General features: G+C 67.5%; 59 protein-coding genes and 1 pseudogene. 41 read left to right on the forward strand and 19 right to left on the reverse strand.

From position 1 onward, the window contains the following. On the forward strand, positions 1 to 477 hold a 477-nt coding region (locus ACYQ8K_RS21420), incomplete at its 5' end, for an RDD family protein (RefSeq protein WP_459972158.1). An 11-nt stretch (positions 478 to 488) separates the two neighbouring features. Next, positions 489 to 1,655, forward strand: coding sequence for a cystathionine gamma-synthase (locus ACYQ8K_RS21425; RefSeq protein ID WP_459972160.1), 1,167 nt, complete (start codon positions 489 to 491; stop codon positions 1,653 to 1,655). Positions 1,656 to 1,732: 77 nt separating this feature from the next. Here the strand turns inward: ACYQ8K_RS21425 and greA are convergent, their stop codons facing one another. Together greA and ACYQ8K_RS21435 are read right to left on the reverse strand one after the other, a co-directional pair. Continuing rightward, the gene (gene greA / locus ACYQ8K_RS21430; protein WP_064953998.1) at positions 1,733 to 2,227 is read right to left on the reverse strand and encodes a transcription elongation factor GreA; all 495 of its coding nucleotides are present in this window, start codon (positions 2,225 to 2,227) and stop codon (positions 1,733 to 1,735) included. Between the two features lie 220 nt (positions 2,228 to 2,447). Beyond that, positions 2,448 to 2,882 (reverse strand): DUF4307 domain-containing protein, encoded by a 435-nt coding sequence (locus ACYQ8K_RS21435; protein WP_459972161.1) that lies wholly within the window; start codon positions 2,880 to 2,882, stop codon positions 2,448 to 2,450. Between the two features lie 122 nt (positions 2,883 to 3,004). Between ACYQ8K_RS21435 and mca the strand changes: the two genes are divergently transcribed. The 4 genes from mca to ACYQ8K_RS21455 are packed head-to-tail and all read left to right on the forward strand — an operon-like array spanning position 3,005 to position 6,592. Beyond that, positions 3,005 to 3,877, forward strand: coding sequence for a mycothiol conjugate amidase Mca (gene mca / locus ACYQ8K_RS21440; RefSeq protein WP_459972162.1), 873 nt, complete (start codon positions 3,005 to 3,007; stop codon positions 3,875 to 3,877). Further along, complete coding sequence (locus tag ACYQ8K_RS21445; RefSeq protein ID WP_459972163.1) at positions 3,874 to 4,185, forward strand: hypothetical protein; 312 nt, start codon at positions 3,874 to 3,876, stop codon at positions 4,183 to 4,185. The genes mca and ACYQ8K_RS21445 overlap by 4 nt, the downstream gene beginning before the upstream one ends. Further along, complete coding sequence (locus ACYQ8K_RS21450) at positions 4,172 to 6,187, forward strand: thioredoxin domain-containing protein (RefSeq protein WP_459972164.1); 2,016 nt, start codon at positions 4,172 to 4,174, stop codon at positions 6,185 to 6,187. The genes ACYQ8K_RS21445 and ACYQ8K_RS21450 overlap by 14 nt, the downstream gene beginning before the upstream one ends. A 21-nt stretch (positions 6,188 to 6,208) precedes the next feature. Then, positions 6,209 to 6,592 carry a nuclear transport factor 2 family protein gene (locus tag ACYQ8K_RS21455; RefSeq protein WP_459972165.1) on the forward strand — a complete coding sequence of 128 codons (384 nt, stop codon included), beginning with the start codon at positions 6,209 to 6,211 and terminating at the stop codon, positions 6,590 to 6,592. Here the strand turns inward: ACYQ8K_RS21455 and trhA are convergent. Further along, complete coding sequence (gene trhA, locus ACYQ8K_RS21460) at positions 6,589 to 7,362, reverse strand: PAQR family membrane homeostasis protein TrhA (RefSeq protein ID WP_459972167.1); 774 nt, start codon at positions 7,360 to 7,362, stop codon at positions 6,589 to 6,591. The genes ACYQ8K_RS21455 and trhA overlap by 4 nt on opposite strands. A gap of 178 nt (positions 7,363 to 7,540) precedes the next feature. On the opposite strand from trhA, the gene ACYQ8K_RS21465 reads away from it, so the two are divergent. The 3 genes from ACYQ8K_RS21465 (at position 7,541) to ACYQ8K_RS21475 (ending at position 10,421) form a co-directional block, all read left to right on the forward strand. Continuing rightward, complete coding sequence (locus ACYQ8K_RS21465; protein WP_459972257.1) at positions 7,541 to 8,329, forward strand: (2Z,6E)-farnesyl diphosphate synthase; 789 nt, start codon at positions 7,541 to 7,543, stop codon at positions 8,327 to 8,329. Between the two features lie 49 nt (positions 8,330 to 8,378). Continuing rightward, complete coding sequence (locus tag ACYQ8K_RS21470; RefSeq protein WP_459972169.1) at positions 8,379 to 9,749, forward strand: hypothetical protein; 1,371 nt, start codon at positions 8,379 to 8,381, stop codon at positions 9,747 to 9,749. A 249-nt stretch (positions 9,750 to 9,998) separates the two neighbouring features. Next, positions 9,999 to 10,421 (forward strand): hypothetical protein, encoded by a 423-nt coding sequence (locus ACYQ8K_RS21475; protein ID WP_459972171.1) that lies wholly within the window; start codon positions 9,999 to 10,001, stop codon positions 10,419 to 10,421. A 28-nt stretch (positions 10,422 to 10,449) separates the two neighbouring features. On the opposite strand, the gene coaA is transcribed toward ACYQ8K_RS21475, so the two are convergent. Continuing rightward, positions 10,450 to 11,388, reverse strand: a complete 939-nt coding sequence (gene coaA, locus ACYQ8K_RS21480; protein WP_044487112.1) for a type I pantothenate kinase — start codon at positions 11,386 to 11,388, stop codon at positions 10,450 to 10,452. A 115-nt stretch (positions 11,389 to 11,503) separates the two neighbouring features. Here coaA and ACYQ8K_RS21485 point away from each other — a divergent pair, with 115 nt between their 5' ends. From ACYQ8K_RS21485 to ACYQ8K_RS21505, 5 genes are all read left to right on the forward strand, one after another. After that, the gene (locus ACYQ8K_RS21485; RefSeq protein WP_459972173.1) at positions 11,504 to 12,973 is read left to right on the forward strand and encodes a glycine hydroxymethyltransferase; all 1,470 of its coding nucleotides are present in this window, start codon (positions 11,504 to 11,506) and stop codon (positions 12,971 to 12,973) included. 123 nt (positions 12,974 to 13,096) lie between these two features. Next, on the forward strand, positions 13,097 to 13,924 hold the full coding sequence (locus ACYQ8K_RS21490; RefSeq protein WP_459972174.1) for an acyl-ACP desaturase: 828 nt from the start codon (positions 13,097 to 13,099) through the stop codon (positions 13,922 to 13,924). 252 nt (positions 13,925 to 14,176) lie between these two features. Further along, positions 14,177 to 15,478 carry a PhoH family protein gene (locus tag ACYQ8K_RS21495; RefSeq protein WP_459972176.1) on the forward strand — a complete coding sequence of 434 codons (1,302 nt, stop codon included), beginning with the start codon at positions 14,177 to 14,179 and terminating at the stop codon, positions 15,476 to 15,478. 56 nt (positions 15,479 to 15,534) lie between these two features. After that, on the forward strand, positions 15,535 to 16,410 hold the full coding sequence (locus tag ACYQ8K_RS21500; RefSeq protein WP_459972178.1) for a polysaccharide deacetylase family protein: 876 nt from the start codon (positions 15,535 to 15,537) through the stop codon (positions 16,408 to 16,410). Between the two features lie 150 nt (positions 16,411 to 16,560). Then, entirely contained in the window at positions 16,561 to 17,994 is a 1,434-nt protein-coding gene (locus ACYQ8K_RS21505; protein WP_459972180.1) for an adenylate/guanylate cyclase domain-containing protein, read from the forward strand. A gap of 15 nt (positions 17,995 to 18,009) precedes the next feature. On the opposite strand, the gene ACYQ8K_RS21510 is transcribed toward ACYQ8K_RS21505, so the two are convergent. Genes ACYQ8K_RS21510 through glpX form a run of 3 tightly spaced genes read right to left on the reverse strand, consistent with a single transcriptional unit; the run spans position 18,010 to position 21,608 of the window. After that, positions 18,010 to 19,029 (reverse strand): hypothetical protein, encoded by a 1,020-nt coding sequence (locus ACYQ8K_RS21510; RefSeq protein ID WP_459972181.1) that lies wholly within the window; start codon positions 19,027 to 19,029, stop codon positions 18,010 to 18,012. 53 nt (positions 19,030 to 19,082) lie between these two features. Next, the gene (locus ACYQ8K_RS21515; protein WP_459972183.1) at positions 19,083 to 20,498 is read right to left on the reverse strand and encodes a class II fumarate hydratase; all 1,416 of its coding nucleotides are present in this window, start codon (positions 20,496 to 20,498) and stop codon (positions 19,083 to 19,085) included. Positions 20,499 to 20,528: 30 nt separating this feature from the next. After that, the gene (gene glpX / locus ACYQ8K_RS21520; RefSeq protein ID WP_459972185.1) at positions 20,529 to 21,608 is read right to left on the reverse strand and encodes a class II fructose-bisphosphatase; all 1,080 of its coding nucleotides are present in this window, start codon (positions 21,606 to 21,608) and stop codon (positions 20,529 to 20,531) included. 54 nt (positions 21,609 to 21,662) lie between these two features. On the opposite strand from glpX, the gene ACYQ8K_RS21525 reads away from it, so the two are divergent. The 3 genes from ACYQ8K_RS21525 to ACYQ8K_RS21535 are packed head-to-tail and all read left to right on the forward strand — an operon-like array spanning position 21,663 to position 24,740. Continuing rightward, positions 21,663 to 22,361: a DUF4245 domain-containing protein gene (locus tag ACYQ8K_RS21525; RefSeq protein WP_459972187.1), complete on the forward strand. Its 699-nt coding sequence runs from the start codon at positions 21,663 to 21,665 to the stop codon at positions 22,359 to 22,361. A gap of 11 nt (positions 22,362 to 22,372) precedes the next feature. Continuing rightward, positions 22,373 to 23,170, forward strand: coding sequence for a dienelactone hydrolase family protein (locus ACYQ8K_RS21530; RefSeq protein ID WP_459972188.1), 798 nt, complete (start codon positions 22,373 to 22,375; stop codon positions 23,168 to 23,170). Positions 23,171 to 23,195: 25 nt separating this feature from the next. Continuing rightward, a complete protein-coding gene (locus ACYQ8K_RS21535) occupies positions 23,196 to 24,740 on the forward strand; it encodes a carboxylesterase/lipase family protein (protein WP_459972190.1) in 1,545 nt (514 codons plus the stop codon). Here the strand turns inward: ACYQ8K_RS21535 and ACYQ8K_RS21540 are convergent. From ACYQ8K_RS21540 to ACYQ8K_RS21555, 4 genes are all read right to left on the reverse strand, one after another. Next, positions 24,737 to 25,837 (reverse strand): 3-beta-hydroxysteroid dehydrogenase, encoded by a 1,101-nt coding sequence (locus tag ACYQ8K_RS21540; RefSeq protein WP_459972192.1) that lies wholly within the window; start codon positions 25,835 to 25,837, stop codon positions 24,737 to 24,739. The genes ACYQ8K_RS21535 and ACYQ8K_RS21540 overlap by 4 nt on opposite strands. A gap of 61 nt (positions 25,838 to 25,898) precedes the next feature. Next, positions 25,899 to 26,168 (reverse strand): exodeoxyribonuclease VII small subunit, encoded by a 270-nt coding sequence (locus tag ACYQ8K_RS21545; RefSeq protein WP_459972194.1) that lies wholly within the window; start codon positions 26,166 to 26,168, stop codon positions 25,899 to 25,901. Beyond that, entirely contained in the window at positions 26,158 to 27,414 is a 1,257-nt protein-coding gene (gene xseA, locus ACYQ8K_RS21550) for an exodeoxyribonuclease VII large subunit (protein ID WP_459972196.1), read from the reverse strand. Before xseA ends, ACYQ8K_RS21545 begins: the two co-directional genes overlap by 11 nt. After that, positions 27,411 to 28,010 carry a lipid droplet-associated protein gene (locus tag ACYQ8K_RS21555; RefSeq protein WP_459972198.1) on the reverse strand — a complete coding sequence of 200 codons (600 nt, stop codon included), beginning with the start codon at positions 28,008 to 28,010 and terminating at the stop codon, positions 27,411 to 27,413. Before ACYQ8K_RS21555 ends, xseA begins: the two co-directional genes overlap by 4 nt. A gap of 89 nt (positions 28,011 to 28,099) precedes the next feature. Here ACYQ8K_RS21555 and ACYQ8K_RS21560 point away from each other — a divergent pair, with 89 nt between their 5' ends. After that, entirely contained in the window at positions 28,100 to 29,110 is a 1,011-nt protein-coding gene (locus ACYQ8K_RS21560; RefSeq protein WP_459972199.1) for a 4-hydroxy-3-methylbut-2-enyl diphosphate reductase, read from the forward strand. Here ACYQ8K_RS21560 and ACYQ8K_RS21565 read toward each other — a convergent pair. Beyond that, entirely contained in the window at positions 29,107 to 30,321 is a 1,215-nt protein-coding gene (locus ACYQ8K_RS21565; RefSeq protein WP_459972201.1) for a DUF6542 domain-containing protein, read from the reverse strand. The two genes, ACYQ8K_RS21560 and ACYQ8K_RS21565, sit on opposite strands and share 4 nt — an antisense overlap. Before the next feature lie 142 nt (positions 30,322 to 30,463). Here ACYQ8K_RS21565 and ychF point away from each other — a divergent pair, with 142 nt between their 5' ends. Further along, positions 30,464 to 31,558, forward strand: coding sequence for a redox-regulated ATPase YchF (ychF, locus tag ACYQ8K_RS21570; RefSeq protein WP_459972203.1), 1,095 nt, complete (start codon positions 30,464 to 30,466; stop codon positions 31,556 to 31,558). A gap of 56 nt (positions 31,559 to 31,614) precedes the next feature. Here ychF and ACYQ8K_RS21575 read toward each other — a convergent pair whose 3' ends face one another. After that, the gene (locus ACYQ8K_RS21575) at positions 31,615 to 32,079 is read right to left on the reverse strand and encodes a hypothetical protein (protein ID WP_459972205.1); all 465 of its coding nucleotides are present in this window, start codon (positions 32,077 to 32,079) and stop codon (positions 31,615 to 31,617) included. A gap of 354 nt (positions 32,080 to 32,433) precedes the next feature. Between ACYQ8K_RS21575 and ACYQ8K_RS21580 the strand changes: the two genes are divergently transcribed. The 7 genes from ACYQ8K_RS21580 (at position 32,434) to ACYQ8K_RS21610 (ending at position 36,292) form a co-directional block, all read left to right on the forward strand. Beyond that, the gene (locus tag ACYQ8K_RS21580) at positions 32,434 to 32,814 is read left to right on the forward strand and encodes a WhiB family transcriptional regulator (protein ID WP_459972207.1); all 381 of its coding nucleotides are present in this window, start codon (positions 32,434 to 32,436) and stop codon (positions 32,812 to 32,814) included. A gap of 342 nt (positions 32,815 to 33,156) precedes the next feature. After that, complete coding sequence (locus tag ACYQ8K_RS21585; RefSeq protein WP_459972209.1) at positions 33,157 to 33,555, forward strand: VOC family protein; 399 nt, start codon at positions 33,157 to 33,159, stop codon at positions 33,553 to 33,555. A gap of 218 nt (positions 33,556 to 33,773) precedes the next feature. Continuing rightward, positions 33,774 to 33,968: a hypothetical protein gene (locus tag ACYQ8K_RS21590; protein ID WP_459972211.1), complete on the forward strand. Its 195-nt coding sequence runs from the start codon at positions 33,774 to 33,776 to the stop codon at positions 33,966 to 33,968. Positions 33,969 to 34,090: 122 nt separating this feature from the next. Further along, a complete protein-coding gene (locus tag ACYQ8K_RS21595; protein WP_459972213.1) occupies positions 34,091 to 34,474 on the forward strand; it encodes a hypothetical protein in 384 nt (127 codons plus the stop codon). An 83-nt stretch (positions 34,475 to 34,557) separates the two neighbouring features. After that, a complete protein-coding gene (locus ACYQ8K_RS21600) occupies positions 34,558 to 34,917 on the forward strand; it encodes a hypothetical protein (RefSeq protein WP_459972215.1) in 360 nt (119 codons plus the stop codon). 192 nt (positions 34,918 to 35,109) lie between these two features. Beyond that, entirely contained in the window at positions 35,110 to 35,598 is a 489-nt protein-coding gene (locus ACYQ8K_RS21605; RefSeq protein WP_459972217.1) for a peptidoglycan endopeptidase, read from the forward strand. A gap of 370 nt (positions 35,599 to 35,968) precedes the next feature. Further along, a complete protein-coding gene (locus ACYQ8K_RS21610; RefSeq protein ID WP_459972219.1) occupies positions 35,969 to 36,292 on the forward strand; it encodes a putative quinol monooxygenase in 324 nt (107 codons plus the stop codon). A gap of 7 nt (positions 36,293 to 36,299) precedes the next feature. Here the strand turns inward: ACYQ8K_RS21610 and ACYQ8K_RS21615 are convergent, their stop codons facing one another. After that, a complete protein-coding gene (locus tag ACYQ8K_RS21615) occupies positions 36,300 to 36,980 on the reverse strand; it encodes a guanylate cyclase (protein ID WP_459972221.1) in 681 nt (226 codons plus the stop codon). Between the two features lie 156 nt (positions 36,981 to 37,136). Here ACYQ8K_RS21615 and ACYQ8K_RS21620 point away from each other — a divergent pair, with 156 nt between their 5' ends. Then, entirely contained in the window at positions 37,137 to 37,346 is a 210-nt protein-coding gene (locus ACYQ8K_RS21620; protein WP_459972223.1) for a hypothetical protein, read from the forward strand. Here the strand turns inward: ACYQ8K_RS21620 and ACYQ8K_RS21625 are convergent. Next, the gene (locus ACYQ8K_RS21625) at positions 37,298 to 38,131 is read right to left on the reverse strand and encodes an adenylate/guanylate cyclase domain-containing protein (protein WP_459972225.1); all 834 of its coding nucleotides are present in this window, start codon (positions 38,129 to 38,131) and stop codon (positions 37,298 to 37,300) included. The genes ACYQ8K_RS21620 and ACYQ8K_RS21625 overlap by 49 nt on opposite strands. Positions 38,132 to 38,252: 121 nt before the next feature. Here ACYQ8K_RS21625 and ACYQ8K_RS21630 point away from each other — a divergent pair, with 121 nt between their 5' ends. Both ACYQ8K_RS21630 and gnd read left to right on the forward strand, forming a co-directional pair. Continuing rightward, positions 38,253 to 39,662 carry a glucose-6-phosphate dehydrogenase gene (locus ACYQ8K_RS21630; protein WP_459972227.1) on the forward strand — a complete coding sequence of 470 codons (1,410 nt, stop codon included), beginning with the start codon at positions 38,253 to 38,255 and terminating at the stop codon, positions 39,660 to 39,662. Between the two features lie 13 nt (positions 39,663 to 39,675). After that, on the forward strand, positions 39,676 to 40,698 hold the full coding sequence (gnd, locus tag ACYQ8K_RS21635) for a phosphogluconate dehydrogenase (NAD(+)-dependent, decarboxylating) (protein WP_459972229.1): 1,023 nt from the start codon (positions 39,676 to 39,678) through the stop codon (positions 40,696 to 40,698). Between the two features lie 124 nt (positions 40,699 to 40,822). Here gnd and ACYQ8K_RS21640 read toward each other — a convergent pair whose 3' ends face one another. Beyond that, positions 40,823 to 41,686 carry an alpha/beta fold hydrolase gene (locus ACYQ8K_RS21640; RefSeq protein WP_459972231.1) on the reverse strand — a complete coding sequence of 288 codons (864 nt, stop codon included), beginning with the start codon at positions 41,684 to 41,686 and terminating at the stop codon, positions 40,823 to 40,825. Between the two features lie 122 nt (positions 41,687 to 41,808). On the opposite strand from ACYQ8K_RS21640, the gene ACYQ8K_RS21645 reads away from it, so the two are divergent. From ACYQ8K_RS21645 to ACYQ8K_RS21655, 3 genes are all read left to right on the forward strand, one after another. Continuing rightward, on the forward strand, positions 41,809 to 42,285 hold the full coding sequence (locus ACYQ8K_RS21645) for a VOC family protein (protein WP_459972233.1): 477 nt from the start codon (positions 41,809 to 41,811) through the stop codon (positions 42,283 to 42,285). A gap of 108 nt (positions 42,286 to 42,393) precedes the next feature. Continuing rightward, positions 42,394 to 43,302: an alpha/beta fold hydrolase gene (locus tag ACYQ8K_RS21650; RefSeq protein WP_459972235.1), complete on the forward strand. Its 909-nt coding sequence runs from the start codon at positions 42,394 to 42,396 to the stop codon at positions 43,300 to 43,302. Positions 43,303 to 43,318: 16 nt separating this feature from the next. Next, positions 43,319 to 44,560 (forward strand): WS/DGAT domain-containing protein, encoded by a 1,242-nt coding sequence (locus ACYQ8K_RS21655; RefSeq protein ID WP_459972258.1) that lies wholly within the window; start codon positions 43,319 to 43,321, stop codon positions 44,558 to 44,560. 12 nt (positions 44,561 to 44,572) lie between these two features. Here the strand turns inward: ACYQ8K_RS21655 and ACYQ8K_RS21660 are convergent, their stop codons facing one another. Next, positions 44,573 to 45,187, reverse strand: a complete 615-nt coding sequence (locus ACYQ8K_RS21660) for a MarR family transcriptional regulator (protein ID WP_459972237.1) — start codon at positions 45,185 to 45,187, stop codon at positions 44,573 to 44,575. After that, positions 45,184 to 46,752 carry a pyruvate, phosphate dikinase gene (locus ACYQ8K_RS21665; protein ID WP_459972239.1) on the reverse strand — a complete coding sequence of 523 codons (1,569 nt, stop codon included), beginning with the start codon at positions 46,750 to 46,752 and terminating at the stop codon, positions 45,184 to 45,186. The genes ACYQ8K_RS21660 and ACYQ8K_RS21665 overlap by 4 nt, the downstream gene beginning before the upstream one ends. Positions 46,753 to 46,969: 217 nt before the next feature. Here ACYQ8K_RS21665 and ACYQ8K_RS21670 point away from each other — a divergent pair, with 217 nt between their 5' ends. The 9 genes from ACYQ8K_RS21670 (at position 46,970) to ACYQ8K_RS21710 (ending at position 54,307) form a co-directional block, all read left to right on the forward strand. Beyond that, positions 46,970 to 47,491, forward strand: a complete 522-nt coding sequence (locus tag ACYQ8K_RS21670; protein WP_459972241.1) for a DoxX family protein — start codon at positions 46,970 to 46,972, stop codon at positions 47,489 to 47,491. 210 nt (positions 47,492 to 47,701) lie between these two features. Then, the gene (locus tag ACYQ8K_RS21675; RefSeq protein WP_459972243.1) at positions 47,702 to 48,655 is read left to right on the forward strand and encodes an urea transporter; all 954 of its coding nucleotides are present in this window, start codon (positions 47,702 to 47,704) and stop codon (positions 48,653 to 48,655) included. A 42-nt stretch (positions 48,656 to 48,697) separates the two neighbouring features. Then, entirely contained in the window at positions 48,698 to 49,003 is a 306-nt protein-coding gene (locus ACYQ8K_RS21680) for an urease subunit gamma (protein WP_459972244.1), read from the forward strand. Between the two features lie 3 nt (positions 49,004 to 49,006). Beyond that, entirely contained in the window at positions 49,007 to 49,774 is a 768-nt protein-coding gene (locus ACYQ8K_RS21685; RefSeq protein WP_459972246.1) for a sirohydrochlorin chelatase, read from the forward strand. Positions 49,775 to 49,807: 33 nt separating this feature from the next. Continuing rightward, on the forward strand, positions 49,808 to 50,227 hold the full coding sequence (locus tag ACYQ8K_RS21690; RefSeq protein WP_459972247.1) for an urease subunit beta: 420 nt from the start codon (positions 49,808 to 49,810) through the stop codon (positions 50,225 to 50,227). Further along, positions 50,224 to 51,963, forward strand: coding sequence for an urease subunit alpha (gene ureC, locus ACYQ8K_RS21695; RefSeq protein ID WP_459972249.1), 1,740 nt, complete (start codon positions 50,224 to 50,226; stop codon positions 51,961 to 51,963). Before ACYQ8K_RS21690 ends, ureC begins: the two co-directional genes overlap by 4 nt. An 81-nt stretch (positions 51,964 to 52,044) precedes the next feature. Then, complete coding sequence (locus ACYQ8K_RS21700; protein WP_459972251.1) at positions 52,045 to 52,737, forward strand: urease accessory protein UreF; 693 nt, start codon at positions 52,045 to 52,047, stop codon at positions 52,735 to 52,737. Between the two features lie 14 nt (positions 52,738 to 52,751). Next, on the forward strand, positions 52,752 to 53,372 hold the full coding sequence (gene ureG, locus ACYQ8K_RS21705; protein WP_459972253.1) for an urease accessory protein UreG: 621 nt from the start codon (positions 52,752 to 52,754) through the stop codon (positions 53,370 to 53,372). Next, positions 53,369 to 54,307 (forward strand): urease accessory protein UreD, encoded by a 939-nt coding sequence (locus ACYQ8K_RS21710; protein WP_459972255.1) that lies wholly within the window; start codon positions 53,369 to 53,371, stop codon positions 54,305 to 54,307. Before ureG ends, ACYQ8K_RS21710 begins: the two co-directional genes overlap by 4 nt. Before the next feature lie 60 nt (positions 54,308 to 54,367). Here the strand turns inward: ACYQ8K_RS21710 and ACYQ8K_RS21715 are convergent. After that, a pseudogene (locus ACYQ8K_RS21715) lies at positions 54,368 to 54,598 on the reverse strand (HNH endonuclease signature motif containing protein); the annotation flags it as partial. Positions 54,599 to 54,674 lie beyond the last annotated feature (76 nt).

A 54,674-nucleotide genomic window follows, 5' to 3' on the forward strand; every position in this document is an offset into this window, starting at 1 on the left:
CTCACCCGTGCGCTGGCGTTCATCATCGACATCCTCCCGTACGTCGTGGTGCACGGGATCGGCACCGCGATCCTGGTCGCCACCCAGCAGACCGCTTGCATCACCGACGTCACCCAGTACGCCGTCAACCAGTACTGCGCCACCCAGAACTCGACTATCGGCATGGTGGCGCAGTGGCTGGCGTCGATAATCGGGCTGTTCTACCTGATCTGGAATTACGGCTACCGGCAGGGCACCACCGGGTCGAGCGTCGGCAAGTCGGTGCTGAAGTGCAAGGTGGTCAGCGAGGTCACCGGCCAACCCATCGGCTTCGGGCTGTCGGTGGTGCGCTCGCTGGCGCACTTCGTCGACGCGATCATCTGCTTCATCGGTTTCCTTTTCCCGCTGTGGGATTCGAAGCGTCAGACGTTGGCGGACAAGATCATGACGACGGTGTGCTTGCCGATCGACGGCGCCGAGAGGCCGGCCGTCACCTAGGCTGATCGTCGATGAGCGACGACCGCAACGGGCACCCCGAGTTCACCGGACTGGCCACCAAAGCGATTCACGCCGGCTATCGGCCGGATCCGGCGACCGGCGCGGTGAACGCCCCGATCTATGCCAGCAGCACCTTCGCCCAGGACGGTGTCGGCGCCCTGCGTGGGGGGTTCGAATACGCGCGCACCGGCAACCCGACCCGTGCCGCGCTGGAAGCCGCGCTGGCGGCCGTCGAGGACGGCGCCTACGGCCGTGCGTTCGGGTCCGGTATGGCCGCCACCGACTGCGCCCTGCGCGCGTTGCTGCGCCCCGGCGACCATGTGGTGGTCCCGAACGACGCGTACGGCGGCACCTTCCGGCTGATCGACAAGGTCTTCACCCAGTGGAACGTCGGGTACTCGCCGGTGGCGCTGCACGACCTGGACGCCGTCGCCGCCGCGATCACGCCGCGAACCCGGCTGATCTGGGCGGAAACCCCGACCAATCCGCTGCTGTCCATCGCCGACATCGCCGCGCTGGCCGAACTGGGGCGACGGAATTCGGCAAAGCTGTTGGTGGACAACACATTTGCCTCGCCGGCACTGCAGCAGCCATTGACGCTGGGCGCCGACATCGTGCTGCACTCGACCACCAAGTACATCGGTGGGCACTCCGACGTGGTGGGCGGTGCGCTGGTCACCAACGATCAGGAGTTGGACGAGGCGTTCGCCTTCCTGCAGAACGGGGCCGGCGGGGTGCCCGGCCCGTTCGACGCCTACCTGACGATGCGCGGCCTGAAGACGCTGGTGCTGCGCATGCAGCGGCACAGCGAAAACGCTTCTGCCGTAGCGGGATTCCTTCACGGTCACCCCGCGGTGAGCGCGGTGCTCTATCCCGGCCTGCCCTCACACCCCGGCCATGAGGTCGCCGCACGGCAGATGAGCGCCTTTGGCGGGATGGTCTCGGTCCGCATGCGCGGCGGCCGCGACGCCGCCCGCGATCTGTGCGCCAAGACGAAAGTGTTCATCCTGGCGGAATCGCTGGGCGGGGTCGAGTCGCTGATCGAGCACCCCAGCGCCATGACGCACGCGTCGACGGCCGGTTCGCAATTGGAGGTTCCCGACGATCTGGTGCGCCTGTCGGTGGGCATCGAAGACATCGCCGACCTGCTGGCCGATCTCGATCAGGCGTTGGCCTAGACGGCGCCGAGCGTGCGCGTTCGTCCGCGACACGCGGGCGAGCGTGTACGACTGCGCACGCTCGACGCGGCGTCCGATCAGGAGTGGTAGGGCTCCGCGCTGACCAGCGTGACCTCGACGGTGTTGCCGTTGGGCACCACGTAGGTGCGGGTCTCGCCTTCCTTGGCGTCGATCAGGGCGCCGCCCAGCGGTGAATTGGGCGAGTACACCTCGAGCTTGCCGTCGTTGACGCCCTCCTGGCGGGTGGCGATCAGGAAGGTCTCGGTGTCGGACTTGTCGCCGTTGTAGTAGACCTTCACCACCGAGCCGGGCAGCGCGACGCCGGACTGCTTGGGCGCCTCGCCGACCTTGGCGTTGTTGAGCAGGTCCTGCAGCTGACGGATGCGGGCCTCCTGCTGACCCTGCTCTTCACGGGCGGCGTGGTAGCCGCCGTTCTCGCGCAGGTCGCCCTCCTCGCGGCGGTCGTTGATCTCCGCGGCGATGACCGGACGATTCGCGATCAAGTGATCGAGCTCGGCCTTGAGTCGATCGTGTGACTCCTGGGTAAGCCAGGTCACGGAAGTGTCCGTCATCTCGTCGTGCTCCTCGTATGTTGTTTCGCGAGTTCGCGTTCAACCCGTGTCAGCTCCGCCGCCCCGGAGGTGCGGGCCCTCCCCGTGTGCTGCCGCTCCGTTTTGCTCACGGTCGCTAATGCAGCAACACGGCCCCAACCGGAACCGTGCATTCATCCATGTTACCACCGCGCAAACAGTTGATGACCCCATATTCGCAGTTCGCCGTGGATCGCCGAGGTCACGCGGGGCGCAGGTAGGCGGGCACATCGGTGCCGCAGCCATAGATGTCGGCCACCACCGGCGGTTCGAAGGATTTCACCGTCGTGGTCACCTGCACGGTGGCCGCATCGGACGGCGGGACCAGCAGCTCGCGCCGGCCCGTCTCGCTGCCGTCCTGCGCGCGGACCCGCACGATGCAGTGCGCCGGCCGGGACGGATCCGAACGCGTCACGCTGATCGTGATCGACGCAGTCTGGTCGTCGATCACCCGATAGCTCGCCATCGTCCCCTTGACGTCGCTGGTGCCGAACCGGTGATAACCGATGACGGCGATGACGAGTCCCGAGGCGATCACCAGCGCGCCCAACGCGGCGATCACCCATCGCCGGGAGACGCGCGACAGCCGGGACCGCCCGTAGCGGCCCTCGGGGCGGGAAATCGGGGTTTCGGTCATACCTGGTTACGCCTGTTTTGCCTGGTTGTCGGCCGCGGGGCGCAAGCCGACGGCATGCAATGAAGTCGGAACTGGAATTATAGGGTCAGACCGGGCGACCACCAGAGGTGACAAGGGAGCACGTGAGCGAATTGCGGTTGATGGCGGTGCACGCCCACCCCGACGACGAGTCCAGTAAGGGCGCGGCCACGCTGGCCCGCTACGCCGACGAGGGCCACCGGGTGCTGGTGGTGACGTTGACCGGCGGCGAGCGTGGCGACATTCTCAACCCGGCGATGGACCTGCCCGAGGTGCATGGACACATCGCCGAAATCCGCCGTGACGAGATGGCCAAGGCCGCCGAGATACTCGGCGTGGAGCACACCTGGCTGGGTTTCGTCGACTCCGGGCTGCCCCAGGGCGACCCGCCGCCGCCGCTGCCCGAGGGCTGTTTCGCGCTGGTGCCGCTGGAGGAGTCGGTCGAGGCGCTGGTCCGCGTGGTCCGCGAGTTCCGCCCGCACGTGATGACCACGTACGATGAGAACGGCGGCTACCCGCATCCCGATCACATTCGCTGCCACCAGGTTTCGGTCGGCGCGTTCGAGGCGGCCGGCGATTACCGGCTCTACCCGGACGCCGGCGAGCCGTGGACGGTGTCCAAGCTCTACTACAACCACGGGTTCCTGCGCGCCCGGATGCAGTTGCTGCACGACGAAGCCATCAAGCACGGTCAAGAACCCCCGTTCAAGAAGTGGCTCGAACACTGGGACGCCAAGCACGACCCGTTCGAGTCGCGGGTCACCACGCGGGTCGAGTGCTCGGCGTACTTCAGCCAGCGTGACGACGCGCTGCGCGCGCACACCACCCAGATCGATCCCGACCACGACTTCTTCGCCGCCCCCATCGCGTGGCAGCAACGGCTTTGGCCCACTGAGGAATTCGAGTTGGCACGCTCGCGCGTCCCGGCCCGGCTGCCCGAGGACGACCTGTTCGCCGGAATCGAGAGCGACGAGTGAATCACCTTTATCTGGTCGTGACCGCCGCCGCGTGGCAGGCCGACGGCCCGCCGCACCACAACGGCCCGGATTTCGGCAAGGCCAGCCCGGTCGGGCTGCTGATCGTCGTGTTGCTCTTGATCAGCACGTTGTTCCTGCTGCGGTCGATGAACCGGCAGCTGAAAAAGGTGCCGGAATCGTTTGATCCCAAGCATCCCGAACCGGACCAGGCCGCCGACGAGGGCACCGACGCGGTCGACCGGGGGAGCGCGCCTGACCAGGCGGATGGCTCGCCGCGAGCCCCGGGGCCCGGCGATGAGCCCGGCTGACCCCGTTTCGACGAACACCCTAGGGCTGGCGACCAGCCCGTATCTGCGCCAGCACGCCGACAATCCGGTGCATTGGCAGCAGTGGACCCCCGAGGCGCTGGCCGAAGCCGCCGCCCGCGACGTGCCGATCCTGCTGTCGGTCGGCTACGCGGCCTGCCACTGGTGCCACGTCATGGCCCACGAGTCGTTCGAGGACGACGACGTGGCAGCCGCGATGAACGCGGGTTTCGTCTGCGTCAAGGTCGACCGCGAGGAACGCCCGGACATCGACGCGGTGTACATGAACGCCACGGTCGCGCTCACCGGGCAGGGCGGCTGGCCGATGACGTGTTTCCTCACGCCGGACGGGCGCCCCTTCTTCTGCGGCACGTACTACCCGAAAGAAGGCTTCCTGCAACTGCTTTCGGCCGTGTCCGCCACCTGGCGGGAGCGTCGTGGTGAGGTGGAGGAGGCCTCCGACCATATCGCCGGTGAGCTACGCAGCATGGCGTCGGCGCTTCCCGGTTCCGGTCCGGCCGTGGCGACGGATTTGTGCGATCATGCCGTCGCCGCGCTGCTCAAGGAACAAGACGCGGTGCACGGCGGATTCGGCGGAGCGCCCAAATTCCCGCCGTCGGCGCTGCTCGAGGCGCTGCTGCGGCACTTCGAGCGCACCGGATCGCCGGCGGCGCTCGCGGCGGTCGCCCACACCGGCAACGCGATAGCGCGCGGCGGCATCTACGACCAGCTCGGCGGCGGATTCGCGCGTTACAGCGTCGACAACGCTTGGGTGGTCCCGCATTTCGAGAAGATGCTGTACGACAACGCGCTGCTGCTGCGCGCCTACGCGCACTGGGCCCGGCGCACCGGCGATCCCCTGGCGCGCCGGGTCACCGCCCAGACCGCCCGCTTCCTGCTCGACGATCTGGCCGACGGCGCCATGTTCACCTCGTCGCTGGACGCCGACGCCGACGGCCGCGAGGGCTCGACCTATGTCTGGACACCGGCGCAGCTGAACGAGGTGCTCGGCCCCGACGACGGGCCCTGGGCGGCAGGCGTTTTCGCGGTCACCGCGGGCGGCACGTTCGAGCACGGCGCCTCGGTGCTGCAGCAACCCGCCGATCCCGAGGATCGGCAACGGCTGGACCGGGTGCGGTCCGCGCTGCTGGCCGCCCGGCACACCAGGATCCAGCCCGGACGCGATGACAAGGTCGTCACGTCGTGGAACGGGCTGGCGATCACCGCGCTGGCCGAGGCCGGCGTGGCACTCGACGAGCCCGAATTGATTGACGCCGCAAGGCGTTGCGCGCGGGAGCTGCTGGAATTGCATGTTGTCGACGGCCGGTTGCGACGCGCCAGCCTGGGCGGGGTGGTCGGCGACAGCGTCGCCATCCTCGAGGACTACGCGATGCTGACCACCGGGCTGCTTGCGCTGTACCAGCTGAGCGCCGATGCGGCCTGGCTGGCGGCCGCCACCGACCTGCTGGACACCGCGCTGGCGCACTTCGCCGACCAGGCCCAACCCGGCCGCTGGTTCGACACCGCCGACGATGCCGAGCAGTTGGTGCTCCGGCCGGCCGACCCGCTCGACGGCGCGACCCCGTCTGGAGCGTCGTCGATCACCGAGGCGCTGCTGACCGCCGCGCACCTGGTCGACGGCGATCGCGCCGAGCGGTATCTACGGGCGGCGGCCGAATCGCTCGGCGCGCACTCGCTGCTGCTCGACCGCGCGCCGCGATCGGCCGGGCATTGGCTGGCCGTCGCCGAAGCGGCGGTGCGCGGACCGCTGCAGATCGCGGTCGCCTGCGACCCGGCGGCCTCGGCGCTGCTGGTCCACGCGCGACGGCTGGCGCCCGGCGGGGCGATCGTCGTAGGCGGGGAGGTGGATTCGTCGGCGCTGCTGGCCGGCCGGGCCCGGGTGGGCGGGGCGGACGCCGCCTACGTGTGCCGGGGCCAGGTCTGCGACCTGCCGGTGACGACCGCGGCCGAACTCGCCGCCGCCCTGGGTGTTTCCGGTCGCTGACGCGGGGTTACCCTGCCTCCCATGCCGAATGCCGCCAAGACCGAAGCGATCAGAAGCACGGTCAACCGCTACATCGAGCTGGTCGCCAAGGGCAGCGCCGATGACTTGGTCGAGTTGTACGCCGACGACGCCACCGTCGAGGATCCGGTCGGCGGCGAGGTGCACATCGGCCGGCAGGCCATCCACGGCTTCTACTCCGCGGTCAACGAACTGCAGCGCGAATGCACACTGCTGACGCTGCGCGTCGCGGGCAACGAGGCGGCCTTCCAATTCCGGCTGACCGTGACCGCGGGCGAGCACCGGATGGTGATCGAGCCGATCGACGTCATGGTCTTCGACGGCCAGGGCAAGATCGCCTCGATGAAGGCCTACTGGTCGCCGGAGGACGACGTCGCCCCGGCCTAGCCGCCGATCAGCCAGGCGTGGTCGCTGGTGTAGAAGACGGCGAACCACATGGCGATGTAGTGCAGGATCGCCGCGATCGCGGTGAAGGCGTGGAAGAACTCGTGGTAGCCGAACGTCTTCGGCCACGGGTCGGGCCAGCGCAGCCCGTAGAAGATGCCGCCCACGCTGTAGAACACGCCGCCCACCGCCAGCAGCACCATCGCGGCCACGCCGGCCTGGTGCAGGATCGTCGGCGCGAACCAGACGGCCACCCATCCCAGCAGCAGATAGAGCGGCACGCCGACCCAGCGCGGCGCCGTCGGCCAGCACATCTTCAACGCGATGCCGGCCGCCGCGCCGCCCCACACGATGCACTGCACCAGCACGCCGGTGTTCTGCGGCATGACCAGCCGCGCGAACGGGGTGTAGCTGCCCGCGATGAAGACGAAGATCATCGAATGGTCGAGCCGCTTCATCCGGCTGCGCGCGACGTCCGACTTCCACTGCACCCGGTGATAGGTGGCGCTGACCGCGAACATCGCCACCGTCGCCGCGGCGTAGACCAGCGTCGAGTGGCCGGCGCGGGGGGAGGAGACCGCCCAGGACACCGACACCAGCGTGGCGCCGGTGATGATGGCCAGCCACGCCGAGACGAAGTGGATCCAGCCGCGCATCCGGGGCTTGCCCAAGAACTGGGCGGCACCCTCGACGAACTCCTCGACGGTGTTGCCCGGAACGATCGACTCGGGTTCGGGTTCCGGATTGGGGATGGTGCTGGTCTGGCTGCTCATGTCTCCTGTGTCTTGTCCTCGCGACTCGGGATACCAGTGGGGAGGTCGCCGGGGGCTGCTCAGAATCCACAGTAGCCAGGGATGGTTACGGCGCAGTCTCGGCTTCTCAGGTTTCTCAGGCACCGGGCCGAAATGAGAACCGGTGAATAAATCACCGCTGGCAGTAGGGTGGATGCTCGTGGAAATTATCCCGCCGCGCCTCAAAGAGCCGCTGTATCGCGTCTACGAGCTGCGGCTGCGGCAGGGCCTGGCCGCCTCGAAGTCGCAGCTGCCGCGGCACATCGCCGTGCTGTGCGACGGGAACCGGCGGTGGGCCCGCGACGCGGGATACGAGGACGTCAGCTACGGCTACCGGATGGGCGCGTCCAAGATCGCCGAGATGCTGCGCTGGTGTCAGGAAGCCGGGGTCGAAATGACCACCGTGTATCTGCTGTCCACCGAAAACCTGCAACGCGATCCCGACGAGCTGGCCGGGCTGATCGAAATCATCACCGACGTCGTGGAGGAGATCTGCGCACCGGCCAACCGCTGGAGCGTGCGCACGGTGGGGGACCTGGAACTGCTCGGCGACGAGCCGGCGCGCCGGTTGCGCGGTGCGGTCGAGTCCACGCCCAGCGTCGCGCCCTTTCACGTCAACGTGGCGGTCGGCTACGGCGGCCGGCAGGAGATCGTCGGCGCGGTGCGCGCGTTGCTGAACAAAGAGCTCGCCAACGGCGCCACCGGCGAAGAGCTCGTCGACGCGGTGACCGTCGACGCCATCTCCGAGAACCTCTACACGTCCGGCCAACCCGACCCCGACCTGGTGATCCGCACCTCGGGCGAGCAACGGCTGTCCGGGTTTCTGCTGTGGCAGAGCGCGTATTCGGAGATGTGGTTCTGCGAAACGCACTGGCCGGCGTTCCGGCGCGTCGACTTCTTGCGCGCGCTGCGTGACTACAGCCGGCGGGATCGCCGGCACGGCAAGTAGCCCCCCGAAGGCCTTCAGCGCCTGCTCACACGCGTGCCACACTAAGGACATGGCTGCGCTGTCGGCGGTGGTATTCACGCTGAGCGCCTGGCTGGGCCTGTATCTGGCCGCCCGCGATCCGCGCAAACCCGTCCTCGCGCTGGCGGCGACCGGGCTGTGCGGCTTTGCGCTCGTGGTGGGCCTGGATGCGATTCGGACGGCCAGCCCCGGGCATGCCCAGCTGCTGAGCCGGGTCGAGATCTACCTGGCGGCCGTCCCCGGTGTGGCGTGGTTCGCGGTGCTCGTCGAGCTGTCCCGGCCCAGTGACGGCTGGCGCTCACGCACCCGCGAGGTGTTACTCGTGGCCGGGATGGCCGCGCTGACCCTGCTCGGGGCGGCGCTGGCCGGCAGTGTCGAGGGGCCGTTGCGTCCGGGCCACTGGCTGATGTTCGCGGTGATCTCAGTGTCGACGCTCGGTGCGATGGCCGTCGCGTTGCGCCGCCCGCGGCGACCGAGGCCGGCGGTGGGGCTCGCCATCACCGCCACCCTGTTCTTCGCGCTGAGCAACGCGATCCTGGTCATCCCGCTGGGCCTGGTGCCCAGCTGGATTGCGCTGGCGTCGACGAGTTGCGACGTCCTGGGGCTCGGGGTCGCCGTCGCCCTGTGGGACGCGTTCGACGAGGGCCACGCGCTGCGCGCCGACATGCTTCGCTCGTTCGCCGGTTCGGTGGCGGTGGCGGTGCTGTTCGGCGGCCAGGCGCTGATCGGCTTGGCGGTGACCCGCGACGAGCCCGGCGCGCAGACCGCGTTGACCGTGCTGCTGTTCACCAGCCTCGCCATCGCGATCACCGTGCAGGTGCTCGCCGATCCGCTAGCCGGGGCGCTTGACCGGTTGGCCTTCTCGAAATCGCCTGCGCTGCGGGCGGATCGGGCCGCGCTGCGTCATACCGGGGCGGCGCTGCCGCTGCGCCAGGAGCACCCGCTGGCCGGTGTCGACGACGTCACCTTCGCCAGGCTCACCCGCCGCGCCCTGGGCCACTACGGTGACCTGACCAAGCTGGTCGCCAGCCCGCTGACCGCGTTGCCGGTGATCGACGAGCGGCTGGCCGCCCGGGGAGCGCCCGACCAGCCGATCGAGCGGGCCAACGAACTCAAGGCCGTGCTGGCCGACGGCATAGCGCGGCTCAAGCCGCGCGACGGCGGCGACTTCGGAACCAGTGAGGAGTGGCGCTACTACAACTCGCTGTATTTCCCGTACGTAGTCGGCGTGCGTGCGTACGCACAGAACGCCACCGCCGCGGGCCTGGATCCGGTCGCGCGGCAGGCCTGGCAGTGGTTCGTCACCGAGGTTCCGCAGCGCTCGCTGCACAACTGGCAGAACGCCGCCGCCCGGCTGATCGCCGCCGATCTTCGCGGCCGGGTGCCGGTTCCCAGCGACTAGAACGGGTACAGGAGTCACCGCGGTCGCCGACGGCACAGTGCTGTGCCCCGTGTACCTGTGACTGGTGGGGCCGCTGAGCCCCAGGACTGGCGCGTGTCAAATATTTACCCGCTGACGGGAATAGTCGGGTGAACCACCTCGTCTTTGTTTCCGTGGCAGTAGTTGGCAGCGCCACGAGTCGATATGGCAGTGCACTGGCGGCACCCTCAAAGCTGTACGACCCAACCCGCCATCGCGAGGAGTAAGCACATGAGCTCGATCACCGGTGTTTCAAGCATCCCGACCCGGCCCCTCTACGACTCAACGGACTCGCTGTTGCGTTTTGCCGTGCGTGCGGACGCGACCCTGACGGGGCTGTGCGGGTTGGCCATCGCCTTCCTCGCCGACCCGATCTCGTCGCTGACCGGCCTGACCTCCTTCCAGGAATACGGCGTGGGCGTGGCTTTCGTGATCGCCGGGCTGCTGGTGTTCAGCCTCGGGGCGCTGCCGGAGCTGCGACGCCTCGGCATCAGCGTCGTGGTCGTCAACGTCGCGTTCACGCTGGCGGCGATCGTGGCCGCCGAAGCGCTGCCGCTCACCGGCACCGGCGTCGCGTTGACTCTGGCCAGCGGCGCGTACACCGCGGCATTCGCTGCGCTGCAATACCTGGGACTGCGTCGCCTCGAGGCCTGATCTGCCGACCCTGCGGCTGCCTACAGCGCTAAAGCTTGCGCAGCCGCAGCCGGTTGATGGAGTGGTCGGCGTCCTTGCGCAGCACCAGGGTGGCGCGCGGCCGGGTCGGAAGGATGTTCTCGACCAGGTTGGGGCGGTTGATCGACCGCCAGATCTCGCGAGCGGCGGCGACCGCCTTGGTGTCGTTGAGGGCCGAGTAGTGGTGGAAGTGCGATTCGGGATCCGCGAAGGCGGTGCTGCGCATGGCCAGGAATCGCGATACGTACCACTGCTCGATGTCCTCGATCCGGGCGTCGACGTACACGCCGAAGTCGAACAGGTCCGACACCATCAGGGTCGGACCGGTCTGCAGAACGTTGAGGCCCTCCAGGATCAAGATGTCGGGGTGCCGGACCACATGCTTGGCCCCGGGGATGATGTCGTATTTCAGGTGCGAGTACACCGGCGCGCACGCGTAGTCCGAGCCGGATTTGACCGAGGTCACGAACCGCATCAGCGCGCGACGGTTGTAGCTCTCCGGAAACCCCTTGCGGTGCATCAGGTTCCGCCGGTCCAGCTCGGCGTTGGGGTACAGGAAGCCGTCGGTGGTGACCAGGTCGACCCGCGGGTGGTGATCCCACCGAGCGAGCAGGGCCTGCAGCACACGAGCGGTCGTCGACTTGCCGACCGCCACGCTGCCGGCCACGCCGATGATGAACGGCACCGGCCGGTCCGGGTTCTGCTGGGGTTCGCCGAGGAACTCGGCGGTGGCGGCGAACAATCGCTGGCGCGCCGCGACCTGCAGGTGAATGAGCCGGGCCAGCGGCAGGTAGACCTCTTCGACTTCGAGCAGGTCGATTTGTTCACCCAAACCGCGCAGGCCGACGAGCTCTTCCTCGGTGAGGGCCAGCGGCGTCGACATACGAAGCGCACGCCATTGCTTTCGGTCGAACTCCACATATGGGCTCGGCTCGCTAAGCCGCGGCATAGTGCAAGTGTTGCAGGGGCGCCGAAAAGCCCGACGGCTGGGCTGGCGAAAACTCGACGCTGGATAGCGCGAGCGCCCTCGCTGTGGGGTTAGTCGGCCGACTAGTCTCGTTCACATGTCAGCCGACTTGACCCGCACCGCCACCTCGACCATGTCACCGGGCGCCGAATACGCCGACACCGCGAGCGCTGCCTACCGCGCCGCACTGCAGGTGGTCGAGTCCGTCGAACCTCGCATCGCCGCGGCGACGCGCAAAGAGCTCGCCGACCAACGTGATTCGCTCAAGCTGATCGCCAGCGAGAACTACGCATCGCCCGCGGTGTTGCTGACCATGGGGACCTGGCTGTCGGACAAGTACGCCGAGGGCACCATCGGACACCGCTTCTACGCGGGCTGTCAGAACGTCGACACCGTGGAAAGCGTCGCCGCCGAGCACGCCCGTGAGCTGTTCGGGTCGCCGCACGCCTACGTGCAGCCGCACTCGGGCATCGACGCCAACCTCGTTGCGTACTGGGCGATCTTGGCCACCCGGATCGAGGCGCCGGCCCTGGCCGATGCCGGCGTCAAGCATGTCAACGACTTGTCCGAGGCGGACTGGGAGAAGCTGCGCAACACGTTGGGCAACCAGCGCCTGTTGGGCATGTCGCTGGATGCCGGCGGCCACCTCACCCACGGCTTCCGGCCCAACATCTCCGGCAAGATGTTCCACCAGCGCAGCTACGGCACCGACCCCGACACCGGGTTCGTCGACTACGGCGCCGTTGCGGCCGCCGCGCGTGAGTTCAAGCCGCTGATCATCGTGGCCGGCTACTCCGCTTACCCGCGCCGCATCAACTTCGCGACGATGCGTGAGATCGCCGACGAGGTCGGCGCCACCCTGATGGTGGACATGGCGCACTTCGCCGGCCTGGTGGCGGGCAAGGTGTTCACCGGCGACGAGGACCCGGTGCCGCACGCCCATGTCACGACCACGACGACGCACAAGTCGCTGCGCGGTCCCCGCGGCGGCCTCATCCTGTGCCAACCCGAATACGCCGACGCTGTCGACAAGGGCTGCCCGATGGTGCTCGGCGGGCCGCTGTCGCACGTGATGGCGGCCAAGGCCGTCGCGCTCGCCGAGGCGCGGCAGCCGTCGTTCCAGGCCTACGCCCAGCGGATCGCCGACAACGCCCAGGCCCTGGCCGACGGTTTCCTCAAGCGCGATGCCCACCTGGTCACCGGGGGCACCGACAACCACCTGGTGCTGCTCGACGTCACATCGTTCGGCCTCACGGGACGTCAAGCCGAGTCGGCCTTGCTGGACGCCGGCGTCGTCACCAATCGCAACGCCATCCCCGCCGACCCGAACGGCGCCTGGTACACCAGCGGGATCCGGCTCGGCAGCCCGGCGCTGACCACCCGCGGCTTCGGTCCGGCCGAGTTCGACCGGGTGGCCGAACTGATGGTCGACGTCCTGGCCAACACGAAGCCGGAAGGCGCCTCCAAGGCCAAGTACTCGCTGGCCGATGGCACGGCCGAACGGGTCAGCGCTGCCGCGGCCGAACTGTTGGACGCCAATCCGCTGTATCCGGGCCTCGCGCTCTAGGTTTGCGCCGCAGGAGGGGCCCCAGAGTGCTCACCCGGGCGGCCCTGAGGACCAAAGTCATCAGTTGCCGCGACACGACCCGGTCGATTTCATGAACCTGTGTACGCGGGTTACAGTTATCTCATGGCCGAAAGACCTGTCGCTAACGCGCTGACCCTGGAACTCGAGCCGGTCGTCGAAGCGAACATCGACCGCCACCTGTCCACCGAAGAACTCTGGTTCGCGCACGACTACGTGCCGTTCGACCGGGGCGAGAACTTCGCCTTCCTCGGTGGGCGCGACTGGGACCCGTCGTCGATGACGCTGCCGAGGCCGTTGACGGACGCCTGCGAGATCATGCTGCTGCTCAAGGACAACCTGGCCGCCCACCACCGCGAGCTGGTCGAGCACTTCATCCTGGAGGACTACTGGGGCCGCTGGCTGGGCCGGTGGACCGCCGAGGAGCACCTGCACGCCATCGCGCTGCGCGAGTACCTGGTGGTGACCCGGGAGGTGGACCCGACCGCCAACGAAGAGGCCCGCGTCCAGTACGTCATGAAGGGCTACCGCGCCGACACCTACTCGCAGGTGGAAACGCTGGTGCACATGGCGTTCGTCGAACGGACCCACGCCGTGTTCTGTGAAAACCTGGCCGCCAAGCTCGAGGAGCCCATCCTGGCTGGCCTCGTGGACCGGATCGCCCGCGACGAGCGGCGCCACGAGGTCTTCTTCTCCAACCTCGTCGCGCACTGCCTCGAGTACACCCGCGACGAGACCATCGCGGCGATCGCCGCCCGCGCGGCCGACCTGAAGGTGCCCGGTGCCGACATCGACGCGTACGCGGACAAGGTGCAGAACGTCGAAAAGGCAGGCATTTTCGATCCGGAGCAGCTGCGTCAGGCGATCTCCGACCGCATCACCGCGTGGGGGCTCGCGGACGAGCCTGAACTGCGGCAATTGATCGTCGGCTAAGCCGGTCTGCACGCGCCCCTCAACATCGGCCGCCCACCGAAGGTGGTCGCGGCTCGCCACGTCGGCGCGCCTGCACAGCGCGCATGCGGCCACGGGAGTAGCGTCGATCCCGATGGTCAGCGTCATGCTCTGCTGCCAGGGCGGCACCTCCCGTCACCACAACGGAAGGACCGGCCCCGGTCCTGGTGCTGCGGTTCCCGTCGACATGCCTGTGCGGGTCCGCGCGGGCTCATCCCGCTCGAGGAGCGCTACGTGACCGAAATCCGGACCTACGTGATCGACACTTCCGTGCTGCTGTCCGACCCCTGGGCGTGCAGCCGGTTCGCCGAACACGAGGTGGTTGTTCCGTTGGTGGTGATCAGCGAGCTGGAGGCCAAACGCCACCACCACGAGCTGGGATGGTTCGCCCGCCAGTCCTTGCGGCTGTTCGACGATCTCCGGCTGCTGCACGGACGACTGGATCAGCCCATTCCCGTTGGGACGCAGGGCGGTTCGCTGCACGTCGAGCTCAACCACACCGACCCGTCGGTGCTGCCGGCGGGTTTCCGCAGCGACAGCAACGACTCCCGGATCCTGAGCTGTGCCGCCAACCTCGCTGCCGAGGGCAAGCGAGTTACGTTGGTCAGCAAGGACATTCCGCTTCGCGTCAAGGCGGCCGCGGTGGGTCTGGCCGCCGACGAGTACCACGCGCAGGACGTGGTGGCCTCCGGATGGTCGGGGATGTGCGAGATCGAGACCGCCACCGAGGACATCGACGCGCTATTCGCCGAAGGCGAGATCGATCTGGTGGAAGCGCGAGACCTACCGTGCCACACCGGTGTTCGGTTGCTTGGTGGAAGCTCTCACGCCCTGGGCCGGGTCAACGCGGACAAGCGCGTCCAGCTGGTGCGTGGCGACCGCGAGGTCTTCGGGTTGCGCGGCCGCTCCGCCGAGCAACGCGTCGCCCTGGACCTGCTACTCGACGAGTCGGTGGGCATCGTGTCGATGGGCGGCAAGGCGGGCACCGGCAAGTCGGCCCTCGCCTTGTGCGCCGGCCTGGAGGCGGTGCTGGAGCGCCGGACCCAGCGCAAGGTGGTGGTCTTCCGGCCGCTCTACGCCGTCGGCGGTCAGGAACTGGGGTACCTGCCCGGCAGCGAGAGCGAAAAGATGGGTCCGTGGGCGCAGGCCGTCTTCGACACCCTCGAGGGTCTGGCCAGCCCGGCGGTGCTGGAGGAAGTGCTGTCCCGGGGCATGCTCGAGGTGCTGCCGCTGACCCACATCCGGGGCCGGTCGCTGCACGACTCGTTCGTGATCGTCGACGAGGCGCAGTCGCTGGAACGCAACGTCCTGCTGACCGTGCTGTCCAGGCTGGGCACCGGGTCGCGCGTGGTGTTGACGCACGACATCGCGCAGCGGGACAACCTGCGAGTGGGCCGCCACGACGGGGTCGCGGCGGTGATCGAGAAGCTCAAGGGCCATCCGCTGTTCGCCCACATCACCCTGTTGCGCAGCGAGCGGTCCCCGATTGCGGCCCTGGTCACCGAGATGCTCGAGGAGATCGCCGGCCCGCAGTGAGGCGCCTGACCAGCGCGGTCGGCCCCGGGTGGGCCTCGCTTCGATAAACTTCCACGGTGGCGAAACGACCCGACACCCAGGCCTGGCGCTACTGGCGCACGGTTGTCGGGGTGGCGGCGGCCGTCGCGGTGCTGGTGATCGGCGGGCTCACGGGCCACGTGACGCGCGCCGACGACCTCAGCTGCTCGGTCGTCAAGTGCGTCGCGTTGACGTTCGACGACGGGCCGGGGCCGTTCGACGAGCGGTTGCTGCAAATCCTGAAGGAGAACGACGCCAAGGCCACCTTCTTCCTGATCGGCAACAAGGTGGCCGCCAACCCGGCCGGGGCCAAGCGCATCGCAGACGCGGGGATGGAAATCGGCAGCCACACCTGGGAACACCCCAACATGACCACGATCCCGCGCGAGGACATCGCCGCCCAGTTCGCCAAGGCCAACGACGCGATCACCGCCGCGACCGGCCGCACCCCCAACCTGTACCGCCCCGCGGGCGGGTTGTCCGACCCGGTGGTGCGCCAGGCCGCCGGCCAATTCGGTCTGGCCGAAATCCTCTGGGATGTGATCCCTTTCGATTGGGCGAACGACTCGAACACGGCCGCGACGCGCTACATGCTGATGACCTACATCAAGCCCGGCTCGGTGGTCCTGCTGCACAGTACCTATTCGAGCACCGTCGACCTGGTGTATCAGTTCATCCCGGTGCTCAAGGCCAACGGCTACCGGATGGTGACGGTCAGCGACCTGCTCGGATCGCGTTCTCCCGGCAGCAGTTACGGCAGCCGGGAGAACGGCCCGGCCGTCAACGGCCTGCACGACATCCCGCCCGGTGACATCCCCACGCTGCCCAACACGCCCTCACCGAAACCGATGCCGAATTTCCCGATCACCGACATCCCAGGGCAGAATTCCGGCGGGCCGAACAACGGTGCTTAGAGCAAGTTTCGGACCAGACGCGGCTACTTTTACAGGGTGATCACCGTGGGATGGCTTCGGGATCGGCTTCCGCCATCATGGCGTGGCCCGGTGCGCCAGCCCGGTCAACGAAAGTCTTTTCGACGGTGGCTGTTTCAATACGGGTTCGATATGAGCCTGTCCTACGTGCTGGCGGTCATCGAGGCTGCGGCCATCCTGATTCCGTTGCGCGGCCACACTTCCGTCGGCGCCAACGCGGACTTCGCGCGGCAGAACACCGCGCCCGTGGTGCTGCTCATCGTGCTGGGCATCGTCAGCGTCGCGGTGGCCGGCGCCCTCAGCCTGGCGCCCACCGTGCGGTGGTTCGTTGCGGGTGACGAACCCACCCCAGAGCAACGCGAAGCCGTGATGCGGCTGGCCGGGCGCCAGTCGGCGATCCTGGTGACCTCCTGGGCACTGACCGGCGGCATCTTCATCCTGCTGAATCTGACTGGCGGGCCACAACTTCTGCTGCCCATCGTGCTCGGCGTGCTGCTCGGCGGATCGGCGGCCGCCGGCACCGGGATGCTGCTCGCGCAACGCACCCTGCGGCCCATCATGCGCGCGGCCACGCTGGGCGCCGAGCCGCGGCTGGCGGTGCCGAGCGTGTACGCGCGGCTGGTTCTGCTGTGGTTCTTGTGCAGCGCCTTTCCCATCGCCGTCATCGCGACGCTGGTCGTACTCCGCTCGTACGGGTGGCTGATCGAGAAGTCGGCCTCGCTGGACGTGCCGATCCTGGTGGTGTCGCTGGCGGCGCTGGTGCTGGGGCTGCCCACGATGATCCTGACCTCGCGGTCCATCTCGGACCCGGTCGGTGAGGTCGTCGACGCGATGGCCGAGGTCGAACACGGCCGCATGGAAACGTATGTCGGCGCCTACGAACGATCCCAAATCGGGCGGCTGCAAACGGGTTTCAACCGTATGGTGGCTGGCCTGGCCGAGCGCGACCGGCTGCGTGACTTGTTCGGCCGCCATGTCGGCGCCGACGTCGCACAACGCGCCCTCACCGAGGGCGCCACGCTGTCGGGCGACGTGGTGGAAGCGGCGGTGCTTTTCATCGACCTGGTGGGATCCACGCAACTCGCCGAAAGCCGCCCCCCGCAAGACGTCGCGGCGGTGCTCAATGACTTCTTCCGGATCGTCGTGCATGCCGTCGACGAACACCATGGGCTGGTCAACAAATTCGCCGGCGATGCCGCACTGGCCGTCTTCGGGGTGCCGTTGCCGATCAGCGATCCGGCATCGTCGGCCTTGGCAACCGCTCGAGCGCTGGGCTCCCAACTGCGCAGGCTGCCGGTCGATTTCGGCATCGGTGTGTCAGCTGGTCGGGTGTTCGCCGGCAACGTCGGCGCCGAAAACCGGTACGAATACACCGTGATCGGTGACGCCGTCAACGAAGCCGCGCGGCTGGCCGACCTCGCCAAAACCTCCGACCGGCGCATCCTGTGTTCGGCGGGCGCCATCGATGCCGCGGGTGAGGCGGAGCGCGCGCAGTGGTCCGAATGCTATTCCACGGTGCTGCGCGGGCGATCCGAGGCAACCCACGTCTCGGCGCCGACCGGCTAGCCGGGCCAACCTACCTCAGGACTTCGAGACCTTCAGCGCGGCAATGATTTTACCGACGAGGCCCGCCGAGGCGGCGTCACCGATGGGTGTGCTGCCGATGAAGACCGTCACTGGCTTGGTGTCGACGGCGATGATGGTGACGGAGTCGCCCTTGACGTTGCGGCTGGGATCGGCGATCGTGACGTCGGCGTCGACCCGGGCAGCCTTGGTGCCGTCGACGGTGATCGACGACGACTTCGTCGGTCCGAGCGTGGGCTGGGCGTTCGCGTAGCCGGGACCCGCGACGATGCATTGCATCAACTTTGTGGCCTGCGCCGTAAGGTCCATGCTGGGAACGAAATTGGTGACGCCGACCTCGGCCGTCATCATCCACTGATTGGCTCCGGGCACGTCCTGGGCGACCCCCAGCCCGCCGATCAGGTTCGGGCCCTGGTCGTCGGAGAACACCGTCCACCCGCCCGGCGCCGCACTGGCGGGGAACGAAAGCTTGCCCGCGGAGATCGAGTCGCCCCGCGGCATCTCACCGCCGGACACGTTCGGGGTGCAGTCGGTCGCATTCTGCGCGGAGTTCTTCGGCTGCGAGACCGAGGTGCTGGCTGTCGAGGGCGCGGTGGCCGACTTGTTGTCATGGCCGCCCCGCATCACCAGCAGTGTCGCCACCAGCGCGATGACCGCCAGCACGACCAGGCCGGCGACGATCAGCCACGGCAGCTTCGAGCCGGACCTACCCGGCGGCGGACCCGGTGGGTAGGGCCCGCCTGGGCCACCCGGCGGAAACTGTTGTCCGGGTTGGGGATACTGCTGATATGGGTAGGGGCCACCCGGCGGCGGGTAGGCGTACGGACCGCCCTGCGGGTAGGGGCCCGGACCACCCTGCGGGTAGGGAGCGGGACCGCCCTGTTGGTAGGGGCCGGGACCACCCTGCGGGTAGGGGCCGGGAGCGCCCTGCGGCTGGCCGCCCCAATTCGGGTCCTGCCCATACGGATTGCTTCCGTAGGGTCCCTGACCATAGGGACCGCCGGGAGGAGCCGTCATGGAAAACCACCCTTACTCTCGTCGACCACCGCCGTCACCGGAGAACGGACGGCTCAGTCTTCGGGCTTGACCTTGGCCATCGCCAGCACGTCAAGCCGCCGGTCGAGTTCGTCGATCGACAACTTGTCGCCGATCAAGCCACGATCGATCACGGTCTGACGAATCGTCTTGCGTTCCTTGAGCGCCTGCTTGGCCACCGCGGCGGCCTCCTCGTAGCCGATCGCGGAGTTGAGCGGCGTCACGATGGACGGCGACGACTCGGCCAGCTCGCGCAGGTGCTCCACATTGGCGGCCAGCCCGGTGATGCAGCGCTCGGCGAACAACTTCGACACGTTCGTCAGCAGCTTGAAGGACTCGAGGATGTTGCGGGCCATCATCGGGATGTAGACGTTGAGTTCGAACGCACCGTTGCCACCGCCCCACGCGACGGCGGCGTCGTTCCCGATCACCTGCGCGGCGACCTGCGTGACCGCCTCGGGCAGAACGGGATTGACCTTGCCGGGCATGATCGAGCTACCCGGCTGCAGGTCGGGCAGCTGGATCTCGGCCAGGCCGGTCAGCGGGCCCGACCCCATCCAGCGCACGTCGTTGGCGATCTTGGTCAGCGACACCGCGATGGTGCGCAGCGCGCCGGACGCCTCGACCAGGCCGTCGCGCGCCGCCTGCGCCTCGAATGAGTTTGCCGCCGTGCGCAATTCGCTCAGGCCGGTGGAGGCGACCAGCGTTTCGACCACCTTGGCGCCGAAGCCGTCGGGAGCGTTCAGGCCGGTGCCGACCGCGGTGCCTCCGATCGCCAGTTCGCCGAGCCGGGGCAGCGTCGCGCGCACCCGCTCGATGCCCGCCTCGATCTGCCGGGCGTACCCGCTGAATTCCTGACCGAGCGTCACCGGGACGGCGTCCATCAGGTGGGTGCGGCCCGACTTGACCACGGTGTGCCACTCGCGGGCCTTGCCGGCCAGGGCGGCGTGCAGCACCTCGAGAGCAGGGATCAGATGACGCACGGCGGCCTCGGTGGCCGCGATGTGCGTTGCGGTGGGGAAGGTGTCGTTCGACGACTGCGACATGTTGACGTCGTCGTTGGGATGCACCGTCACGCCGTTGGCGGCCGCGATGCTGGCGATCACCTCGTTGGTGTTCATGTTGGAGCTTGTGCCCGAACCGGTCTGGAAGACGTCGATGGGGAACTGGTCGTCGTGCCGGCCGTCGGCGATCTCAGCCGCCGCGGCGATGATCGCGTCGGCCTTCTCCGGCGCCAGCAGCCCGAGGTCCTTGTTGACCTGCGCGCAGGCGCCCTTCAGCAGGCCCAACGCACGGATCTGGGTGCGTTCCAGGCCGCGGCCCGAAATCGGGAAGTTCTCGACCGCACGCTGGGTTTGCGCGCGCCACAACGCTTTTGCGGGGACGCGCACCTCGCCCATGGTGTCGTGCTCGATGCGGTACTCGGTGTCTTCGACGTTTTCAGCGCCCATAAAGCGGCTTCCTCGTTCTTCGATCGGTGGTCAGGGCAGGGGATAGGCGGCGGAGGTATCGCCGGTGAAGTCGATGGCGGAATACTCGTTGAGTTTCGAAAGCCGGTGGTAGGCCTCGATCATCCGGACCGTTCCCGACTTCGACCGCATCACGATCGACTGCGTGGTGCAGCCGCCGGGGTAATACTGCACGCCCTTGAGCAGGTCGCCGTTGGTGACTCCGGTGGCGCAGAAGAACACGTTCTCACCGGAGACCAGGTCCTCGGTGGTCAGCACGCGGTCCAGGTCGTAGCCGGCGTCGACGGCCTTCTGGCGTTCCTCGTCGTCCGTGGGGGCCAGCTGCGCCTGGATGGCGCCGCCCATGCAGCGGATCGCGGCGGCGGCGATGATGCCCTCCGGCGTGCCGCCGATCCCGGCCAGCATGTCGGTGCCCGAGTGCGGGCGGCAGGCCGAGATGGCGCCCGCGACGTCGCCGTCGGTGATCAGCCGGATCCGGGCCCCGGTGGCCCGCACGTCCTCGATCAGCTTGGCGTGCCGCGGCCGGTCCAGGATGCACACGGTCATGTCCCGCACCGACAGCGCCTTGACCTTGGCGACGGCTTTGATGTTCTCGGCGATCGGGGCGGTGATGTCGAGCACGTGCGCGGCCTCGGGCCCGACGGCGATCTTGTTCATGTAGAAGACCGCGGACGGGTCGAACATCGCGCCGCGGTCGGCCACCGCGAGCACGGAGATGGCGTTGGGCATGCCCTTGCTCATCAGCGTGGTGCCGTCGATCGGGTCGACGGCGAAGTCGCAGTCCGCGCCGTCGCCGTTGCCTACTTCCTCGCCGTTGTAGAGCATCGGCGCGTGGTCCTTCTCACCCTCGCCGATGACGACGACGCCGCGCATCGACACCGTGTTGACCAGCTCGCGCATCGCGTCGACGGCCGCCCCGTCGCCGCCCTCTTTGTCGCCGCGGCCGACCCAGCGACCTGCGGCCATGGCACCGGCCTCCGTGACGCGTACCAGTTCCAATGCCAGGTTGCGGTCCGGAGCCTCACCGCGCGGTCGCCCCTGCGCTGGGACCCGGCCGGTGGTGGCGGTCGAGCGGTCGCCCTCAACTGTCATGGTTGCGATTGTCCCAGAAGCGGATCGGTCCGCTGGAACTGGGATACTTGGGGGATGACGGAGGAGCCGCCGCTGAATGCCCAGCTTGATGGGAGCGAAGCCGCCGTGCCGTCTCCGCAAGCGGGCCCGGCACCCAGGCCGGCGAAGCCCCGGCTGTTGCAGGACGGCCGGGACATGTTCTGGTCCCTGATTCCGCTGGTCATCGGGTGCATCGTGCTGGCCGGGATGCTGGGCATGTGCTCGTTTCAGCTCGGCAACCACGAGGGCCCCGTCCCGTCCTATGACGCCGGTGCGGCCCTGCGGGCCGACGCAGCCGCATTCGGCTTTCCCATCCGCGAACCCCGGCTGCCCGCCGGCTGGCAGGCTAACTCCGGCCACCGCGCAGGCATCCAGGGCGGGCGGACCGACCCCGCCAGCGGCCAGCGGGTGAACGCGCCTCTCTCGGTCGTCGGCTACATCAGTCCGACCGGGATGTATTTGAGCCTGACCCAGAGCGACGCCGACGAGGACAAGCTCGTCAACTCGATTCATCCGTCGGCGTCGCCGACCGGGGCCGTCGACGTCGCCGGAACCAGCTGGGTGGTCTACCAGGGTTCCGGCCAGGACGGCGCGGACGCCGAGCCGGTATGGACGACGCGGCTCAGCGGCCCGGGCGGTGCCGCCCAAATTGCGATAACCGGCGCCGGAAACACCGATCAGTTCCGTACGCTTGCGTCGGCGACGCAATCGCAACCGCCTTTGCCGAGGCGCTAGAAGGGACTCGCGTGACTGCACCTGAGGCCGATCTTTCCGGATGGTCGGTGGCGCCGTTCAGCGGTGGCGGCTACACCCACGACGTCTACCGCAAGGGCAGCGGCCCCGGGGTGGTGCTGATTCCCGAGCTCCCCGGAATCCATCCCGGCGTGCTCGCCCTGGGTAATCACCTGGTGGACAACGGCTTCACTGTCGCCATGCCGTCACTGTTCGGCGAGCCGGGCAAGGCCAAGACGGCGGGCTACATCGTCGGCGCCATCGGGCGGGCTTGTGTGGCAAGGGAATTCGCGGCACTCGCGCTGAACAAGCAGCGGCCGGTTGCATCGTTCCTGCGTGCCCTGGCCCGTGATCTCAACGGATCGACGCCCGGCAAGGGCGTCGGGGTGATCGGTCAGTGCTTCACCGGCGGGTTCGCGCTGGCCGCCGCGGTCGACGACAGCGTGCTGGCGCCGGTGCTCTCGCAGCCGTCGGTCCCGTTCCCGCTGGGCGCCGCGCGGCGCCGCGATCCAGGCCTGAGCGAATCCGAGCTGGCCACCGTGGCCGACCGGTGCGCCAACGACGGCCTGTGCGCGATGGGTCTGCGGTTCAGCGAGGACAAGATGGCGCCCGGCGAGCGATTCGCGACGCTCAAGCAGCGCCTCGGCAACGCCTTCGAGGTGATCGACATCGACTCGGGCCCAAACAATCAGCACGGCTTCGGCAAGATGGCGCACTCGGTGCTCACCGACGAGGTCCGCGAGGTCGACGGTCATCCCGCCTACGAGGCCCGCAAGTGCGTGGTCGAGTTCCTCACGCAACGCCTTTTCTAGGTTCTTCAGGAGATTTCGCACGCGCATGGCAATCGACGACCTGGTGGTCGAAACCAATTACGGACCGGTCCGGGGCATCGCCGAGGGCAACGTCAAGGCGTGGAGGGGAATTCGGTACGCGGCGGCTCCCACCGGCGAGCTGCGCTTCCGGGCGCCCCAGCCGCCCGCGCGCGGCACGGAGGTCGCCGACGCCACCGCATTCGGGCCGGCGTGCCCGCAGCCCGTATTCCCCAACATGCCATTGGATCTGGGCGCGCCCCAGGGTGAAGACTGCCTGCGGCTCAACGTCTGGGCGTCTTGTGACACCCGGCCCGGCGACGCCAAGCCGGTGATGGTCTGGTTGCACGGCGGCGCCTATGTCCTGGGGTCGAGCAGCCAGACGCTGTACGACGGCCGCAGGCTGGTCAGCCATGGCGACGTCGTCGTGGTGACCGTCAACTACCGGCTCGGGGTGCTCGGCTTTCTGGACCTGTCGTCATTCGATCGCGCGGGCCGGCATTTCGACTCGAACGTCGGTTTGCGTGACGTGCTGGCGGCGCTGGAGTGGGTGCGCGACAACATCGCCGGCTTCGGCGGCGATCCGCGGCGGATCACGCTGTTCGGCGAGTCCGCCGGGGCCGGGATCGTCACCACTCTGCTGGCCAGTCCGGCGGCCGAGGGTCTGTTCGGTGCGGCGATCGCGCAAAGTTCGCCGGCCACTTCGGTTTACGACCGCGAGCGGGCCGCGTTGGTGGCTAAGGCCTTCCTCGACCGGCTGGGCGTCGCCCCGTCGGAATCGGAAAAGCTGGTCGACCTGCCCATGGCGGCGATCCTGGCCGCGTCGCAACAGGTGTTCGACGAAGTGCCGGTGCGCAACCCGGGGAGGCTGGCGTTCGTCCCGATCGTGGACGGCGACGTGCTGACCGACTACCCGGTCAAGCTGGCGCAGGAGGGCCGCTCACATGCGGTCCCGCTGATCATCGGCACCAACAAGCATGAGGCGGCGCTGTTTCGGTTGATGCGCTCGCCGCTGATGCCGATCACTCCGAGCGCGATCACATCGATGTTCAACCAGATCGCCGCCGAGCAACCCGATCTGCAGTTGCCCACCGAAGAGGTGATCGGCTCGGCGTATTCGCGAATGCGGCGCAGGGCAAGGAGTTTGAGCATCGCGACCGACGTCGGCTTCCGGATGCCGTCGGTGTGGCTCGCCGAGGGCCACAGCCGGGTGGCGCCGGTCTATCTATACCGGTTCGATTACGCCACCCCGTTGCTGAAGCTGCTGATGGTCAACGCCGCGCATGCCACCGAATTGCCTTACGTCTGGGGCACTCTCGGGGCGCCGAAGGATCCCACCCTGAAGCTCGGTGGTACCAAGACCGCCAAGGCGGTGTCCAAGCGGGTGCGCGCCCGGTGGGTCAACTTCGCCGCGTACGGCACGCCCGCGGGTCCCGCCGGTGAGCCGGAGTGGACACCGTATGCCAAGGACGACCGTTCCTGCCTGATCATCGGCCGCAACGACGCCCTCGCCCACGACGTCGATGCCGGCATCCGCGCGGCCTGGGGCAGCGAGATGGTGAGCTTCCGCTAGGCGGATGCCTTGCCCGCCAAGGCTTGTCGCTTCATCTGGTCGAACATGTCGACGTAGTAGGACAGGCATTCCGACAGCGCCTGCTCGGTGTTGAACAGGGGCTGGTACCCGAGATCGCGCGACGCCTTGGCGATCGAGAAAAAGTTGTCCAGATACAGCCGCTCGACGGCGAGCGGCTCGAGCAGCGGCGCGGGTATCCCGAACCGGAAATGCAAGCGCTGCCAACCCGTCATCGCCGCGCGCACGATGGGGCCGTTCACCCGGACGCGGGGCCACTTCTCCCCGCACGCCTCGACGACCGGCCTGGCGAACTCGAACATGTTGATCGGCTCGGCGTCGTTGATGAAGTACGCCTGGCCGGGCGCGGTGCCTCCGGGCGTCAGGTGCTCGGCCGCCAGGATGAAACCGTGAATCAGGTTGTGCACGTAGGAGTTGTCCAGCCGGGCTGATTTGCGCCCGATCAGCACCTTGACGTGGCCTGCGATCACGCTTTCGAACAGCTTGCGGAACATCGTCTGATCGCCGCGGCCCCAGATGCCGCTGGGCCGGATCGCACACGTCAACAGGCCGTCAACCCCGTTCTGGCCCAAGACGAATCGCTCAGCGATCACCTTGGTCTCGGTGTACAGGTCGTTGAACCGGTCGGTGTAGGGCAGCGTCTCGTCGCCGCCGGCGATGTTCTGGCCGCCCATGACGACGCTGTTCGACGATGTGTAGACGAAGCGCTGCACCCCGGCCGCCTGTCCGGCGCGGACCAGGTTCTCGGTGCCCCCGACGTTGACCCCGAAGCTGCGCTGGCGGTACTCGTCGGTCACCGACGCGCCGCCCATCAGGTCAATGATCGCCGCGGTGTGGAAGACGGTGTCGATGCCGTCGACCGCCCGCGCGCACACGGCGGTATCGGTGATGTCGCCCTGCAGCACCTCCAGTCGCGGGTGGGGCGGCAGCGGCGAGGGCGCACGGTCGAAGGAGCGGACCTGATGCCCGCGGTCGAGCAAGGTGGTCACCAGGTTGGCGCCGACGAATCCGGACCCCCCGGTGACCAGGACGCGGCCGAGTTCGGCCGTCAGCGATGCATCACCCATGGCTGCGAGCATAACTGAAACGTGTTCCAGTTTGGCAAAAGGTCTTCAACAAAGCCCTCCGATATCCCTGAGTTCAGGCGTCGTCGGCGTCGCCCGCCGCGAGCACATCTTCGATCCTCTTTCGCGCGCCAGCTAAGTGCTCTTCACAGCGTTTAGCGAGCTGTTCGCCTCTTTCCCACAGTTTCAGCGACTCATCCAAGTCCAACCCGCCCTGCTCCAGCACCCGGACGACTTCGATCAATTCGTCCCGGCACGCTTCATAGGCAAGGTGACTAATAGGTGTAATGGATTCTTCCCCTTCCGGGGTGATGGCCTCGTCTCCGCCGTCGTTTTTATGCGCCATCGGTCCGCCCCTCGCTCACCGCGGCCACGGCGCCGTCGGCCACCCGCACCCGCAGTCGCGTACCCGCCGGCGCGTCATCGGCTGAGCGGAGCACCCGGTTCGCCGGCCCGATGGTCTGCACGGTGGTTTGCACGATGGCGTAACCGCGGGCCAGCGTGGCCGCCGGCCCCAACGTCGCCAGTCGCGCGCTCAGGTGGCCGACGCGCTCTCCCTCGGTCGCGGCCAGCCGGGTGATGTCGCGGCGAATCGCCGATCGGGCGCGGTGCACCTCCTCGGCGCGCGCGGTGAGCGCCGCCAGCGGCTCGGCCAGCACCGGGCGGCTGCGTATCTGGGCCAGCGCCCGTTGCTCGCGGGAAACCCAGTTGCGCAGCGCCTGCGCGCTGCGCCGGCGCAGGTCGTCGATCAGCCGCTGCTCGGCCCCGGTATCGGGCACCACCTGCTTCGCCGCGTCGGTGGGAGTGGCCGCACGCAGGTCGGCGACCAGGTCGCACAGCGGATTGTCGGGCTCGTGGCCGACCGCACTGATCACCGGGGTGCGGCACGCCGCGATCGCGCGGCACAGCGTCTCGTCGGAGAATGGCAGCAGGTCCTCCACGCTGCCGCCGCCGCGGGCCAGCACGATGACGTCGACCTCGGCGTCGCGGTCGAGTTCGCCCAGCGCCTCGACGATCTGGGCGACCGCGTTGGGTCCCTGCACCGCGGTGTTGCGCACCGCGAAGCGCGCCCCGGGCCAGCGCGCGGCGGCCACCGTTGTCACATCGCGTTCTGCGGCGCTGGCCCGGCCGGTGATCAAGCCGATCATGTTGGGCAAGAAGGGGATTGGGCGCTTGAGCCGAGGGTCGAATAGGCCCTCGGCGTCCAGCAGCCGGCGCAGCCGGTCGATGCGAGCCAGCAGCTCGCCCACCCCGACGGCGCGAATCTCGGTGAGCCGCAACGAGAATGTTCCCCGGCCCGTGTAAAAGGACGGCTTGCCGCGGACCACCACCTGCGTGCCTTCGGCAAGCTTGACCGGAGCGTTCAGCACCAGGTCGCGCGGGCACGTCACGCTCAGCGACATGTCTGCGGCCGGGTCACGCAGCACCATGAACACGGTTTTGGAGTCCTGCCGCATCGAGATCTGGGCGAGCTGGCCCTCGACCCAGACGGTGCCCAGCTTGTCGATCCAGCCGGCGACCCGGATGGCCACGGCGCGCACCGGGAAGGGGTTCTCCGCGGAATTCGGTTCGGAGGTAACGGCCGGTGTCACTTCGCGTTCGCGCGGGTGATCCTGTTGGCGAGCAGCGTCTGGAACGGCGCGCGGCCTTTGGTGGCCTGCTCGTAGGCCAGCAGGGCTTCGAGTTCGTCCACGCTCAGCGATTGCAAACGGGCCCGCAGCTGCGCCAGCGTCAGCGATGAGTAGTCCAGCTCGGTGACCACCGCCGGTTGCGGAACCGAGGCATCGGCGGCCGGCTTCTTCGATTGCCGGGCGGGCTTGGTCAGGGCGCTGGCGTCTTCGTGCGCGTCGGCCACCGAATACAGCGCGAACCGGCCCTCGGCGCGGCGCTCACCCTCACCGCCGTCGGGCACCGGGCTGTAGGCGCCGTCGACCGCGTCGTTCAGATCCTCGTCGAAGGTCGCCCATTCCGGCTTCTCGTCCCGGGGCGGGAAGATCGACTCGAGGGTGCTGTCGCCCTTGATCGCCAGCTCGGCGAGGTTCTGCTGAAAGCGCATCACGATGTGTGCAGCCTGGCTGGCCAGCGTCATCGGGTACATCAGGATGGTTTTCGGCAGCCTGATGGTCTCTTCGACAGCGACTGTTGCCGCCCCGACCAGCAGCCGAACGCCATACGGTGCAGTGCCCATGGGTCCAAGATTGCCCTAAGCGGCGGCTAACTCCAAGCCCACCGCCGCGAGCTGGCAAGCCCGTGTCGGCAGTAAGTACCCTGGACGTCATGCCGCCGACTATCGACATGGGGATTCCCGGCCGTGTGGGAGGACCAGCGCAATCGGTAGCCAGCGACCCGGCCCGTAAGCGAGTGCTCCTGGCCGAACCGCGCGGGTACTGCGCGGGCGTCGACAGGGCCGTGGAGACGGTGGAACGCGCGCTGGAAAAGCACGGCCCACCGGTCTACGTGCGTCACGAGATCGTGCACAACCGGCACGTCGTCACCACCCTGGAAAAGGCCGGCGCCGTGTTCGTCGAGGAGACCGACGAGGTTCCCGAAGGGGCCATCGTGGTGTTCTCCGCCCACGGCGTCGCGCCCACGGTGCACGCCGCGGCCGCCGACCGGAACCTGCACACCATCGACGCCACCTGCCCCCTGGTGACCAAGGTGCACAACGAGGCCAGGCGGTTCGCCCGCAACGACTACGACATCCTGCTCATCGGCCACGAGGGCCACGAGGAGGTTGTCGGGACCGCCGGCGAGGCGCCCGACCACGTGCAGCTGGTCGACGGGGTGGCCGCCGTGGACAACGTGACCGTGCGCGACGAGAACAAGGTGGTGTGGCTCTCGCAGACCACGCTGTCGGTCGACGAGACCATGGAGATCGTCGAGCGGCTGCGGCTGCGGTTCCCGAAGCTGCAGGATCCGCCCAGCGACGACATCTGCTACGCGACCCAGAACCGGCAGGTCGCGGTCAAGGCGATGGCCCCGGAGTGCGAGCTGGTGATCGTCGTCGGGTCCCGCAACTCGTCGAATTCGGTGCGGCTGGTCGAGGTGGCGCTGGGCGGCGGCGCGGCCGCCGCGCACCTGGTCGACTGGGCCGACGACATCGACCCGGCGTGGCTGGAAGGCGTCACCACCGTGGGCGTCACCTCGGGGGCGTCGGTTCCCGAAGTCCTGGTGGAAGGCGTGCTGGCGCGGCTGGCCGAGTGCGGCTACGACGTGGTGCAGCCGGTCACGACCGCGCAGGAGACCCTGGTGTTCGCGCTGCCGCGCGAGATCCGGTCAGGTCGCTAGCCGTCGTACTCCCAGGATTCCGCCGGCGACCGTCCGTGCGTGCGTCCCGGTGTCCGCGAGCGGCTGCGGCGCTCGGTGTGCGGCTCGCGCGGCGGGTCTTGCGAACCGGCGCCGCGGTAGCGCACCTGCGAGATGGGGTGATGCGTGCCGCTGGAACCGTTGGACGGCCGCCGCCGCCTCGGTTCATAGGAAGGCTCGTAGGGCTCGCGGCTCTCATACCGGCTCGCAGAGGTGGGGCCGCTCGGCGGGTCGTAGCGGTCGCCGTAGGACTCGAAGCCGTCGAACCGGCTGCTCCGCGGACTGGGCCGCTCGTAGGGACTGCGCCGGGTGCGCGGTTCGCGACGGGCTTCCCGGGGCGATTGACCACGCGGATCGGCATCGGCGTCCGGGCGTGGCCGGCGGCGTGGCCGCCGGGCCGCCGGGTCTGCGGCGTCATAATCGCGAGCCGCTGCGGCGCTGCGGCGCGTGCTGGTGCGCCTCGGGCGCTCGGGGCGCTCGACCGGTTCGGACCCGTCGCCCAGCGGCTCGCGTGAATGCCGGGAGCGGGTGCGCGCCGACCGGGTGGAGGAGCGGGTGCTGCGGGTCGTGCGGCGGGTCCTCGACGGCGAGCCCGACCTGCGCGCGCGACGGGAATCGGTGCTGTCGTCGGCCTCGTCGGCGTCGGCACCGGACTGCAGCACCGACTGCGCTTTGGCGACGATGCCGTTGAAGAAGGACTTGACGTCGACGTTCGCGGCCCCGGCGGCGTCCTCGGAGGAGGCACCCGTCGCCGCGCTCGTCTTGTAGGCGTTTCCGAAGTACCACCGGGCCAGCCCGATCGCGAGTACGCCGCCGGCGGTGCCCAGCATCAGCGGGAAGCGCTCGATCAGCGGGTAGCCGCAGTTGATCAGCAGGTCCTTGAGGCGGCCGACCTTGGCGTCGTGGAACAGCCAATAGGCGCCGGGGACCGCGCCGAACAGGATCAGGGGTGGCTGGATGATCGTGGTGAAGATGCCGTCCTGGCGCACCGCTAGCACCGCCGCCACGCAGCCGGCTATATAGAAGCCGGCGAAGACGTGGGTCAGTTCCTTGTGACCAGCGTCGATTCCGTAGCCGATGGCGGTCGCCGTGACGGCGATAAGCAGGGCTGCGTACCAGGGGACACCTGGGATATTTGGGTGGATCGAACGGTGAGCACCCTCCACCGTCGAACTTGCCCGCTGTGCTGACACATGTAGACCGTACCGGGAATGGGCCGAAAGGCCCGTAAATACCTCGTTGCGATCCTGCGCGTGCCATGCCGGCGTGCAGTATCGGCGGTGATCCACGGTCCCCGGCGCCCGTCGCCGCCCACACCCCTAGACTTGGTTCCCCGTGAGCCTGAGCCTGGGAATAGTGGGGTTGCCCAACGTTGGCAAGTCGACCTTGTTCAACGCGCTGACCCGGAACAACGTGGTGGCGGCCAACTATCCGTTCGCGACGATCGAGCCCAACGAGGGCGTCGTCCCGCTGCCCGATCCCCGGTTGGACAAGCTGGCCGAGATGTTTGATTCCGAGAAGATCGTGCCGGCGCCGGTGACGTTCGTCGACATCGCCGGGATCGTGAAAGGCGCGTCCGAGGGCGCCGGGCTGGGCAACAAGTTTCTGGCCAACATCCGCGAGTGTGACGCGATCTGTCAGGTGGTGCGGGTATTCGCCGACGACGACGTGGTGCACGTCGACGGCAAGGTCGACCCGAGCTCCGACATCGAGGTGATCGAGACCGAGCTGATCCTCGCCGACATGCAGACGCTGGAGAGGGCCGTCCCGCGGCTGGAGAAGGAAGCCCGCAATAACAAGGACCGCAAGCCCGTGCACGAGGCGGCCGTGGCCGCGGAGGCCGTGCTGAATTCGGGCAAGACGCTCTTTGCGGCCGGTCTCGACACCGCACTGCTGCGCGAGCTGAACCTGATGACCACCAAACCCTTTCTCTACGTGTTCAATTCCGACGAATCCGTGCTGACCGACGACGCCCGCAAGGCCGAGCTGAGCGCGATGGTCGCGCCCGCCGACGCGGTGTTCCTCGACGCGAAGATCGAGGCCGAACTGCAGGAGCTGGACGACGCGTCCGCGGCCGAGCTGCTGGAGTCCATCGGGCAGACCGAGCGTGGGCTGGATGCGTTGGCGCGGGCCGGTTTTCACACCCTCAAGCTGCAGACCTATCTGACTGCGGGCCCAAAAGAGGTGCGCGCGTGGGTGATTCACCAGGGGGACACAGCGCCGAAGGCGGCCGGGGTGATTCACACAGACTTCGAGAAGGGCTTCATCAAGGCCGAGATCGTCTCCTATGACGACCTGATCGCCGCGGGGTCGATGGCGGCGGCCAAGGCGGCCGGCAAGGTCCGCATGGAGGGCAAGGACTACGTCATGGCCGACGGCGACGTGGTCGAGTTCCGGTTCCAAGCAGCGTCTGGGCAACCAAAGAAGTAAGGGCCAAATGATGGAGTTCCGCCACGGAAAAGCGCGAGAGGCAGAGCCGCCGGAGTTTAGCTCGCGGTAAGGGCGAGACGGACGATGGTTGTCTTGGCCGCGGCGTCCAGCAACTGGTGGCGATCAGGCTGGCGGTTTCCCGGCAACCCGAGCATCAACCCCTTGGCAGCTCGCGGTCCGTTGCGCTTGGCGAACTCACCGAGAAGGTTCGCTTTCTGCTCGAGTTCTCTGATCGCGACCGGCTGGGCATTGAACCAACGACCCTTGATGAGCACCTGCACGTTTCGGGCGTTGCCGATTGTCTTGGGCCAGTTCGCGGAACTGAAAACGATGACGTCGCCGTCGTCCCACGGGAAGTACCCGGTTACAAAGCTGTACTCCCTTCCGGTCTTTCCGCCGGTGTAGCTCAATAGCATCAATCGACCGCTCACCAACCCGTGCAACGGCGATCGAAGCAGCGGGCGCACGACGACGTTGGCTTGTGCAAAGAATTTGGCCAGGCGTGCCGGATCATCGAACATTGGATTGCTCGCTTCCTATGGCTCCCTAGGATTGCGTCGGAGTCTAGCGGCTCGGGAATCCACGCAACTCGTCAGCCAGGGTAAACAACCGGTCAGAGCCACCTTTGCGAGTAAGAAGCTGTGACAGCGAGAGAGTGGCGGGGGACGGCGACGTGGTTCCGGTTCAACGTCTAAGCGGACCCTCGGAAAAAAAGGTACGCCCGTGCCAGAAAATGCTTGCGCAATCGATACCGGTTCGCATAACTTAGGCACGGTGGGTCAAGTCACACGCACGGGCCGATGTGGCAAACATCCCAGCATCAGGTGTGAGGCGGTCGCACACGTTGCGGCCGGCCTGGACGAAGGAATAGCTCGTTGTCAGGAGTTGGAGGGGCCGCGCGGCCCACAAACCTTGCGCTCGTAGAGAACACGCCGGGCGCCACAGTCGAGAACGACCGCGCTTGGGTCTCGAAAGCGCTTTGTCGTGGAACAGATCCGGACGCCCTTTTTGTGCGCGGTGCCAAACAACGTGAGGCCACGGTCATCTGCCGTCGCTGCCCTGTGATGAGAGAGTGCGGAGCGGAGGCGCTCGACAATAGGGTCGAGTTCGGTGTCTGGGGCGGCATGACCGAGCGCCAGCGCAGGGCTCTGCTTAAGCAAAATCCCCAGGTCGCCTCGTGGACGGAGTTTTTCGACAAGCGCAACGCGGCCTCCGCCGGTCAGCGGCCAGGGGCACCGCTGAAGGTACGCGGCTAAGTTTTTGCGGCTCAACTCGCGGCGTGAATGCCGGCACTCTGCCGGTACCGGATTCGTTGTGAGGCGGCGGACATACGCCCGTAGTTGGAGTGCCCCACGCGGTGTTCTTTGACGACCCGATCAACGGAATTCATTGAAAAATGCTGTGGATTCCGAAAGCCCCTACGCCTGACCAACTTTGGTTCGTGCCTTCGCGCAGGAGGGTCGCCCGGACCCGCCGAAAAGACGGTTCCTGGCGCCGCGTTGCAGGCGAGGAGAACCCTTAGGGCCGGGGGGAGTTGTCGGAGGCGGCGTTTAGTGTTCGGTCCTCGGATACGCACCGTGAGACCTGGAGGGAACCGCATGAAGTTCATCTCGACCCGAATCATCACGGCCGACGTGAGCCGGCTCGTCGACTTCTACCAGCTGGTCACCGGGGTCTCGGCGATCTGGGGCAACGAGCTGTTCGCCGAGATCCCGACGCCGATCGGCACGCTGGCCATAGGCAGCGACAAGACCGTCCCACTGTTCGGAGAGGGATCTGCCGAGCCAGGGGCCAACCGCAGCGCGATTTTGGAGTTCCTCGTCGAGGACGTGGACGCGGAGTACGAGCGGCTTCGCCAGCACGTGGCCGAGGTCGTGACCACGCCTACCACGATGCCTTGGGGAAACCGTGCACTGCTGTTCCGGGATCCGGACGGAAACCTGGTCAACCTGTTCACTCCGGTGACGGAGCAGGCGCGGGCAAAGTTCGGGGTGTGAGCGTCGGCACCGTGCTTCTCGAAACGATGCAGGGCAAGCCAACACTTCAGAATGAGGACCATTCAGATGGGTAGCGTCTTGGCGCACGATCTGTCCGGGCGAGGTACGCATGTTCGATCCGGTCGGTACCGCGGAGAAGCGCGGCTTCGATACCGCCACTTCTGACGCGTTCGACATGTTCCAGTCCATCCCTCAAGATCAAGATGATCACGGTATAAGTGAATGCCAACGAGATGGCCTGGGTCTGTGAGAATCCGTTCGGCAACGAGCCGATTGTTCAAATGGCTTACAGCATCGAGACTTTCGCGTGGGATGACGACGGAAATCTGCTTATCAAAACCTACTTTCCAATGCCCGAGACCGTCGGCTCCGACAGTGACCCCTACTCCCATCTACTCGAAGGGCAGCAGTAGTTTCGGGCCTGAAGTCAGGCCGCCGACGCCGCTCGCCGTCGTCCTTTGAACCGCGGCCCCGGGATCAAGGCGAGTGCGAATTACTACTTGCCCGGATCCCTGTCGAGGGAAATCCTTAGGAGATGGCAACGGTAAAGCGGGTGGTACGGCGGTCTGCGAGCGTGGTGGTGGGCGGCGCCGTGGCGCTGTCCGCTCTGAGTCTGGCCGGTGGCGCCGTCGCGGAGGCGGGCCCGCCCCCGGCACCCGTCGGCCATTGGTGCCCGGGCGATCCCTGGAACCCGGCTTGGGGCAACGTGGCGGACTGGGACTGGAATCACTGCCACGACTGGCAGCACCCGGGCGGCCCGACCGGCCCGGCGGGATGGGGGCCCTGGGGACCGCCGCCGGCGTGGGCCCCGCCGCAGCCACCTCAACCGGCCTGGGCGCCCGGGGCGCAAATGATGTGGAACCCCACCGGCGCCGGCAACTGGGGGATCTGGAACAACGGAATATGGACCCCCATCTGATCGGGCCCGCCAACGAGGCATTGGCCCGGACGAGCCGGGCCCTGCCGGGTCGAATGGCCGGGCGTCCGGCGTTAGGGTGAGCTGTGGCCGCCGAGAATCGTGTCGAGCCGCCCGCCGAGCTGGAACGCCGGGCCCGCGAGCTCGATGAGCGCGAAGAGGCAATCGTCCAACGTGAGGCTGACGTCAAGCGACGCGAATTCCAGGCCGGGAGAAGAGACCGAGTCGCCGACCAGCGTGATCGAATAGCGGACGAGCGCGAGCGGGTGGCAGACGAACGAGAGCGGCGCGCGGACGAACGTGAGGGCACGTCGGCGGAGCGCGAACGCGAACGACTGCGGCGCAAAGACGAACAGCGCAAGCGCGTGCGAGCCCGCGCCAAGCGGGAGCAGGCCGACGTCGACCGGGAGACGGCGCAAAGCGAGCGAGGCTGCGATGACCGTTAGTCGGTAAGAACTGGGATGCGTCCTCAAGCAGCCAGGTACTCGACAACCCAGAAGCGCATGCATTTTGCTGCGGAAAATATACTAATGTGTAATAAATTTGCTCAGCTGCGGCACACGTCATTGTCCGTATGGCGAATGACCTGTGCCACAAATTTTGGTTCCCAATAAATGTTATTGCTAGCCTCGCTGCCCATGGTCGTTATTGCAACATTGATGTCGTTGATCGGGCAGGTCTCCGGCACGCCCTATATTCCGGGTGGTGATTCGCCCGCCGGGACGGATTGTTCGGGACTTGCTTCGTGGATTGCGAATGCAGCGACCGACAGGCCCGTTTTCGGGAATCGATTCAACACCGGAAACGAAGAGGGTGCGTTGCTGGCGCGCGGCTTCCAATATGGAACCGCCCCCAACGCCTTGGTCATCGGCTGGAACGGTGGCCACACCGCGGTGACGCTGCCGGATGGAACGGCCGTGTCCAGCGGTGAGCGTGGCGGCGTGCACCTTGGCGGCGCTGGTGCCTACCAGGCCGGATTCACCCACCACATGTTCCTCCCGATGCCACCGGAAGACGGTGGCGCGCCGCCGCCGCTGTTCGCCCCGCCTCCGCCTCCGGACGCCCCGCCGCCGCCAGCTGTTCTGATCGACGCTCCGGCGCCCATTCCGCCTCCGCCGGGTCCCTGATCGCCTTTATCGGGCCACGCAGGAATTGCGAATCAATAACAAATAGAACGCTGGAATGCCGGGCATAAAAAATCGGCTTTTCCGGTGCGGTGCGTGCATGCAATTCTGCCACTGTGCGGAATAGTGAAATGACACCGGCCACGGCCGGTTTGTGAGCTACGCCACTGCTGGTAAGAGTGCAGTCCGCGGCCAAAGTGTGCTCATGTGTCACCTGTGACGCATGAGCACACTTTGCTCTAACCATTACCGAGGCAAACTACGTCGGGCGTTCGGCCGCGGACGCCGCCGTAGCGTCACCCGCGGGCGGATAGGCTGGCGCTGCCCGCGGAGACCGGGCGGGCATAGGAACAGCGAACCGAGGCGGGCCGCAATGATCTTCATCGTCGTCAAGTTCCAGACCAAACCCGAATGGACCGACCGCTGGCCGGAACTCGTCGCATCGTTCACCGCGGCGACTCGGGCCGAAGAAGGCAATCTGTGGTTCGAGTGGTCGCGCAGCCTGGACGACCCGGCGCAGTACGTCTTGGTGGAGGCGTTCCGCGACGATGAGGCGGGCGGCATCCACGTCAACAGCGATCACTTCAAGCGCTTCATCCAAGAGGCGCCGCAGGCACTGAAGTCCACGCCCAAGATCATCAACCAGACCATCGACGCCACGGGATGGTCGGAGATGGGTGAGATGGCGGTCGGGTGATCCCCGACTAGCCGACCGCGACCTCGATTTCGTCGCCCAGGGCGTAACCCGGTGTGAGCGGAAGCTTGTCGCCGCTCCAGAACGAGCCGGGGTCGAAGTAGTTCGAGTACTTCTCCGTGGTGAGCAACCCCATCTCCTCGTAGGTGATGGCCACCGTTTCCGCGCAGTAGGCCACCTCCAGGCCGAGCTTCTGGCGTTCCTTGCGCCGTTGCGTCGATTCGCGAACCTTCTTGTCCACGAACGGGATTCCACGCGCCCAGTCGTAGGCATTCGGCAGCCGACCGCGCAGCCACCGACCGGTCAGGCGCATGGTGGTGGGAAAGGCGGTGCCGTCCATCCGGGCAATCACGCGCAGCAGCGTGTTCTCTTGTTCCCGGTTGGCCGGCGGGGTCAACTGGCGGAGCCAGCACCGCTGGTGATACCGCTGCGACCACTGCAAAACCGACTCCGCAAGGTCGTTGAGTTGCACGCCACGGTGATTCGTCCCGGTCCACAGGTCGACGAGCTTGTCACCGAGTTCGGCGTGCCAGATCAATGGCGGCAGGTCGTCGATGGCCACCGTCATCCCGACGTGGTTCACCGGGCTGTTAGTCAGCGTCTGAATGGCACGGTCGGGTCCCGAACCGCCGCGGAACAGCCAGAGGTCGCCGGTGCGGGTCTGTTCGAGCGCTTGGTTCAAAGTGAGCATCTTCGTGTAAGCCCATCCGCCGCCGCGACTTTCGCGGCCGTCGTCGCCAATGTGAGCCCGCCGGTGCGGCACACGCGATGCGTTGCCGAACGTTTGCGGGCACACAAGTCAATCACAACCGGGCCACAACGACCCGGCTGCGCATAGCCTGGAGCCATGCGCAATGTGTGGAAGTGGCTGGGATTGGCCGGTGCCGCCGGTGTCGTCGCCGGGGGCGCGCTGGTCGTCCGCGACCAACGCAAGCGGCGCGCGTACACCGCTGACGAGGTCCGTGACCGTCTGCATCGGCGGTTGGCCGAATACAACCGCGACGGCGGTCAGTCCGGCTCGGAGTCGGACGGAGGCTCGACGGCGAATAAGCGATAGGTGCCCGAAAAACCCTTCAGCTCCACATTGCGGCCGTCGTCGAACCGGATGCCGTCGGAATCGGAAAGCGCGTCTCGCACCGGCTGACTGACCAGAATCTGACCACCGGCCGCTTGCGCGGCGACGCGTGCCGCCATAGCGACGTTGCGGCCGAACAGGTCATCGCCGCGACGCACGGAACGGCCCATGTGGATGCCGATCCGGACGCGAATCTCCTCGCGCCGCTTGCGGTTTGCCTCCCGGCGCAACGCGCGTTGCAGGTCCATCCCGCACCGGACCGCCTGGTCGGCGCGAGCGAATGCGATCATGAATCCGTCGCCCTGGCTCTTCACCACATGACCGGACCGTCGCTGCACCAGATCCGAGACCAGCTTGTCGTGCGAGCTGATCAGCTTGACCCACGCCCGGTCGCCGATCCGCTCGTTGAGCGCGGTCGATTCCTCGATGTCGGAGAACAAGATCACCACCCGGCCGTCCGGGGTGACGCGCGCAAGGTCGGGTCGCTCGACTTCGGCCCAGTCCGCGAGGTCCTCGATGCTGCTGCGCACCGCCGCGCCGAAACCCTCTTTGCGCATCAGGTTCGCGGTGTTCCACACCCTTTTAACAGCCTCGCGACCGCCGGACAGCAGCTGATTGCGAGCGTCGGTCCGCTGGCGCAACTCTTCGAGCTCCAGCTGACTGCGCACCAGCAATCGCCACAGCACGATCAGCGCGACACCCTCGATCGCGGCGATCCCGGCCAGGAGGTAGACCGTGACGTGCAGCGCGTCAGCCATGGCGGTCATCCTTTCAAGGCCGCGGGCCACACAGGTTGTCGGCCCTATCTGCAGTGTCTAGTGTTGATTCCGCCAGCCGCGGGTAGTGATCTCAAGGGAGCCGATCGGGTGACTTTCGGGAGGAGCGGTTTTGGCCGAGGACGACACTAACCCATCTGACCTGCTGGTGATCTTCGGAATCACCGGTGATTTGGCGCGCAAGATGACTTTCCGGGCGTTGTACCGGCTCGAGCGTCGCGACATGCTGAACCACCCGATCGTGAGTGTGGCCAGTGACGACATCACCATCGAGCAGCTTCGGGATCGGGCGCGCGACGCGATCAAGGCGTCGGGCGAGGCGTTCGACGAGGCCGTGTTCGACCGGCTGGCAGACCGGCTGTCCTATCTGCACGGCGACGTCACCGACGCCAATCTCTACACGCAGCTCGCCAACAACATCCCCTCGGACTCCCATCCGCTCTACTACCTCGAAATGCCGCCGTCCTTGTTTGCGCCGATCGTGGAGAACCTGGCGAAGGCCGACCTGCTGGAGCGGGCCAGGGTAGCGGTGGAAAAGCCGTTCGGCCACGACCTGGAGTCGGCGCGTGATCTCAACGAGCGGCTGCGCGCGGTGCTCGACGAAGACCAAATCCTGCGTGTGGACCACTTTTTGGGCAAGCAGCCGGTCGAAGAACTGCAGTACCTGCGGTTCGCCAACCGAGCGCTGGCCAAGCTGTGGGACCGCGACAGCATCTCCGAGATCCACATCACCATGGCCGAGGACTTCGGCATCGAGGACCGCGGCAAGTTCTACGACGCGGTGGGCGCGCTGCGCGACGTCGTGCAAAACCACCTGCTGCAGGTGCTAGCCCTGGTCGCGATGGAACCCCCTGTGGGGGCGGGCGCCGACGACCTGAACGACAAGAAGGCCGAAGTATTCCGGGCCATGCCGGCGCTGGAACCGGAGCGTTGCGTCCGCGGCCAGTACCGCGGCTACACCGACGTCGCAGGTGTGGCAAAGGATTCCACCACCGAGACCTACATCGCGCTGCGCACCGAGATCGACAATTGGCGCTGGGCCGGGGTGCCGATCTTCCTGCGCGCCGGAAAAGCGTTGCCGGAGAAGGTGACCGAGGTGCGGATGTTCCTGCACCACGTCCCGGGGTTTTCGTTCCTGCCCAACCGCCGGCCGCCCGAGTGCAACCAGATCGTGCTGCGCATCGACCCCGACCCCGGGATGCGGCTGCAATTGTCCGCCCAGGCCGGCGATTCGTGGCACGACGTTCACCTGGACTCGTCGTTCGCCGAGGATCTCGGCGAACCGGTGCGGCCCTACGAGCGGTTGCTCTACGCCGCGTTCAACGGCGATCGCCAGTTGTTCGCTCGCGAAGACGCCATCGAAGAGACCTGGCGAATCGTGCAGCCCGTGCTGGACAAACCGGGCCGCATTCACCATTACGACGAGGGCTCGTGGGGGCCCGAGGCCGCACAGTCGCTGCTGCGGGGCCACCACAGCTGGCACGAGCCGTGGCTGCCGCGTAGCAAGCCCGCCCAACAGTAAGGAGACGGACACGATGCAGCTAGGGATGATCGGCCTCGGCCGGATGGGCGCGAACATCGTCCGCCGCGTGGTCGCGGACGGACACGAGTGCGTGGTCTACGACCACAATCCCGACGCGGTCAAGGCGATGGCGGGGGAGGACAGAACCACCGGGGTGTCTTCGCTGCAGGAGCTCGCCGAGAAGTTGACGACCCCGCGGCTGGTCTGGGTCATGGTCCCGGCCGGGACGATCACCACGGGTGTTATTGACGAGCTGGCCAAGACGCTCGACTCCGGAGACATCGTCATCGACGGCGGCAACTCCTACTACCGCGACGACATTAGTCACGCAAAAACGCTGTCGGAGAAGGGAATTCACTTCCTGGACTGCGGGACCAGCGGCGGCGTGTGGGGCCGCGAACGCGGCTACTGTCTGATGGTCGGCGGCGATGATGAGGCCTTCTCGCAGGCCGAGCCCATCTTCGCCACCGTCGCACCGGGCGTCGACGCCGCGCCGCGCACACCGGGCCGGGACGGCGAGGTCGGGCAGGCGGAGAAGGGATACCTGCACTGCGGGCCTGCGGGTGCCGGGCACTTCGTGAAGATGGTGCACAACGGCATCGAGTACGGCATGATGGCCTCGCTCGCCGAGGGGCTGAACATCTTGCGCAACGCCGACATCGGCAAGCACGTACAGGAGGGTGACGCCGAGACGGCGCCGCTGTCGAACCCGGAGTTCTATCAGTACGACTTCGACATCCCCGAGGTGGCCGAGGTGTGGCGGCGCGGCAGTGTCATCGGCTCGTGGCTACTGGACCTGACGGCGATCGCGCTGCACGAGTCGCCGGAGCTGAAGGAGTTCTCCGGCCGGGTCTCCGACTCCGGGGAGGGCCGCTGGACTTCGATCGCGGCGATCGACGAGGGCGTGCCCTCGCCGGTGCTGACGACCGCGTTGCAGTCGCGCTTCGCCTCGCGTCAGCTCGACGACTTCGCCAATAAGGCGCTCTCGGCGATGCGTAAGCAATTCGGCGGGCACGCGGAGAAGCCGGCGAACTAACCTCGCCGCCATCGATCAACGGCGATCGCGAGCGCGGCGGTGCCGGGCGAAGCGGGTCGCCGTCATCGATCAGCGGCGATCGCGAGCGCGGCGGTGCCGGGCGAACTAACCTCGCCGCCATCGATCAACGGCGGTTGACGAACGCCACCACCGCGTCGCTGAACGCGTCGTTGTCGTCGCCGGCCGCGGTGTGCCCCGCGTTGGACAGCTCGACGAACTCGGCGCGCGGCACAGTGGCCAGGAAGTGCCGAACGCCCTCGGGGCTCACGACGTCGGACAGCTTGCCGCGGATCAGCAGGACGGGGATCGTCAAGTTCTTGGCGGCCTGCTCGAAGCTCTCGGTGCGCAGTTCGGGATCGTCGCCGGGCTTGGTCATGAACGCGGGGTCCCAGTGCCAGTACCAGCGACCGTCGCGCAGGCGCAGGTTCTTCTTCAGGCCCTCGGGGCTGCGCGGCTTACTCCGGTACGGCAGGTAGGCGGCGACGGCGTCGGCGGCCTGCTCCAGCGAGTCGAAGCCGTCGAGGCCGCTGAACATGAAGTCGCGGATACGGGCGCTGCCGCCCTTTTCGAATCGGGGGACTACGTCGACCAGTACCAACCGGGTGACCTTCGCAGGACCGGCCCGGTGAGCGGCGAGGATGCCGGTCAGCCCGCCCATGCTGGCCCCGATGATCGTCACGGGCCTGCCGATCGCGTCCAGCACCCGCATGACGTCGCCGGTGAGCGTCTCGATCTCGTAGTCGGCGTCGGGGGAGCGTGCGCTGTCGCCGTGACCTCGCGAATCCAGCGCCACCACGTGCAGCCCCTCGTCGGCCAGCGTCTGGCCGGTGTTTTTCCAGGAAAACCGGTTTTGGCCGCCACCGTGCAACATCAGGATGCTCGGTCGCCCGGCGCCGTCGGAGCCGCGATTCCACTCGTCTGCGACCAGGGTGATCCCGCCGACGCCGGCAAACTCAACCGTCTCGGGGCTGCTGCTGACGGTATTCATGCGACCTGACGTTACATAGGCCGGTTAAGCACTGTTGCGCGGGTGGACGCGGCGGTGAGTTTTCGTCGCCGGCGGGGTCTATCAATGGCACAGACCAACGAGCCGTCAAGGAGGCCCCGGACATGCCATCGATCACCCCGTCGTTGTGGTTCGACGACAACCTGGAGGAGGCCGCCAGGTTCTATACCTCGGTGTTCCCCAACTCCCACATCGAGGGCTTCAACCAGACCACCGAGGCCGGACCGGGCGAGCCCGGCACCGTCCTGTCCGGCAGCTTCGTGCTGGACGGCACCAGGTTCATCGGGATCAACGGCGGTCCGCACTTCCACTTCTCCGAGGCGGTCTCGTTCACGATCCACTGCAAGGACCAGGACGAGGTGGACTACTACTGGGACCGGCTGAGCGACGGCGGCGAGGAATCGCAATGCGGCTGGCTCAAAGACCGTTTCGGGTTGAGCTGGCAAATCGTGCCGGACCGGCTCTACGAACTGATCGGCGACCCGGACCGCTCGCGGGCGGCGGCGGCCACCAACGCGATGTACGGCATGCGCAAGATCATCATCGCCGAGCTGGAGCGGGCCGCCGCGCTGCAACGGTGAAAGGCCCTGGTGCAGCGGCGGTTTGACCCGCTATCGACCAGGGTCGGTGCGTCGTGCGGCCGCACAGGTTAGGTTGATCCCTGCGGAGACGTCGAGCAGGGAGTGGACATGGCTGAACCAGGCTGGATCGACGTGACCGGCCCTGCGGGGGACCTCAAGGCCCTCACCTGGGGGCCAGAAGACGGTCCCATCGCGCTGTGCCTGCACGGCTTCCCCGACACCCCCTACGGCTGGCGCAAGATCGCGCCCCGGCTCGCCGGGGCGGGATGGCGGGTGATCGCGCCCTTCATGCGCGGATACGCGCCGTCGTCGATCCCCGTCGACGGCAGCTATCAGGTGGGCGCGCTGATGGACGACGCCCTGCGGGTGCGCTCCGCCGCGGGCGGCACCGAGAACGACGTGGTTATCGGCCACGACTGGGGCGCGATCGCCGGTACCGGCCTGGCCGCCATGCCCGACAGCCCGTTCACCAAGGCGGTGATCATGTCGGTGCCGCCGTCGGCGGCGTTCCGGCGGCGCGGCGGTGGCGCGGGCGAGCGGGGTCGGCTGGCCGCGCATCTGGCGCGCCAGGTGTTCCGCAGCTGGTACATCATGTACTTCCAATTGCCTTGGCTGCCAGAACGTTCCGCGTCCTGGGTGTTGCCCCTGCTGTGGCGGCGGTGGTCGCCCGGTTATCGCGCGGACGAGGACCTGCGTCACGTCGACGCCGCGATCGGGGCCCCGGAAAGCTGGCGCGCGGCGCTGGGACCGTATCGCGCCACCATCCGCAACACCCGGCCGTCGGCGCAATATGCCGCCTTGAACCAGTTGTGGACCGAAGAACCCGTGCTGCCGTGCCTGTACCTGCACGGTCGCGACGACGGTTGCATGACACCGGCTTTCGCGCGGTGGGCCGAAAAGGTGCTGCCCGCGGGCAGCGAGGTCGGCATCGTCGAACACGCCGGCCATTTCCTGCAGCTCGAGCAGCCCGACAAGGTCGCCGACCTGGTGCTCGGGTTCATCGGCTCGCCCGGCTGACACCATGGCTCGGGCCGTGTCGGGGCACCGGATGGCCGCCGTCGACGCGCAGTTCTACTGGATGTCGGCCAAGATCCCCAGCGACGAATTCCTGCTCTACGCGTTCGACGGTGAGCCCGCCGACTACGCGCGTGCCGTCGAGCAGCTCTGCTTGCGGGCCAACGCCGAGCCGGCGCTGACCATGCGGGTGGAGGACCGAGGCCGATGGCGCTACCCCCGGTGGGTACCGGGGGCCGTCACGGCCGAACAGGTGGTGCGCCACGACCTCGCCGAGCAGAGCTGGGATGGCATGCTGGCGGCCGTCGCCGGCCTCGCCGATGACCAGCTGGACGTTCGCCGGATGGCCTGGCGGCTGCACGTCTACACCCCGGTGCGCGGCATTCCCGGCGTCACCGGGCCGGGCGCCGTCGCGGTGTTGCAGGTCGCCCACGCGCTGGCCGACGGCGGCCGCTCCGCGGCGATGGCGGCGTGGCTGTTCGGCCGGCCCGACCCGGTGCCCGAGGTGCCCAGGCCGCGGCCGGGCTTTCTGCCCTGGCGGGCCGTCCAGGCGGCGCGCGCCCATCGCCGGCTCGAGCGTGACATCCGCGCGGGGCTGCTGGCTCCCGGCGCCGGCTCGCGTCCGCTGTTGCCGACGAATGCCCGTCCCGAGGGTGTCCGCGCGGTGCGGACGTTGGTGCGGCACCGTTCGCAGCTGCCCGGGCCCACGATCACCGTCGGCGTGCTGGGTGCGGTGTCGCAGGCGCTGTCCGATCTGCTTGACGGGCAATGCGATTCGTTGGGCGCCGAGGTTCCGATGGCCAAGCCCGGTGCGGCGCGGGCGCACAACCACTTCGGCAACATCGTGGTGGGGCTCTACCCGCAGCTCGGGCCGCACGCCCGCGCCGAGCGGATCGCGGCCGACCTCGCAAACGGCCGGCGCCGCTTCGAGCACCCGGCCACCCGGGCCGCCGACCGCGCGTTCGCGGCGGTGCCGGCCGGCTTGCTGCGTTGGGGCATCGGGCAATTCGATGTCCGACAGCGCGCGACGCAGGTGTCCGGCAACACCGTGGTGTCCAGCGTGAACCGTGGGGCCGCCGATCTGAACTTCGGCGGCGCGCCGGTGGTGCTGACGTCGGGATATCCGGCGCTGTCGCCGATGATAGGGCTGACGCACGGGGTGCACGGCATCGGCGACACCATCGCGATCAGCGTGCACGCGGCGGCCTCGGCCGTGCCCGACGTCGACGCCTACCTGGCGCTGCTCGACGCGGCGCTCTAGCTACTGCGGATCCTATTGCGCGTCACCGGATCTGGCCGCCTCTTCGCGGGTCATACCGGCGGCGACGATCAGCTCTTCGTGCAGCTCGAACCACACCGTGTGGTAGGAGTCGATCAATGGCCGGGACAGCCAGGTGGTGTCCCCGGCCTTGACTTTGTCCAGTGCCGCAACAAGTTTGGTCGCGTAGGCGCCCAGCCGTGGGAGTTGCGCCGCGGCCGCCTCGATGATCGGCATCGCGCGGGCGTGCACGCCGTCGAGGCGGGCCAGCACCGCGGCGTCGTAGTCGGCGTCGTCGTGGGCGTTGGGAACGCCGTCCGGTCCGCCCTTGAGTTGCCAGTCCGTCACCAGCCGCTTGAAGCCGGCGTTGACGGCGCGGAAGTCGTCGTAGACCGCGGCCATCGCTGTGGGATCGATACCCTTGCGCTCCTCGGCGAGCAGCTCCGTGAGCCTGTCCGTCCCGCTGAGGGTGATCCGCAACGTCGGGCCTTCGGTCAGCAGTCCCGCCGCGGTCAGCCGTTCGACGACGGGGGTGATGTCGGCAAGGTCGGCACCCAGCGTCGCGGCCAGGTCGGCGGGACTCACCCGGCCCTTGAGCCGAACCCCTTGCAGCACCGCCAATTCAGTCATGACACCAGGCGCAGCGCGGTCAGCATCACGATCAACGGCGTCGGCGACACCACGTCGGCGTGCCCGCTGTTCAGCGCGGCGCGCACGCCGGCCTCGGAGCTGTCGTCCAGTCGCACGTGGTCTCCCGCGGCGTGGGCACGCAGCGGGCTGACCCGCCGCGCGATGCCGGCCAGTTCGCGCAGTTCCGGCGTGTCGTCTTCTGACCAGGCGGACAGGCTGAGATTGCCTTCGCGCACTTCGCCTTCGGTGCCGTCGACGGTGATGTGTTTGCCCGCCAGCGCGGCCGCGACCCCGCGGCCGCAGCCCACCACCGCCACCCGGCCCAGTTCGCGGCTGACCACCGCCGCATGGCTGGAGGCACCGCCGACCTCGGTGACGATGCCCTGGGCGGCCAGCATGCCCGACACATCTTCGGGCCGGGTGTGATCGCGCACCAGGATCACCCGCTCGCCGCGATCGACGGCGCGCAGCGCCTCGTCCACGTCGGTGTACGCCCTGCCCGACGCCACGCCCGGGCACGCCGGTAGTCCCTTGGCTAATAGCGGTGCCGCCAAACGTATTTCGGGCTGCAACGCCGGTTGCAGCAGAGTCTGGACGTGCGCCGGGGTCACCCGCCGCAGCGTCTCCGCGTCATCGATGAGTCCCTCGTGCCGCAGTTGCAGCGCCGTGCGCACCGCCGCCTGCGCCGACCGTTCGGCCCCTCGCGTCTGCAGCAGCCACAGCGTGCCGCCCTCGACGGTGAACTCGATCTCCTGGATGTCGGAGTCCAGCCGTTCCAGGGTGCGGGCGGCCCCGAGCAGCTGGTCGTAGACGGCCGGCTGTTCGTCACGCAGCGCGACGATCGGTTCGACGTCGACCGATCCCGACACCACGTCGTCGCCCTGGCCGCCGGGCAGCCATTCGCCGAACGGTTCGTTGTCACCGGTGATCGGGTTGCGGGAAAAGAAGGCCCCGGCACCGGAATCGGGACCGTGGTTGCCGAACACCATCGCCTGCACGACCACGGCGGTGCCGTGCTGATCGTCGATTCCGTAGTGGGCGCGGTAGGCGACCGCGCGCGGTGAATTCCACGAGGCGAATACCGCCTCGATGCCGGCGCGCAGCTGCGCGTACGGGTCGGAGGGCACCGATTCGTGCTCGGTGACGCCGACGATGCGCCGGTACATGTCCGAGAACCGCCGGCGGGTGTCGCGGGCGAAGGCTTGGTCACCCGCCGCGGCCAGCGCCTGCTCGACGTCGTCGTTGATGCCGAGGTCCAGGATGGTGTCCATCATGCCCGGCATGGACTGGGTGGCTCCGGAACGCACGCTGACCAACAGGGGATGCGGGCCCCGGCCGAACGTGCGCGAGGTCTGCGCCTCCAGCCAGCGCATCCGGTTGAGCACGTCGTCCCAGACGGCGTCCATGGTCGCCGCGGGATCGGCCAGATACCGCAGGCCCACCGCGGTGGTGATGCAGAATGCCGGCGGCACCGGCAGGTTGTGCCGGCGCATCGCCTCGATGCCGTGGCCCTTGTTGCCCAGCAGCTCCCGCGGGTGGCTCGATGTGCCGTCCAGCAACACCACGGAGTGCTCGGTAGGCGCAGACCCACGGCCGCTTGACGCATTGCGGTGGGCCCCGCCTCGTGCGGTGCCAGCCGTGGTGCACCCCCTTGGTGTGTGGCTACTGATTGGGCCGACGTCGGAACGCCCGCTATGTTCCCACACGGACCAGCGGATTAAGCGACGTAGCTGCTCGCCGGCTCTTGTGGTGCCACCCGGCACATGATCTAGGTTTACAGTTATGACTTCATATGACACGTTCCATGACGTCGGATTACTGATCCTGCGGCTGGTGTTGGGCGTGACGCTGGCCGCGCATGGTTACAACAAGTTCTTCGGCGGTGGCCGCATCCCGGGCACCGCGCGCTGGTTCGAGAGCATCGGCATGAAGCCGGGCAAGTTCCACGCCACCGTGGCCGCGACCACGGAAATGGCCGCCGGTTTGGGCCTGGCCGCCGGATTTCTCACCCCGATCCCGGCGGCGGGTTTCGTCTCGCTGATGCTGGTCGCGGCCTGGACGGTGCACCGCGCCAACGGCTTCTTCATCGTCAAGGAGGGCTGGGAGTACAACCTGGTGTTGGCGCTGAGCGCCGTGGGCGTGGCCACGCTGGGCGCGGGAAAGTACAGCCTGGACTACCTGGTCTTCGGGAAAAACTGGATGGACGGCTGGCAGGGCCTGGTGATCTCGGCGGGGTTGGGCCTGGCAGGAGCCATCGGCCAGTTGCTAATCTTCTACCGGCCGCCGGTCAAGCAAGCCCAGTAGTCGGCGGAGGTTAACACCTGACGAACGGCGCTCGGCCAAAAGGGTTTTCAGTGTCAGCACAAGCGCTCACAGGAACACATCGCCGCGACACCGATGACTCGGAGCAAGCCGTGGGTTGTCCGTCTCCACGGTCGGGATCGACGATCAAGGCACATGATGAGCCAAACGGTCAGCGCGGCCTCAGTTCTTAACGGTCGCAGCATGGCCGGTATGGCGACGGCGATCCTTCGCGGCGCTGCCCAAGTGGACTTCATGCCGAGCGCCCTCTGCGGGGCGTTCTTTTTCGCCGCGCTGTTCACGGCGGGGTGGCAGTACGGGCTCAGCGCGCTACTGGGCACCGCGGTCTCCACGCTGACCGCCCACGTCCTGCAGGTCGACGGCCACAGGATCGTGACGGGACTCGAGGGGTTCAACGGCTGCCTGGTAGGGGTCGCCGCAGTGGTATTTCTCGGGCCGCAGTTCGCGTCCACGTGGCTGCTTGCCGCGGCCGGAGCCGTCGCAGTCAGCATCGTCACCGCCGCGCTGGTCACTCTGCTCGGTACCTGGCAGATTCCCACCTTGACCTTCCCGTTCTGCATCGGGGCGACGGCTATGACGCTTGGTGCCACCGAGTTCGAGCGGTTGTGGCACGGCCACAAGGGCCTGGCGAAGTTCGAGCAACCGGCCACGGGCCTTACCGCATTGCACTGGAGCGACGTGTGGAAGTCGTTTTTCGCCAATATCGCCCAAATCTTCCTGATGCCGCAGTGGTATGTCGGGTTGCTGTTCCTCATCGGCATTTTCGTCGCCAGCCGAAAGGCGGGGCTGGTGGCATCGCTCGGCAGCATTGTCGGGATTGCAACCGCGTGGCTGCTCGGGTCACCTGCTGAAGAGGTGCGAAGCGGACTCGTCGGCTACAACTCCGTGCTGGTCGCGCTCGCCCTCGGGGGTGCCCTGCTGAGCCTGACCGCATGGGGCCTCGCGTATGCGATGTTCGGCGCCGCGCTTTCCACGATGGTCGCGGGCGCGCTCTCCGATATCTTCGCGCCATTCGGCGGTCACACGCTGACCTGGCCCTTCTGTGTGACCACGCTGGTTTTGTTGCTGGCCGTGCCGTCGCTGCCGCGGCTGCAGCGGACCGTGCCCGACCAACCCCCAACGATGCCGGATGATGACGGCCGATGATGACGCCCGATGATGACGCCCGATGATTAGGAGCGAGTGCGCATGAACCTCAGCCCCCGCGAGATGGACAAGTTGTTCATTCATGTTGTGGCGGATCTGGCGCGTCGACGGCGTGAGCGAGGCGTGAAGCTGAATTACAGCGAGGCGGTCGCCTTGATCAGCGAGGCGATCGTCGAGGCTGCACGCGACGGCCGCACTGTCGCCGAGTCGATGGAACTCGCCAAACATGTGGTGCGACCCGACGACGTGATGCCCGGGGTCCGTGAGATGGCCGCCCTGGTGCAGGTAGAGGCGACCTTCGTCGACGGCACCAAGTTGGTGTCCTGCCATGATCCCGTGGGTGGGTAGCCGGTGAACGCGCCGCGGTGCGACGCGACGGTCCTGCTGTCCTGCGGTCACGAGAGCGCGGGTGGGGCCGCGCTGCCCGAGCTGATGCCGCTCGCCGAAGGCGTGCCGGCGGGACGACCGCTAAGCGAGGCGGTAAGCACGGCGCTGGAGCAGGGGCCCCGGACGGTGTGCGTGGTACCCATGACCATCGGGCGCGACCCGCGGCTGGTCGCCGAATCAGCCCGAGCGCTGCGCTGGGCGGCAGTGGCGTCCGGACACCCGCACCGCGTCGCCCTCGCTGCACCGTTCGGTACCGCCGAGCACCTCATCGCTTGGCTGCGCTCGGCCGCATTGCGATTCGAGCAAACCCCGGGCGTGACACGCGGCCTCCTGATCACGGCACCCCCGGGCGGTCCCTTCGACGACGCCGAGTTGTTCCGGATCGCGCGACTGGTACGGCACTACGGGCGCCATCAATTGATCGAGGTGGCCTTCGCCGGCGGTGACCCGGATATCAGTGCAGGGATCGAGCGGCTGGCCCGTCTCGGTGCTCAGCGGGTGGGGTTGATTTCGGCAGGCTTCGGGCCCGTCTCGCTCGAAACCGACAACGCCACGGTAGCTGTCGAAGACGCCGGCCCGCTCCTCGGAACCGCGATGATCTGCCAAGTGGTGCAGGCGCGCGTCAGGGCAGCCCTCGACCGGCTGGCTAGAGCGGAGGACGGAATCAGCGCCGGCCTGCACGCCGAGCACGGCCATGGCTACGCACACTCGCACCACCACGCCGACCATTGATGATGGGGTACCGAAGAAGGAAGGACTGCGGGCATGTCAGCAGGCGCACAATACATTTACGGCGAGGATCCGGTGGAAATCAATGTCGGTCGGAAGAGAACGACCATCCGGGTCAGCAACACCGGTGACCGGGCGATCCAAGTCGGATCCCACTACCACTTCTTCGAGGCCAACCGCGCGCTCGAATTCGACCGCGCCGCGGCATACGGCATGCACCTGGATATCGCCTCGGGCACCGCGGTGCGCTTCGAGCCGGGCGACACTCGTGAGGTCACGCTGTGTGCGTATGGCGGCAACGGGCGAATGGTCGGCTTCAGCAACCTGGTCAACGGTGGGCTGAACTCGGCTGACACCCGAGTTGCTTCGATGCGCCGGGCGAAGGCGCTGAACTTCAAGGGCGCCAACGACATCGATGATCCGCAAGCGGCCAGCACAAAGAGTGAGGACCGATGACGACGCTTCCCCGCAAGACCTACACGGACCTGTACGGACCGACGGTCGGTGACCGGTTTCGGTTGGCCGACACCAACCTCGTCGTCGAGGTCGAAAGAGACTGCAACTCCGGCTATCACGGAGACGAGGCGGTGTACGGCGGGGGAAAGTCGATCCGCGACGGCATGGCCCAGGATCCGGCGACGAATGCGGTCCAGGGTGCGTTGGATCTGGTGATCACCAACGCCGTGGTGCTTGACGCCGTGGTGGGCGTCGTCAAGGGCGACATCGGCATCAAGGACGGGCTGATCGTCGGTATCGGCAAGGCGGGCAATCCGCACACCCAAGACGGGGTGCATCCGCATCTGGTGATCGGGGCGGGTACCGAAGTGATCGCCGGCGAACACCTCATCGCAACCGCAGGAGGCGTCGACACACACATCCATTTCATTGCGCCGCAGCAGGTTTACGAGGCATTGTCCAACGGCATCACCACCATGATCGGCGGCGGCGTCGGCCCCACCGATGGAACCAGAGGCACCACTTGCACCCCGGGGCGGTGGAACATTGCGCGGATGCTGCAGGCGGTGGACGACCTTCCGGTCAACATCGGGCTGCTGGGCAAGGGCAACAACTCGTTGCCTCAGCCGCTCGCCGAACAGATCGAGGCCGGTGCCTGCGGGCTCAAGGTGCATGAGGACTGGGGCTCCACCCCGGCGGCGATCGACACCGCGCTGCGCGTCGCCGACCAGTACGACGTCCAAGTGGCCATTCACACCGATACGCTCAACGAGTCGGGCTTCTACGAGAACACGCTCTCGGCGATCGACGGCCGGGCCATCCACACCTTTCACACCGAAGGGGCCGGGGGTGGTCATGCGCCCGACATCATGCAGATTGCCGGAGAGCCGAATGTCCTGCCGGCATCAACGAATCCGACACTGCCCTATACGGTGAACTCGGTCGACGAGTTGCTCGACATGGTGATGGTCTGTCATCACCTCAGTCACAACATCCCGGAGGATGTGTCGTTCGCCGACTCTCGCGTGCGTGCCGAGACGATCGCCGCGGAAACGGTGCTGCACGACGAGGGGGTGATCTCGATTTTCGCGTCGGACTCGCAGGCGATGGGACGGGTCGGCGAGTCGTGGACCCGGGCTTTTCAGACCGCGCATCACTGCAAGGATCAGCGCGGCCCGCTGCCCGAGGATGCCGGCCCGAACGGCAAGGCACGCAACGACAATTATCGAGTGTTGCGCTACGTCGCGAAGATGACGATCAATCCCGCGCTGGCCAGCGGTACTGCCGACCACATCGGGTCGATCGAGCCGGGGAAACTGGCCGATATCGTGCTGTGGCCGATCCACTCCTTCGCCGCCAAACCGACAATGGTGATCAAGGGTGGCATGGTCAACTGGTCGGTGATGGGCGACCCTAACGCATCGCTGCCCACACCGCAGCCGGTGTATTACCGCCCGATGTTCGGTGCGTTCGGCAAGGCGGCGGCCGCCACCCGGGTAACGTTCATGTCGCAGAAGGCGATCCAAAACGGGGTGTCGGAGCAACTGGGATTGACCAGCCGGGCGCTGCCGGTGCAGCATTGCCGCTCGGTCGCCAAGCAGGACATGGTCCGCAACAGTGCCACTCCAGAAGTCAGGGTCGATCCCGACACCTACCGGGTGACCCTCGACGGCGAGGTCGCGACGATCGAACCGGCGCGCTCGCTTCCGCTGGCCCAACTGTTCTATCTGGCGTGAGGTCATGACCCGCGCCGGCGACGATATACAAAGCAGCGCTGAGGTGGGAGCACCACCCGCGTGCGGGGGAGAGCGGCGCTCATGACGGAGGATCTCGCGGCGCTGCTGGCCAGCCTGCAACTGGCCGATTCGGCGTTCCCCAGTGGGTTTTACACGCTGTCTCACGGTCTGGAGGGTTACGCGCAGGCTCGTGCGATCGAACCGTCGCAGCTGCCGCGGCTGCTGGAGGATCTGCTCCGGAATTCCGTGGGCCCGTCAGGTGCCACGGCAATGGCCATCGCGCACCGCGGCGCTTCGTGCGGCCATTGGGACGAGGTCGTCGCGGTGGACCGCCGGTTGTATGCGACGATGCTGAACCGGGAGATGCGGATGGCGTCGACACGGACCGGTCGGCAGCTGCTCGATGTTGCCCGAGAGTCGTTCGGAGGCAACAGTGTCGAGCGGTTTCGCATCCTGGCAGCCGAGCACAAGGCACCGGTGACGCAGCCGGTGGTAGCGGGGGTCGTCTACGCTGACGCGGGCGCGCCGGTGGCGAGCGCGGTGGCCAGCGAGCTGTTCGCCTTTGCGACCAGCTTTGCCGGCGCGGCCGTCCGGCTGCGGCTCAGCGACCACATCCGCGCGCAGCGGCTGCTTCGCGATGTGGTGCCGGTGATCGCCGAGGTCGCGCGGCAGGCGCTGAGTCGCCCACTCGCCGAGCTCGGCGCCTGCGCGCCGCTCGCCGACGTCATGTCGGGACGCCACGAACGAGCAGACGCTCGGCTTTTTGCCACCTGAGGATGAGAGAGGCAATGGTGCACAATGTATTACGGGTCGGCATCGGCGGCCCGGTCGGTTCGGGAAAGACGGCGCTGATCGAGGCGTTGGTGCCCAGCCTGATCCTACGCGGACATCAGCCTGCGGTGATCACCAACGACATCTATACCCAGGAAGACGCCGACCACGTCCGGCGAACGCTGACGGGGGTGCTGGCGCCCGAGCGGGTAGTGGGCGTGGAGACGGGATCGTGTCCGCACACAGCGGTGCGCGATGACCCGACGATGAACCTTGCCGCCGGAGCCGAGCTGCTCGACCGCTTTCCGGGCATCGACACCTTGCTGTACGAATCCGGCGGCGACAACCTGACTTTGACGTTCAGCCCGCTTCTGGCAGATGTGTTCATCTTTGTCCTCGATACCGCGGAGGGTGAGAAGATGCCGCGCAAGCGAGGGCCGGGAATCACCGACTCGGACCTCTTGGTGATCAACAAGGTCGACATCGCGCAATACGTGCGTGCGGACGTATCGGTGATGAGGAGCGACGCCGAGCGGGTACGTGAGGGCCGTCCAGTGATATTGACGAATTGCCTTGAGGGACAAGGGATCGACCACGTGGCCGACTTCATCGAGAGCTATCGGCGTCTTCCCGCGTGAGTGCCGTTGTGCCGGAACGGTTGTCGTCGGCTCATTACGCACCGGCGACCATCCCGTCGGCGGTGCGGGGTTTCGCCGGTTCCCCGGACACTTTGTCGGTGGGGCGCCCGGGCAAGGTGGGGCTGCTCGAGCTCGGATTTGAGCGTGTGGGCGCGCGCACCGAGTTGGTGCGCCGCTATCAGAAGTCACCGCTGCAGATCATGCGTCCGCTCTATGTCGACCCGTTGCGGCCGGACTTGCCGGTGGTCTATCTGATGTCTACCGGCGGCGGCGTCGTGCAGGCCGACCGGCTGCGGCTGGACGTGGACTGCGGAGTCGACACGGCGCTGCATCTGACGACCCAGGCCGCGACCAAGGTGCACCACATGGACGCCGACTTCGCCACCCAGACTGTCGGACTGCGGGCGGGCCCGCGAGCCTACCTGGAATATCTGCCCGACGCGCTCATCCCGTATCCGGGCGCACGGTTCTATCAGCACACGACGGTCACGGTGGACCGGACCGCCACCGTGCTTATCGGTGAGGTGCTGATGGCCGGTCGTCTGGCGCGCAGCGAACACCACCGATACGACGTCCTTGCCACCGATCTGGAACTCGTCGACCCCGACGACGGGGAGATCGCCATCGACCGGATCAGGTTTTCCCCGCAGGAGTCTGCGGTCACCGGACCCGGGATGCTCGGTGGGCACACGCTTATGGCCACGCTCTTCGTTGTCAGTCCGCTGCGGCCGGCCGCGGTTGTCGCCGATACGCTGCACGGCGCCGTCGCGGACTCGGCCACCGCAGGAGTCAGCGTCCTTCCGGGTGATCGTGGCGCATGGGTGCGTATCCTCGGCACCGATTCGCCTACTGTGCAAGCGACGCTGCGTCATGCATGGGATGCCGTGCGGCGCTTGTTGATCGGCGTCCCGGCTCCGCTGTTGCGCAAGACGTAGCCAACGTCTCGAGCCCCTGAGGTGGCAAGCAACCGACGGCCGGCCGCACCCGCCGGATAGCTACGGGCCGTCGTCGTCATCCGCCAACAGCTTTTCGGGGTGGTGGTAGGTGTTGGTCCGGGGTTGGCCGCGGTCGAGGTGTGCGGGCGGGATCCATTGGGTGTCGCCGTTATTGCGTTGTCGGGTGGTCCAGCCTTTGTCGAGGAGGCGGTGGTGGGGGCCACAGGCCAGGGTGAGTTGGTCGATGTCGGTGCGGTGGGTGTGTGCCCAGTCTTGGACGTGGTGCACTTTGGGCTTGCCCCGGTTTAGCGGACACCGGATTGCAGCGGTATGGCCGTTGCGGAAAGGTCCTCATGATGGGCCAGGT

Source organism: Mycobacterium sp. MUNTM1 (genome assembly GCF_054660795.1).

Bases quoted from the DNA above. Each gene is read 5' to 3' on its own strand.
- ACYQ8K_RS21450 (WP_459972164.1), top strand. From the start codon at position 4,172: ATGAGCCCGGCTGACCCCGTTTCGACGAACACCCTAGGGCTGGCGACC.
- ACYQ8K_RS21435 (WP_459972161.1), bottom strand. From the start codon at position 2,882: ATGACCGAAACCCCGATTTCCCGCCCCGAGGGCCGCTACGGGCGGTCC.
- trhA (WP_459972167.1), bottom strand. From the start codon at position 7,362: ATGAGCAGCCAGACCAGCACCATCCCCAATCCGGAACCCGAACCCGAG.
- gnd (WP_459972229.1), top strand. From the start codon at position 39,676: ATGCAGCTAGGGATGATCGGCCTCGGCCGGATGGGCGCGAACATCGTC.
- ACYQ8K_RS21535 (WP_459972190.1), top strand. From the start codon at position 23,196: ATGGCAATCGACGACCTGGTGGTCGAAACCAATTACGGACCGGTCCGG.
- ACYQ8K_RS21455 (WP_459972165.1), top strand. From the start codon at position 6,209: ATGCCGAATGCCGCCAAGACCGAAGCGATCAGAAGCACGGTCAACCGC.
- ACYQ8K_RS21515 (WP_459972183.1), bottom strand. From the start codon at position 20,498: ATGGGCGCTGAAAACGTCGAAGACACCGAGTACCGCATCGAGCACGAC.
- ACYQ8K_RS21650 (WP_459972235.1), top strand. From the start codon at position 42,394: ATGGCTGAACCAGGCTGGATCGACGTGACCGGCCCTGCGGGGGACCTC.
- ACYQ8K_RS21540 (WP_459972192.1), bottom strand. From the start codon at position 25,837: ATGCTCGCAGCCATGGGTGATGCATCGCTGACGGCCGAACTCGGCCGC.
- ACYQ8K_RS21675 (WP_459972243.1), top strand. From the start codon at position 47,702: ATGGCGACGGCGATCCTTCGCGGCGCTGCCCAAGTGGACTTCATGCCG.
- ACYQ8K_RS21555 (WP_459972198.1), bottom strand. From the start codon at position 28,010: ATGGGCACTGCACCGTATGGCGTTCGGCTGCTGGTCGGGGCGGCAACA.
- ACYQ8K_RS21680 (WP_459972244.1), top strand. From the start codon at position 48,698: ATGAACCTCAGCCCCCGCGAGATGGACAAGTTGTTCATTCATGTTGTG.
- ACYQ8K_RS21645 (WP_459972233.1), top strand. From the start codon at position 41,809: ATGCCATCGATCACCCCGTCGTTGTGGTTCGACGACAACCTGGAGGAG.
- ACYQ8K_RS21670 (WP_459972241.1), top strand. From the start codon at position 46,970: ATGACTTCATATGACACGTTCCATGACGTCGGATTACTGATCCTGCGG.
- ACYQ8K_RS21575 (WP_459972205.1), bottom strand. From the start codon at position 32,079: ATGTTCGATGATCCGGCACGCCTGGCCAAATTCTTTGCACAAGCCAAC.
- ACYQ8K_RS21620 (WP_459972223.1), top strand. From the start codon at position 37,137: ATGCGCAATGTGTGGAAGTGGCTGGGATTGGCCGGTGCCGCCGGTGTC.
- ACYQ8K_RS21560 (WP_459972199.1), top strand. From the start codon at position 28,100: ATGCCGCCGACTATCGACATGGGGATTCCCGGCCGTGTGGGAGGACCA.
- ACYQ8K_RS21585 (WP_459972209.1), top strand. From the start codon at position 33,157: ATGAAGTTCATCTCGACCCGAATCATCACGGCCGACGTGAGCCGGCTC.
- ACYQ8K_RS21690 (WP_459972247.1), top strand. From the start codon at position 49,808: ATGTCAGCAGGCGCACAATACATTTACGGCGAGGATCCGGTGGAAATC.
- coaA (WP_044487112.1), bottom strand. From the start codon at position 11,388: ATGCCGCGGCTTAGCGAGCCGAGCCCATATGTGGAGTTCGACCGAAAG.
- ACYQ8K_RS21625 (WP_459972225.1), bottom strand. From the start codon at position 38,131: ATGACCGCCATGGCTGACGCGCTGCACGTCACGGTCTACCTCCTGGCC.
- ACYQ8K_RS21615 (WP_459972221.1), bottom strand. From the start codon at position 36,980: ATGCTCACTTTGAACCAAGCGCTCGAACAGACCCGCACCGGCGACCTC.
- ACYQ8K_RS21610 (WP_459972219.1), top strand. From the start codon at position 35,969: ATGATCTTCATCGTCGTCAAGTTCCAGACCAAACCCGAATGGACCGAC.
- ACYQ8K_RS21510 (WP_459972181.1), bottom strand. From the start codon at position 19,029: ATGACGGCTCCTCCCGGCGGTCCCTATGGTCAGGGACCCTACGGAAGC.
- ACYQ8K_RS21640 (WP_459972231.1), bottom strand. From the start codon at position 41,686: ATGAATACCGTCAGCAGCAGCCCCGAGACGGTTGAGTTTGCCGGCGTC.
- ACYQ8K_RS21505 (WP_459972180.1), top strand. From the start codon at position 16,561: ATGAGCCTGTCCTACGTGCTGGCGGTCATCGAGGCTGCGGCCATCCTG.
- ACYQ8K_RS21525 (WP_459972187.1), top strand. From the start codon at position 21,663: ATGACGGAGGAGCCGCCGCTGAATGCCCAGCTTGATGGGAGCGAAGCC.
- ACYQ8K_RS21700 (WP_459972251.1), top strand. From the start codon at position 52,045: ATGACGGAGGATCTCGCGGCGCTGCTGGCCAGCCTGCAACTGGCCGAT.
- ureG (WP_459972253.1), top strand. From the start codon at position 52,752: ATGGTGCACAATGTATTACGGGTCGGCATCGGCGGCCCGGTCGGTTCG.
- ACYQ8K_RS21490 (WP_459972174.1), top strand. From the start codon at position 13,097: ATGGCCGAAAGACCTGTCGCTAACGCGCTGACCCTGGAACTCGAGCCG.
- ACYQ8K_RS21475 (WP_459972171.1), top strand. From the start codon at position 9,999: ATGAGCTCGATCACCGGTGTTTCAAGCATCCCGACCCGGCCCCTCTAC.
- ACYQ8K_RS21660 (WP_459972237.1), bottom strand. From the start codon at position 45,187: ATGACTGAATTGGCGGTGCTGCAAGGGGTTCGGCTCAAGGGCCGGGTG.
- ACYQ8K_RS21485 (WP_459972173.1), top strand. From the start codon at position 11,504: ATGTCAGCCGACTTGACCCGCACCGCCACCTCGACCATGTCACCGGGC.
- ACYQ8K_RS21595 (WP_459972213.1), top strand. From the start codon at position 34,091: ATGGCAACGGTAAAGCGGGTGGTACGGCGGTCTGCGAGCGTGGTGGTG.
- ACYQ8K_RS21545 (WP_459972194.1), bottom strand. From the start codon at position 26,168: ATGGCGCATAAAAACGACGGCGGAGACGAGGCCATCACCCCGGAAGGG.
- ACYQ8K_RS21605 (WP_459972217.1), top strand. From the start codon at position 35,110: ATGGTCGTTATTGCAACATTGATGTCGTTGATCGGGCAGGTCTCCGGC.
- ACYQ8K_RS21425 (WP_459972160.1), top strand. From the start codon at position 489: ATGAGCGACGACCGCAACGGGCACCCCGAGTTCACCGGACTGGCCACC.
- glpX (WP_459972185.1), bottom strand. From the start codon at position 21,608: ATGACAGTTGAGGGCGACCGCTCGACCGCCACCACCGGCCGGGTCCCA.
- ACYQ8K_RS21470 (WP_459972169.1), top strand. From the start codon at position 8,379: ATGGCTGCGCTGTCGGCGGTGGTATTCACGCTGAGCGCCTGGCTGGGC.
- greA (WP_064953998.1), bottom strand. From the start codon at position 2,227: ATGACGGACACTTCCGTGACCTGGCTTACCCAGGAGTCACACGATCGA.
- ureC (WP_459972249.1), top strand. From the start codon at position 50,224: ATGACGACGCTTCCCCGCAAGACCTACACGGACCTGTACGGACCGACG.